Annotated in this window: 51 protein-coding genes, 1 tRNA gene and 2 pseudogenes (1 of these 54 only partly in view); 28 read left to right on the top strand and 26 right to left on the bottom strand. The window is 54.4% G+C overall.

What is annotated here, in order from left to right; all coding sequences use genetic code 11:
• The first annotated feature begins 138 nt into the window (after positions 1-138).
• A complete protein-coding gene (locus tag CIK92_RS06795; RefSeq protein WP_094388569.1) occupies positions 139-600 on the top strand; it encodes an HAD domain-containing protein in 462 nt (153 codons plus the stop codon).
• Between the two features lie 253 nt (positions 601-853).
• On the opposite strand, the gene CIK92_RS06790 is transcribed toward CIK92_RS06795, so the two are convergent.
• Together CIK92_RS06790 and CIK92_RS06785 are read right to left on the bottom strand one after the other, a co-directional pair.
• Entirely contained in the window at positions 854-1,528 is a 675-nt protein-coding gene (locus tag CIK92_RS06790) for a YggS family pyridoxal phosphate-dependent enzyme (protein WP_173823811.1), read from the bottom strand.
• Complete coding sequence (locus CIK92_RS06785) at positions 1,525-2,019, bottom strand: DUF4494 domain-containing protein (RefSeq protein WP_022310845.1); 495 nt, start codon at positions 2,017-2,019, stop codon at positions 1,525-1,527. The genes CIK92_RS06790 and CIK92_RS06785 overlap by 4 nt, the downstream gene beginning before the upstream one ends.
• A gap of 522 nt (positions 2,020-2,541) precedes the next feature.
• Between CIK92_RS06785 and CIK92_RS13395 the strand changes: the two are divergent.
• The 10 genes and pseudogenes from CIK92_RS13395 to rsgA form a co-directional block, all read left to right on the top strand.
• Positions 2,542-2,691 (top strand): annotated as a pseudogene (locus CIK92_RS13395) (pyridoxal phosphate-dependent aminotransferase); the annotation flags it as partial.
• 89 nt (positions 2,692-2,780) lie between these two features.
• Positions 2,781-3,026: a hypothetical protein gene (locus tag CIK92_RS06780; protein WP_094388567.1), complete on the top strand. Its 246-nt coding sequence runs from the start codon at positions 2,781-2,783 to the stop codon at positions 3,024-3,026.
• A gap of 22 nt (positions 3,027-3,048) precedes the next feature.
• A complete protein-coding gene (locus CIK92_RS06775; RefSeq protein ID WP_144289363.1) occupies positions 3,049-3,537 on the top strand; it encodes a hypothetical protein in 489 nt (162 codons plus the stop codon).
• Between the two features lie 236 nt (positions 3,538-3,773).
• Positions 3,774-4,391, top strand: coding sequence for a hypothetical protein (locus CIK92_RS06770; RefSeq protein WP_144289362.1), 618 nt, complete (start codon positions 3,774-3,776; stop codon positions 4,389-4,391).
• 111 nt (positions 4,392-4,502) lie between these two features.
• Positions 4,503-5,711 carry a pyridoxal phosphate-dependent aminotransferase gene (locus tag CIK92_RS06765; RefSeq protein WP_094388564.1) on the top strand — a complete coding sequence of 403 codons (1,209 nt, stop codon included), beginning with the start codon at positions 4,503-4,505 and terminating at the stop codon, positions 5,709-5,711.
• Between the two features lie 23 nt (positions 5,712-5,734).
• Complete coding sequence (locus tag CIK92_RS06760; RefSeq protein ID WP_022310840.1) at positions 5,735-6,982, top strand: ABC transporter permease; 1,248 nt, start codon at positions 5,735-5,737, stop codon at positions 6,980-6,982.
• A gap of 142 nt (positions 6,983-7,124) precedes the next feature.
• Positions 7,125-8,792: an AMP-binding protein gene (locus tag CIK92_RS06755; protein WP_094388563.1), complete on the top strand. Its 1,668-nt coding sequence runs from the start codon at positions 7,125-7,127 to the stop codon at positions 8,790-8,792.
• Between the two features lie 19 nt (positions 8,793-8,811).
• Complete coding sequence (locus CIK92_RS06750) at positions 8,812-10,476, top strand: AMP-binding protein (RefSeq protein ID WP_094385859.1); 1,665 nt, start codon at positions 8,812-8,814, stop codon at positions 10,474-10,476.
• 158 nt (positions 10,477-10,634) lie between these two features.
• Positions 10,635-11,195: a ribosome recycling factor gene (frr, locus tag CIK92_RS06745; protein ID WP_022310837.1), complete on the top strand. Its 561-nt coding sequence runs from the start codon at positions 10,635-10,637 to the stop codon at positions 11,193-11,195.
• The gene (gene rsgA, locus CIK92_RS06740; RefSeq protein WP_094388562.1) at positions 11,195-12,127 is read left to right on the top strand and encodes a ribosome small subunit-dependent GTPase A; all 933 of its coding nucleotides are present in this window, start codon (positions 11,195-11,197) and stop codon (positions 12,125-12,127) included. Before frr ends, rsgA begins: the two co-directional genes overlap by 1 nt.
• A gap of 340 nt (positions 12,128-12,467) precedes the next feature.
• Here rsgA and CIK92_RS06735 read toward each other — a convergent pair.
• Positions 12,468-12,950: pseudogene (locus tag CIK92_RS06735) on the bottom strand (3'-5' exonuclease); the annotation flags it as partial.
• A gap of 157 nt (positions 12,951-13,107) precedes the next feature.
• Between CIK92_RS06735 and CIK92_RS06730 the strand changes: the two are divergent.
• Positions 13,108-14,970, top strand: a complete 1,863-nt coding sequence (locus CIK92_RS06730) for a bifunctional serine/threonine-protein kinase/formylglycine-generating enzyme family protein (RefSeq protein WP_094385865.1) — start codon at positions 13,108-13,110, stop codon at positions 14,968-14,970.
• Between the two features lie 91 nt (positions 14,971-15,061).
• On the opposite strand, the gene CIK92_RS06725 is transcribed toward CIK92_RS06730, so the two are convergent.
• The 8 genes from CIK92_RS06725 to CIK92_RS06685 form a co-directional block, all read right to left on the bottom strand.
• A complete protein-coding gene (locus CIK92_RS06725) occupies positions 15,062-15,928 on the bottom strand; it encodes an aldose 1-epimerase family protein (RefSeq protein ID WP_094388561.1) in 867 nt (288 codons plus the stop codon).
• An 11-nt stretch (positions 15,929-15,939) separates the two neighbouring features.
• Entirely contained in the window at positions 15,940-16,488 is a 549-nt protein-coding gene (locus tag CIK92_RS06720; protein WP_094388560.1) for a hypothetical protein, read from the bottom strand.
• Entirely contained in the window at positions 16,466-16,687 is a 222-nt protein-coding gene (locus CIK92_RS06715) for a DNA-binding protein (RefSeq protein WP_094388559.1), read from the bottom strand. Before CIK92_RS06715 ends, CIK92_RS06720 begins: the two co-directional genes overlap by 23 nt.
• A 9-nt stretch (positions 16,688-16,696) precedes the next feature.
• The gene (locus tag CIK92_RS06710) at positions 16,697-17,638 is read right to left on the bottom strand and encodes an SPFH domain-containing protein (protein WP_094385872.1); all 942 of its coding nucleotides are present in this window, start codon (positions 17,636-17,638) and stop codon (positions 16,697-16,699) included.
• Between the two features lie 486 nt (positions 17,639-18,124).
• Positions 18,125-18,592 (bottom strand): hypothetical protein, encoded by a 468-nt coding sequence (locus CIK92_RS06700; RefSeq protein ID WP_254046017.1) that lies wholly within the window; start codon positions 18,590-18,592, stop codon positions 18,125-18,127.
• A 25-nt stretch (positions 18,593-18,617) separates the two neighbouring features.
• Entirely contained in the window at positions 18,618-18,950 is a 333-nt protein-coding gene (locus CIK92_RS06695) for a hypothetical protein (protein WP_094385878.1), read from the bottom strand.
• A gap of 4 nt (positions 18,951-18,954) precedes the next feature.
• Positions 18,955-19,494 (bottom strand): RNA polymerase sigma factor, encoded by a 540-nt coding sequence (locus CIK92_RS06690; RefSeq protein ID WP_094385880.1) that lies wholly within the window; start codon positions 19,492-19,494, stop codon positions 18,955-18,957.
• Between the two features lie 32 nt (positions 19,495-19,526).
• Positions 19,527-19,895: a hypothetical protein gene (locus tag CIK92_RS06685; RefSeq protein ID WP_144007758.1), complete on the bottom strand. Its 369-nt coding sequence runs from the start codon at positions 19,893-19,895 to the stop codon at positions 19,527-19,529.
• A 363-nt stretch (positions 19,896-20,258) separates the two neighbouring features.
• On the opposite strand from CIK92_RS06685, the gene lysS reads away from it, so the two are divergent.
• The 6 genes from lysS to CIK92_RS06655 all read left to right on the top strand — a co-directional run bounded on the left by lysS (position 20,259) and on the right by CIK92_RS06655 (position 26,598).
• On the top strand, positions 20,259-21,992 hold the full coding sequence (gene lysS / locus CIK92_RS06680; protein ID WP_022310827.1) for a lysine--tRNA ligase: 1,734 nt from the start codon (positions 20,259-20,261) through the stop codon (positions 21,990-21,992).
• 32 nt (positions 21,993-22,024) lie between these two features.
• Positions 22,025-23,020, top strand: coding sequence for an NAD(P)H-dependent glycerol-3-phosphate dehydrogenase (locus tag CIK92_RS06675; RefSeq protein ID WP_022310826.1), 996 nt, complete (start codon positions 22,025-22,027; stop codon positions 23,018-23,020).
• A gap of 6 nt (positions 23,021-23,026) precedes the next feature.
• Positions 23,027-24,385, top strand: a complete 1,359-nt coding sequence (locus CIK92_RS06670; protein ID WP_022310825.1) for a glucose-6-phosphate isomerase — start codon at positions 23,027-23,029, stop codon at positions 24,383-24,385.
• A 67-nt stretch (positions 24,386-24,452) separates the two neighbouring features.
• Entirely contained in the window at positions 24,453-25,220 is a 768-nt protein-coding gene (locus CIK92_RS06665) for an HAD family phosphatase (protein ID WP_094388557.1), read from the top strand.
• A gap of 138 nt (positions 25,221-25,358) precedes the next feature.
• Positions 25,359-25,940: a hypothetical protein gene (locus CIK92_RS06660; protein WP_144289361.1), complete on the top strand. Its 582-nt coding sequence runs from the start codon at positions 25,359-25,361 to the stop codon at positions 25,938-25,940.
• An 88-nt stretch (positions 25,941-26,028) separates the two neighbouring features.
• Positions 26,029-26,598 carry a hypothetical protein gene (locus CIK92_RS06655; protein ID WP_094385889.1) on the top strand — a complete coding sequence of 190 codons (570 nt, stop codon included), beginning with the start codon at positions 26,029-26,031 and terminating at the stop codon, positions 26,596-26,598.
• Here CIK92_RS06655 and mnmA read toward each other — a convergent pair.
• Entirely contained in the window at positions 26,588-27,673 is a 1,086-nt protein-coding gene (mnmA, locus tag CIK92_RS06650) for a tRNA 2-thiouridine(34) synthase MnmA (protein WP_371594089.1), read from the bottom strand. The genes CIK92_RS06655 and mnmA overlap by 11 nt on opposite strands.
• Before the next feature lie 104 nt (positions 27,674-27,777).
• On the opposite strand from mnmA, the gene CIK92_RS13755 reads away from it, so the two are divergent.
• Complete coding sequence (locus tag CIK92_RS13755) at positions 27,778-27,939, top strand: hypothetical protein (protein WP_158214750.1); 162 nt, start codon at positions 27,778-27,780, stop codon at positions 27,937-27,939.
• A gap of 83 nt (positions 27,940-28,022) precedes the next feature.
• Positions 28,023-28,934, top strand: a complete 912-nt coding sequence (locus tag CIK92_RS06640; RefSeq protein WP_094385894.1) for a nucleotidyltransferase — start codon at positions 28,023-28,025, stop codon at positions 28,932-28,934.
• 269 nt (positions 28,935-29,203) lie between these two features.
• Here CIK92_RS06640 and CIK92_RS06635 read toward each other — a convergent pair.
• The 4 genes from CIK92_RS06635 to CIK92_RS06620 form a co-directional block, all read right to left on the bottom strand.
• Positions 29,204-29,276 (bottom strand) — tRNA-Met (locus CIK92_RS06635).
• A 117-nt stretch (positions 29,277-29,393) separates the two neighbouring features.
• A complete protein-coding gene (locus tag CIK92_RS06630; RefSeq protein ID WP_022310818.1) occupies positions 29,394-30,272 on the bottom strand; it encodes an SGNH/GDSL hydrolase family protein in 879 nt (292 codons plus the stop codon).
• 17 nt (positions 30,273-30,289) lie between these two features.
• Positions 30,290-30,850 (bottom strand): DUF4738 domain-containing protein, encoded by a 561-nt coding sequence (locus CIK92_RS06625; protein WP_094388555.1) that lies wholly within the window; start codon positions 30,848-30,850, stop codon positions 30,290-30,292.
• 17 nt (positions 30,851-30,867) lie between these two features.
• Positions 30,868-31,908, bottom strand: a complete 1,041-nt coding sequence (locus CIK92_RS06620; RefSeq protein ID WP_094388554.1) for a bifunctional oligoribonuclease/PAP phosphatase NrnA — start codon at positions 31,906-31,908, stop codon at positions 30,868-30,870.
• Between the two features lie 183 nt (positions 31,909-32,091).
• Here CIK92_RS06620 and CIK92_RS06615 point away from each other — a divergent pair, with 183 nt between their 5' ends.
• From CIK92_RS06615 to CIK92_RS06590, 6 genes are all read left to right on the top strand, one after another.
• Positions 32,092-32,463: a hypothetical protein gene (locus CIK92_RS06615; protein ID WP_144289360.1), complete on the top strand. Its 372-nt coding sequence runs from the start codon at positions 32,092-32,094 to the stop codon at positions 32,461-32,463.
• A 68-nt stretch (positions 32,464-32,531) separates the two neighbouring features.
• Positions 32,532-32,846: a hypothetical protein gene (locus CIK92_RS06610; protein ID WP_094388552.1), complete on the top strand. Its 315-nt coding sequence runs from the start codon at positions 32,532-32,534 to the stop codon at positions 32,844-32,846.
• Between the two features lie 28 nt (positions 32,847-32,874).
• Positions 32,875-33,546, top strand: coding sequence for a NigD-like protein (locus CIK92_RS06605; RefSeq protein WP_094388551.1), 672 nt, complete (start codon positions 32,875-32,877; stop codon positions 33,544-33,546).
• 65 nt (positions 33,547-33,611) lie between these two features.
• Positions 33,612-34,169, top strand: a complete 558-nt coding sequence (locus CIK92_RS06600) for an RNA polymerase sigma factor (RefSeq protein WP_094385904.1) — start codon at positions 33,612-33,614, stop codon at positions 34,167-34,169.
• Positions 34,166-35,443, top strand: a complete 1,278-nt coding sequence (locus tag CIK92_RS06595; RefSeq protein WP_094388550.1) for a porin family protein — start codon at positions 34,166-34,168, stop codon at positions 35,441-35,443. Before CIK92_RS06600 ends, CIK92_RS06595 begins: the two co-directional genes overlap by 4 nt.
• Positions 35,444-35,557: 114 nt before the next feature.
• A complete protein-coding gene (locus CIK92_RS06590) occupies positions 35,558-38,398 on the top strand; it encodes a helix-turn-helix domain-containing protein (protein WP_094388549.1) in 2,841 nt (946 codons plus the stop codon).
• Between the two features lie 132 nt (positions 38,399-38,530).
• Here CIK92_RS06590 and CIK92_RS06585 read toward each other — a convergent pair whose 3' ends face one another.
• The 5 genes from CIK92_RS06585 to aroB form a co-directional block, all read right to left on the bottom strand.
• Positions 38,531-40,207, bottom strand: coding sequence for a SulP family inorganic anion transporter (locus CIK92_RS06585; protein WP_094388548.1), 1,677 nt, complete (start codon positions 40,205-40,207; stop codon positions 38,531-38,533).
• Positions 40,208-40,431: 224 nt separating this feature from the next.
• Complete coding sequence (locus tag CIK92_RS06580; protein WP_094385912.1) at positions 40,432-41,613, bottom strand: TolC family protein; 1,182 nt, start codon at positions 41,611-41,613, stop codon at positions 40,432-40,434.
• Positions 41,588-44,653, bottom strand: a complete 3,066-nt coding sequence (locus tag CIK92_RS06575; RefSeq protein ID WP_094388547.1) for an efflux RND transporter permease subunit — start codon at positions 44,651-44,653, stop codon at positions 41,588-41,590. The genes CIK92_RS06580 and CIK92_RS06575 overlap by 26 nt, the downstream gene beginning before the upstream one ends.
• Positions 44,654-44,676: 23 nt before the next feature.
• A complete protein-coding gene (locus CIK92_RS06570) occupies positions 44,677-45,822 on the bottom strand; it encodes an efflux RND transporter periplasmic adaptor subunit (protein ID WP_094388546.1) in 1,146 nt (381 codons plus the stop codon).
• A gap of 472 nt (positions 45,823-46,294) precedes the next feature.
• Positions 46,295-47,368, bottom strand: a complete 1,074-nt coding sequence (aroB, locus tag CIK92_RS06565; protein ID WP_094388545.1) for a 3-dehydroquinate synthase — start codon at positions 47,366-47,368, stop codon at positions 46,295-46,297.
• 216 nt (positions 47,369-47,584) lie between these two features.
• Between aroB and CIK92_RS06560 the strand changes: the two genes are divergently transcribed.
• Positions 47,585-50,566 (top strand): TonB-dependent receptor, encoded by a 2,982-nt coding sequence (locus CIK92_RS06560; RefSeq protein WP_094388544.1) that lies wholly within the window; start codon positions 47,585-47,587, stop codon positions 50,564-50,566.
• A gap of 85 nt (positions 50,567-50,651) precedes the next feature.
• Here CIK92_RS06560 and CIK92_RS06555 read toward each other — a convergent pair whose 3' ends face one another.
• Genes CIK92_RS06555 through CIK92_RS06535 form a run of 5 tightly spaced genes read right to left on the bottom strand, consistent with a single transcriptional unit; the run spans position 50,652 to position 53,433 of the window.
• A complete protein-coding gene (locus tag CIK92_RS06555; RefSeq protein WP_022310804.1) occupies positions 50,652-51,233 on the bottom strand; it encodes a manganese efflux pump MntP family protein in 582 nt (193 codons plus the stop codon).
• Positions 51,234-51,245: 12 nt separating this feature from the next.
• Positions 51,246-51,830, bottom strand: coding sequence for a phosphoribosylglycinamide formyltransferase (locus tag CIK92_RS06550; RefSeq protein WP_094388543.1), 585 nt, complete (start codon positions 51,828-51,830; stop codon positions 51,246-51,248).
• A complete protein-coding gene (locus CIK92_RS06545) occupies positions 51,820-52,257 on the bottom strand; it encodes an RNA-binding S4 domain-containing protein (RefSeq protein ID WP_094388542.1) in 438 nt (145 codons plus the stop codon). The genes CIK92_RS06550 and CIK92_RS06545 overlap by 11 nt, the downstream gene beginning before the upstream one ends.
• A complete protein-coding gene (gene pth, locus CIK92_RS06540; RefSeq protein WP_022310801.1) occupies positions 52,254-52,826 on the bottom strand; it encodes an aminoacyl-tRNA hydrolase in 573 nt (190 codons plus the stop codon). The genes CIK92_RS06545 and pth overlap by 4 nt, the downstream gene beginning before the upstream one ends.
• A gap of 10 nt (positions 52,827-52,836) precedes the next feature.
• Positions 52,837-53,433, bottom strand: a complete 597-nt coding sequence (locus tag CIK92_RS06535; RefSeq protein ID WP_094385926.1) for a 50S ribosomal protein L25/general stress protein Ctc — start codon at positions 53,431-53,433, stop codon at positions 52,837-52,839.
• Positions 53,434-53,628: 195 nt separating this feature from the next.
• Between CIK92_RS06535 and nusB the strand changes: the two genes are divergently transcribed.
• Positions 53,629-54,518 carry the 5' portion of a transcription antitermination factor NusB gene (gene nusB, locus CIK92_RS06530; RefSeq protein ID WP_094385929.1) on the top strand. The gene runs 64 nt beyond the window's last position, so the window shows 890 of its 954 coding nt (coding positions 1-890); its start codon is at positions 53,629-53,631; its stop codon lies off the right edge, out of view.

Genomic DNA, 54,518 nt, shown 5'->3' with positions numbered 1-54,518 from the left:
ATAATTCTAATCATTAGTGTCCCGATTTTATCGGGACACTAATGATATTATATGGTAAATATTATTATATTTATAGTAGGGTGGCTGGCAACTATTGGTATCAACGCTCTAATAATTTTGAAGTTATTGTTCTAACCTATGAAAGTTATTTTTCTCGACTTCGATGGTGTCATGGACACTGCGTACTATGATAATTACCTGAACTACATGGGGCTTCCTGAAAAGGATAAGTATGGAGTTGTCTTTGATCCTGACTGTATCGCAAATCTAAGAAGAATTATTGATGAAACTGGCGCTGACATTGTTGTAAGCTCGACATGGAAGGACTTCATGACTTATAAGGAGATACTTGAAATGTGGGAATACAGAAAACTCCCAGGATTTGTTACTGACACTACTCCTACCTGTAGTCGTAAACGCGGGGATGAAATTGATAGTTGGTTAGAAGAATGTAACACAGAATGCGAGTACGTTATAATTGACGATATGGACGAAACTCAGTTCAATGAGCACCAGTACGATAGATTATTCGTCGTAAACCCATACGATGGCTTAAATGAACAGACCGCAGAAAAGGTCATTCAATTATTTCGAGAATAATGAAATACTTTCGTTCTACCATATTCATTCTTATTTCTTTGTGTTTGGTGGTGTTCTGAGAATAGGTATACCCCGACCATTAGTCGGCCATCTCTATGGCGTACACATTTATGCTTGTGGAGTGAGTGCGTATATACAGAATAAATCATTACCAGAAACGTATTAACCGTTATCACCACGTATCTGCTTCGGGTAGTATCGTGGCGATAACGGTTAATGCGTATTATATATTATAATAAGGTGTATGGGGATGTCAATAGACCCGCTCGCCAAAGATGGCGGTACCTACGCGCACCATGTTGGAGCCGTGGTGGATGGCGATGGGGTAGTCGTCGCTCATGCCCCACGAGCGGTAGCGGAACGAGGGCTGGTCGGCAAAGTATTTGCCCCGGACCTCGTCGAAGAAGCTGTGGGCGGTGTCCATCTCGCGGGCTATCTGGTCGTGGTCATCGGTGTGGGATGCCATCATCATGAGTCCGCATATCTCCACATGCTCCATCTGCTGCCATTCGCCGTCGGCGAGCAGACTGCGGCAGTCGTCGGGGGTAAGTCCGTACTTGGTGGCTTCCTCTGCGATGTGCAGTTCCAGCAATACGCGGATGCGGCGACCGCATCGGGCTCCCTGTTTCTCTATCTCGCGGAGCAGCCTGATAGAATCTACCGACTCTATCATGCTGATATAGGGAGCTATATACTTCACCTTGTTGGTCTGTAGGTGTCCGATAAAGTGCCAATGGATGTCTTTGGGCAGCGAGGCGGCCTTACGGGCAAGTTCCTGCTCATGGCTTTCGCCAAATATGCGCTGCCCCACATTGTAGGCAGCGGTGATATACTCGTCGGGGTGGAACTTGCTGACAGCCGTCAGCTCCACTCCTTCGGGCAACTGGGCCTTGATGGCCAGCAGGTTTTTTGCCACGTCCACCATTATTTCTCCTCCTCGTATTCGGGCTTGTCGTCGCGTTCCTGTTTCTTGGGAGCGTTGTGTTCGTAGACATCCATGATGCGTGTCTCGCTGATGTTGGCGATAACATAGTCTATCATGGTTCCGCCCATCACTGTGTCGATGTTCTTGATGGCGCCGTTCATGTTGGCAGCCTGTACCAGATAGTTTACGTTGCTACGCTTCTCCTTGCCGCTCTTTTCGTCGAGGGTGATAAACTGCAGCTTGGCCTTGTACCAGCGGTCGTCATTGCCGTTCTCGCTGAAGAATATCTCGCCATAGGCAGCAGGGTTGATGTTCTTGATTTCGAGTTCGCCGCTTACGTATGCCGACATCTCGCTCGCGATGGACTTCTCGGCGTCGCCGAAGCTGACTGCGTCGACCACATAGAGTTCACTTATTTTTTTCTGCATTCCGTCCTCCATAGTCTTCTCATAGCGGACGGTGGTTTCATACCAGTTGGCTGTTCTACTTCTCATATTCTTTATTTCTGTTGTTGTCATGCAAAGGTAGTTACTTTTTTTCTATACGCAGCCAGTTGCGGGTAAAAAAATGTGAACTCCCCTCAGCCTGTCGACGCCTGTCTTCGGCCGAAAGGAATATGCGAAGCCAGCGGCGGTGCCCCGATTCGCCCCGCCTATAACCTATTATAATATAGCCGCCCTCGGTAGCGGAAGCCCAGTGCCGAGGGTCATGTTGCCGATAATGCCGATAAAGATGGTTTCAGGATCTGAATTGATGGATGCAGGGTCTGATATCCCGATTTCAGCCTTCTAATCGATTGTTTCGCGCTTCGGAATGATGTTGCCGACGCTTGCGGCGGTCGCCATCCTTACGGTTGCCTATGCCAGCTGCTGCTCGGCTGGAGCAGGGCTGTCCTCCCTGGTCCTGAGACTTGTCGCCAATCAGTTTTGTGGGCTTGGCGCACAAGTTTTTGCGGTAAGTGTAAGGTTATTAACAAAAAATGGTTACCTTATGCACCCATAAGAGCAATTTGTATTATGCCAGAAATTTCCATTTGTGGACTCGAAATGCCCGAATCTCCAATCCGTAAATTGGCACAGTTGGCTGCTGCAGCCAAGGCCCTTGGCACCAAAGTTTATCACCTCAATATCGGTCAGCCCGACCTGCCCACCCCTCAGTGTGGACTTAGATGTGCCATCGCAAAAAAAAATTGAAAAAATATTGCATTGGTAAAAAATATTTGTAACTTTATGGCCACCAAGCATAATACCACAGTATGAAGGCATTAATATCTCTGAAAAGCGTATTTGTGTTAGCCATCGTCCTGTTGGCTACCAGTTGCCATGAAAGTGAAGGGACGCGGAGGCATGCAGACTTGCAGACTATGCCCTCTGCCCAGATACTCGCTCGGGTGATGGCTTATGTGCAAGCCCACGAGCAGCAGATAGATTTTTTCACCGAGCGCAATTTTTCGGGCAAGGACATGAATGTTCGGCATACTATGTATCATATCAATATATAACTATAAAATATTGTCCATGATTATGAAAAGAATTATTCTGTTAACTGTTGTTTCCTTTGCCGCAATTATAGCGAGGGCGCAGAGTTTTCATTATTACCCCTTAAAGGAGGTGGGAGACACGATAGAGTATCTGAAACTCAATTTTGACAAGCAGGCAGATTATTTCGTGGGGCGCACCTTCGATGAGTTCTGGCAGATAATAAGGCGCGATATCACACCAAAACTTCTTAATATTAAAGATACATCTCCTTTCGTGGATCCCCATGGTGTGCGCTATGTGTGTGGTGCGTATGTGGCGTGTATGGATCTTAGTGGTGTGTCGCCCGATACGGTTAGGACACCAGCTGCTCATATCAGAATGTATTTTAAGCCGCCATTTAAGGTCAATGCAGATAGGCTGTTTTATAAACTCCCAGAAAATATGACTGTTGATGGTCGGGCCAAATATTTGGCTGATTTTGTTATAGACGATATATGGGTGTTTGTCGTTGATCGCAGGCGCAGTCGATAAGATAGTTGTCTGGTACAGGCTGTCTATGTGCTGGTAAAGTTTAAGCCTCCTTATATAGTCTGTCTATACAAACTTTTTCTCGCCGCTGCCATACGATGTCACCGTTGACACTTGCATAAAGTTGCTATGCAATTATGTAATAGAAGAAATTTGGGTATCTACAATAGACCGAAGGAGAGGATGGTAGTTATATACGCATCTTAGAGTCCAATAAACCATATATGATAAAAAACACTATGCGACGTATAATTCTTTGGATGTACCTGTTGCTTGCCACCACGTCTCTGCTGGTTAGCAGTTGCTATGAAAGTGAAGGGGCGATTGGACAATCGGACTTGCAGACTATGCCCTCAGCCCAGATACTTGCTCGGGTGATGGCTTATGTGCAAGCTCACGAGCAGCAGATGGATTTTCTCACCGAGCGCAATTTTTCGAGCAAGGATATGAAAGTTCGGCAGGCTATGTATCGGCAGACGAAAGACACGACATGGTTGCTTATACCCATCGTGCGCACTTTGCGCGACTCTATGGTCACAGCCGATAGCCTCTATTTCGCTCCCCGTCGGCTCTTTGCCCTCTCCTTGATAACCCGAGGCAGTGCTCGGCCACGGCTGTGGTTTGTGGAGCAAGAACCCACCAGAGAATTTCATAAAGCCAACCGCACCGCCTTCCTTTATCGCCACTTCACGGGGCGGCAGGACACTTACACCGAAGCAGGGCAACTGGTGCATGCCATCAAGATATACAACGGATGGTATGACACACAGTTAACCATAAAGCCCGCGGATAGCAACGATAGTACCTATGCTAAGAACTACGATGGGCAGGTGGCTGCCCCTTGGAGAAGAAGATGAGTGTGGCCGTTTGGTGGTGGATAATGGCTGCGTCTGTAAGTTTTTTGTGACAGGATGTAAGGCTATTACAAAAAAATAAGTAACTTTGCATCCGTATTAGCAATTAGAGTTATGCCAGAAATTTCTATTCGCGGACTTGAAATGCCCGAATCGCCAATCCGTAAGTTGGCACCGTTGGCAGCTGCAGCCAAGGCCCGTGGCACCAAAGTTTATCACCTCAATATCGGTCAGCCCGACCTGCCCACCCCTCAGTGTGGACTTGATGCCCTCAAGAATGTTCACTGTCAGGTGCTCGAGTATTCTCCTTCGCAGGGTTATCTCAGCTATCGACAGAAACTTACAGAGTATTATCACAAGTATGACATCGAGGTTACTGCCGACGATATCATCATTACCTCCGGTGGTTCTGAGGCCGTGCTCTTTGCCTTTATGAGTACCCTCAATCCCGGCGACGAGATTATCATCCCCGAGCCCGCCTATGCCAACTATATGGCCTTTGCCGTGTCGGCGGGTGCCACTATCCGCACCATCGCCACCACCATAGAGGAAGGATTTGCACTGCCCCGTGTCGAGCGGTTCGAGGAACTCATCAACGAGCGCACCCGCGCCATACTCATCTGCAATCCCAACAACCCTACAGGCTATCTCTATACCCGTAGAGAGATGCACCAGATACGCGACCTGGTCAAGAAGTATGACCTCTACCTCTTCTCCGACGAGGTCTATCGTGAGTACATCTACACCGGTTCGCCCTACATCAGCGCCATGCACCTCGAGGGTATCGAGCAGAACACTATCCTCATCGACTCGGTGTCCAAGCGCTACAGCGAATGCGGAATACGCATCGGAGCCCTGGTCACCAAGAACGCCGAGGTGCGTCGCGCGGTGATGAAGTTCTGTCAGGCCCGCCTCTCTCCACCCCTTATCGGACAGATTGTGGCCGAGGCGTCGCTCGATGCTCCCGAGGAGTATTACCGCGATGTCTACGACGAGTATGTGGAGCGCCGCAAGTGTCTCATCGACGGCCTCAACCGCATCCCCGGCGTCTATTCGCCCATCCCTATGGGTGCCTTCTACACTGTGGCCAAGCTCCCTGTCGACGACAGCGAGAAGTTCTGCCGCTGGTGCCTCGAAGAGTTCAGCTACGAGGGTGAGACCGTGATGATGGCTCCTGCCCAGGGCTTCTATACCACCCCCGGTGCCGGCCGCAACCAGGTGCGTATCGCCTACGTGCTGAAGAAGGACGACCTGGAGCGTGCCCTCGTGGTGCTGCGCAAGGCCCTTGAACTCTATCCCGGTCGCGACGACAGCGACGAATAACCCCACGCGCCACACTTACGCCCATGAATTTCCCACTCTACATAGCCCGCAAGATATACAGCTATACCGGCGACAGGCAGAAGGTCTCCAAGCCCGCCGTGCGTATAGCCATAGCCGGCGTGGCCATTGGTCTGGCGGTCATGATTATCTCCGTGAGTGTAGTCTTCGGCTTCAAGCATACCATCCAGGACAAGGTCATCGGCTTCGGCTCCCACATCCAAGTGGCCGACTTCATGACGCTGCAGAACCAGGAACAGTATCCCATCCAGATGAACGACTCCATGGTGCGCGTCATCCGCGACATCCCCGGAGTGGCCCACGTGCAGCGCTATGCCATGAAGCAGGGCATACTCAAGACCGACAAGGACTTCCTGGGCGTCATGTTCAAGGGCGTAGGTCCCGACTACGATACCACCTTCCTCCACAAGAACCTCGTGGAAGGCACCATCCCCCGCTTCTCCGACCAGAAGAGCAGCAACCATATCCTCGTCTCGCGCAAGATGGCCGATATGCTTCAGGTCAAGTGTGGCGACAAGATTTTTGCCTATTTCATCGACCAGCAAGGGGTGCGCGCCCGCCGGTTTACCATCCAGGGCATCTATCAGACCAATCTTACCCAATACGACCGCACCACCTGCTTCATAGACCTTTATACCGCCGTGAAGCTCAACGGCTGGGAGTCCGACCAGGCATCGGGTGCCGAGGTCACCGTCGCCGATTTCAGTCGCATCGATGATACCGAGTCGCTCTTCATCGACCGCATCAACCGCTCCATGGATAGCTATGGAGCTACCTATTCCTCCAAGACCATCCAGGAGATTAATCCGCAGATTTTCCAGTGGCTCAATCTGCTCGACCTCAATGTCTGGATTATCCTCGCGCTGATGCTGGCGGTGGCAGGAGTCACCATGGTGTCGGGCCTCCTTATTATAATATTGGAGCGCACCACCATGATAGGCGTGCTCAAAGCCCTCGGTGCGCGCAACAAGACCATCCGCCACATGTTCCTTTGGTTTGCCGTGTTCATCATCGGTCGCGGACTGCTGTTGGGCGACGCCATCGCCCTGGGGCTGCTTCTGCTGCAGCGCTATACCGGCGTGGTCAAGCTCGACCCCACGACCTATTATGTCGAGACGGCTCCCGTCGAAATCAATGTTCCCATCATCATCGCCCTCAATGTGGTAACCCTCGTGGTGAGCGTCTTCGTGCTCATCGCCCCCAGCTACTTTGTCTCCCACATCCATCCCGCCAAGAGCATGCGTTACGAGTAGCGTGCCCGAAATAGCCACCAATCCACCCGTAATAAGGTAGAGAAAAGTACAAATTATCGTGATTTGTGTAAAATACTGCACAATATGTTTTGCAGTGTGCAAATAAGATAGTATCTTTGCACATAAATTACTCTTATGTGCAATGGATTTGACACCGAGCTTTATTGAATATATTGAAAAGGCTGTCGTGGAGAACTGGGATAGAGACGCCCTCACAGACTATAAAGGAACCACTTTACAGTACCACGATGTAGCCCGCAAAATCGAAAAACTGCACATTCTCTTTGCCAATAGCGGTATAGAGAAGGGCGACAAAATAGCCCTGTGTGGTCGCAACAGTTCCAATTGGGCTGTGGCGTTTTTGGCTACACTTGCCTATGGCGCTGTAGCCGTTCCTATACAGAATGAATTTACTCCCGACCAGATTTACAACATCGTCAATCATAGCGAAGCCAGACTGCTCTTTGTGGGCGACGTGGTGGCTACGCAGATAGACGCTTCGCAGATGCCCGCATTGGAAGGCGTGTTCTATCTGCCCGACTTCTCGCTCACGCTCTCGCGTTCCGAGCAGCTCACCTATGCACGTGAGCATCTCAACGAGATGTTTGGCAGCAAGTTCCCCAAGTTCTTCCGTCGCGAGCATGTGGCCTATCACCACGGCGATGCCGAAGACGTGGCGCTCATCAACTATACCAGCGGTACCACCGGCTTCTCCAAGGGCGTGGTGCTGCCTTATCGTGCGCTGTGGAGCAACTTCGACTTTCTCAATGGTATGATGGGCAAGCATATCCCCCGTGGCAGCAACTGCGTGTGCATCCTGCCCATGGCCCATATGTATGGACTCATGGACGATGTGCTCTTCCAGTTCTGTTTGGGCAGCCATATCTTCTTCCTTACCCGCATGCCCACTCCCACGCTCGTGGCCGAGGCTTTGGCCGAGATACGTCCGCGCCTCATCTGCTCGGTTCCCCTTGTGGTCGAGAAGATTGTGCGCAAGAAGATCTTCCCCGAATTCCAGACCAGCATGGTGCGCCTGCTCATGAATATGCCCCTCCTGCGCGACAAGGTCAAGGAGCGTATCTGCGAGCGTGTGCGCGAGGTGTTCGGCGGCAACCTCTACCAGGTTATGGTTGGTGGCGCCAGTCTTAGCCGTGAGGTCGAAGAGTTTTTTGTCAGCATCGGGTTCCCCATCACTGTGGGCTATGGCACCACCGAGACCGCCCCGATGATTACCATGAGCAACTGGGACGACTTCGTGCCCGGCTCTTGCGGCACCCCTGCCACCCACATGGAGGTGCGCATCGCCAGCGAAGACCCCGAGCATGTGCCCGGAGAAATCATTACCCGCGGCTTGAACGTGATGCTCGGCTATTATAAGAACGAGGAAGCCACCCGCGCTGTCATCGACGCCGACGGATGGTTCCATACCGGCGACCTCGCCACCATGAGTGCCGACGGCCATGTCTTCATCCGCGGCCGCATCAAGAACATGCTGCTCGGAGCCAACGGCCAGAATGTCTATCCCGAAGAGATAGAAGACAAGCTCAACTCTATGGCCCTCGTCGGCGAGAGCCTTGTGGTGCAGCGTGGCGACCAGCTCGTGGCTTTGGTCCACCCCGATGTCGAGGAGGTCAAGAGCATGGGCTTCGACGATGCCGACCTGCGCGGCGTCATGGAGCAGAACCGCATCGAGCTCAACAGCAAGCTGCCCCATTTCTGCAAGATTGCTGCCATACAGCTCCATGCTACCGAGTTTGAGAAGACACCCAAGAAGAGTATCAAGAGATATAAATACCAACAATCTATATAACCAATTAATAAGAAGCATTATGATGGAAATTCCAAGCTTCAATGCTCTCATTGAGAAGAGCATCATCGACCATTGGGACAGTGATGCACTGACCGATTACAAGGGAATAACGCTGCAGTATCATGACGTGGCGCGCAAGATAGAGAAACTGCACATCCTATTTGAGAATAGCGGTGTGCAGAAGGGTGACAAGATAGCCCTCTGTGGCCGCAACAGTTCGGCCTGGGCCTGTGCCTTCCTGGCCACGCTCACCTATGGTGCTGTAGCCGTACCCATCCTGCACGAGTTTACCCCAGACCAGATATACAACATTGTCAATCACAGCGATGCCAAGCTGCTCTTCGTGGGCGATGTCGTCGCCACCCAGATAGATGGCACCAAGATGCCCGCTCTTGAGGGCATTGTCTATCTCCCCGACTATTCGCTGGTGCTCTCGCGTACCGACAAGTTGACCTATGCACGTGAGCATCTCAACGAGATGTTCGGTCACAAGTATCCCAAGTACTTCCGCAAGGAACATGTGTCTTATTACAAGGAGCAGAGTCCTGAAGAACTGGCGCTTATCAACTACACCAGTGGCACTACAGGCTTCTCCAAGGGAGTGATGCTGCCTTACCGTTCGCTTTGGAGCAATGCCGACTTTGCCCGTACGGTAATCGGCAAGCACATTGCAGTGGGCGACAAGGTGATAAGCATCCTGCCCATGGCCCATATGTATGGTATGGCCTTTGAGTTCCTCTTCGAGTTCCTCTCTGGCTGCCATGTCTATTATCTCACCCGTATTCCCAGCCCCGCCATCATCGCCCAGGCCTTTGCCGACGTGCGTCCACGCATCATTATTGCCGTGCCGCTCATCATCGAGAAGATTATCCGCAAGAAGGTGTTCCCCAAGCTGCAGACCAACAAGATGCGACTGCTGCTCAATATGCCCGTCATTAACAAGAAGGTCAACGAGAAGATTTGCGAGCAGGTTACCGCTGCCTTTGGAGGCAACTTCTATGAGATTATCATCGGCGGAGCCGCCTTCAACCAGGAGGTAGAGAACTTCCTCAACCGTATCGGCTTCCGCTACACGGTGGGCTATGGCGCTACCGAGTGCGGACCCATCATCTGCTACTCCGACTATGCGTCTTTCGCCAAGGGCAGTTGTGGTCGTGCAGCCCTCCACCAGGAGGTGCGCATTGTGAGCCCCGACCCTGAGAATGTGCCTGGCGAGATACTGACCAAGGGCCCTAATGTGCTTCTGGGCTACTACAAGAACGAGGATGCCACCCGCGCCGCTATCGACGAGGACGGCTGGTTCCACACCGGCGACCTCGGTACGATGGATGCCGAGGGCAACGTGTTCATCAAGGGTCGCTCCAAGAACATGCTGCTCGGTTCCAACGGACAGAACATCTATCCCGAGGAGCTCGAAGACAAGCTCTCTTCGATGCCACTTGTCGCCGAGAGCGTAGTCATCCAGAAGGGCGACAAGCTGATTGGCCTTCTCCATCCCGACTATGATGAGGCCAAGGTTATGGGTCTCAAGCCATCAGACATCGAGAGCATCATGGAGCAGAACCGCCAGGACTTCAATGCAGTGATGCCCGCCTACGCCCGTCTTTCGGCTGTCCGCATCCAGGAAGAGGAGTTTGAGAAGACTCCCAAGAAGAGTATCAAGCGCTATCTCTACACCGAGTAGCAATATATAGACAGAGACCGAAGGGCCACACCTCCCACTTGCAGACGAGTAGGGGTGTGGCCCTTTTTTGTTGCCTGTCAGCAAATTTGTTGGTAAAAATATTGCGTAATTAGGCGGAAATACCTAAATTTGTCGTAAAGAACAAAAACACTAAGATTATGATAGACGTAAAGCAGACTTTAAGCGACGCCGAAGAGCGTATGGAGATGGCAGCGATGTATCTCGAAGAGCAGTTGGTACGCATCCGTGCCGGCAGAGCCAATGTGGCTCTCCTCGATGGAGTGAGAGTTAACTCTTATGGCTCTATGGTTCCCCTCAACCAGGTAGCTACCGTCACCGTGCCCGACGCCCGTACCATAGCCATCCGTCCCTGGGACAAGAAGGCCATCAAGGATATCGAGAAGGGTATCATGGACAGCGATGTAGGCATCACTCCCGAGAACAATGGCGAGGTGGTTCGCCTCAATCTTCCACAGCCCACAGGCGAGCGCCGTCAAGAGTTGGTAAAGCAGTGCAACAAGATAGGTGAACGCGCCAAGGTAGAGGTGCGCAACGTGCGTGGAGAAATCAAGGACAAACTCAAGAAGGCCATCAAGGACGGTCTGTCTGAAGACCTTGAGAAGGACGCTGAGAACGATTTGCAGAAGGTTCACGACAAGTATATCAAGAAGATAGACGAACTGCTCGATGCCAAGCAGAAAGAGATAATGACCGTATAGTGAAGGGACTCGTCATCAAGAACACCGGCAGCTGGTACACCGTGCGCACCGACAATGGCGAGACGGTCGAAAGCAAGATTAAGGGCAATTTCCGTCTCAAGGGCATACGCAGCACCAATCCTGTGGCTGTGGGCGACAGGGTCGAGATAGCGCTCAATCAGGAGGGAACGGCATTCATCACCGCCATCGAAGACCGACGCAACTACATCGTGCGCAAGTCGCAGAACCTCTCCAAGCAGAGCCACATCATTGCCGCCAATGTCGACCAGGCGTTCCTTATCGTCACCGTGAGCCATCCGCAGACCTCCACCACCTTCATCGACCGCTTTCTTGCCTCAGCTGAGGCTTACAGTGTGCCGGTGGTACTGGTCTTCAACAAGACCGACCTGCTCTCTCCCGAAGAGTTGCACTATCAGGCGATGATGGTGAGCCTCTATGAGACGGTGGGATATGAGTGCCGCCAGATTTCGGCTGCCACAGGCGAAGGAGTGGCTCCGCTCGTCGACCTGCTTCAGGGCAAGGTGACCGTGCTCAGCGGCAACAGCGGTGTAGGCAAATCCACGCTTATCAATACTCTCGTGCCTGGCGCTCAGTTGCGTACCGCCGAGATTTCCGATGCCCACGACGCCGGCATGCACACCACCACCTTCAGCGAGATGTTGCAGCTGGCCGATGGCGGATATATCATCGACACGCCCGGCATACGCGGCTTTGGCACCTTCGATATGGAGCCCGAAGAAATATCCAGCTACTTCAAGGAAATCTTCCGCTTCTCCAAGGATTGCAGGTTCTCCAACTGCACCCACACCCACGAACCCGGTTGTGCTGTGCTTGATGCGGTAGAAAATCACTATATAGCCGCGTCGCGCTACCAGTCCTACCTCTCCATGCTTGAAGACAAGGACGATGGCAAGTATCGCTCGGGCTATTGAGTTCACATTTATCTGATAAGACCGCTGTCTGTCACGACAGCCATTCCATACTGTCCGCAGTGCCGATACCTTTGGCATTGCGGACAGTGTTTTTCTCCCCGTTCTGATGATGTGCGTCCTGCGCGTCCAGCACCCTTCATTCAGCCTGATAATATCCACGTTTGGGCGACGCCACTCTTCCCTCGGCCTTCAGCCGTCGCAGCGCGGCGTCTATCGTCTTGCGCTCTTCGCCCATGAGCTGGGCCAGGTCGGCAGCCTTGATGGGGCTGCCCAGTTGGCGCATACGGGCATAGACTATATCTGCCGCTTCCATATAGTAAGGGTCGTCGCCGTCGCCGAAGAGTTTGATGGCGATGGCAGCACAGGCTTCGGCGTCGGCCAGTGCGTGGTGATGGCGCGACAGGTTGTAGCCACACCTCTCGGCTATGACATCAAGATTGTGATGCCCTGTGGGCCATACGCGTCGCGACTTGACGAGCGTGCAGCAGAATGGGTAGTCGGGATAGTCCATCCCATAGCAGCGGAAGACCGCCTTCAGACAGTTCTCGTCAAACGCCTTGTTGTGCGCCACCAGCGTGAGCCCCTCCAAGCGTGGCGCTATCTCTGCCCAGACTTCAGGGAAAACGGGAGCCTTGCGCGTGTCGCTCTCCGTGAGCCCGTGCACCTGGCTGCACCAGAAGTCGTAGTACTCAGGCACAGGCTTGATGAGCGAGTAGAAGGTGTCTGCCACCACGCCGTCGCGCACGATGACCACACCCACCGAGCATACGCTTGTGGGCTCCGAGTTGGCTGTCTCAAAATCTATTGCTGCAAAGTCTTTCATTGCTTACATGGTTTTTGTCATGCAAATATAGCACATCATTCTATCATTTGCCTCCGTCGGGATTGTTTTTTTCGCGAAGAAGATAAAAAACAGGCAGATTGCAAGCCGTTTTCGTCATTTATTATTACATTTGCAAGGCAATAAACAGTTTACCTATATGGATATGACATTCACGCTGCACCCTGGCGACAATCTTCAGGGTGGCAAATACCGCATAGAGAAAGTGCTGGGTCAGGGTGGCTTCGGCATTACTTACCTCGCCATTCAGGGCGGGCTGGAACGTACGGTGGCTATCAAGGAGTTCTTCATGCGCGAAGCCTGTTGTCGCGCCAGTGACAGTCGTGGCGTGACCCTTGGCACCGAGGGCAACCGCGAGACGGTAGACCGCTATCGCCAGAAGTTTCTCAAGGAAGCCCGCAGCATAGCCCGGCTCAACCACCCACACATCGTGCGCATCATCGATGTGTTTGAGGAAAACGGCACAGCCTACTATGTGATGGAGTATGTCGCCGGTGGTTCGCTGTCCGATAGGGTTGGGCGCCAGGGAGCCCTCTCTGAGTCCGAGGCCACGCGCTATATCCGTCAGGTGGCCGACGCCCTGACCTATATTCATACCCAGCGCATGACCCATCTCGACGTCAAGCCAGCCAACATCATGCTCACCGATAAAGACGAGGTCGTGCTCATCGACTTCGGTCTCGCCAAGCAGTACGACTCTGCTACGGGCCACCAGACCAGCAGCACCCCAGTGGGTATCAGTGAGGGCTACGCTCCGCTGGAGCAGTATATGCAGGGCGGAGTGGGCGAGTTCTCGCCCGAGACCGATGTCTATGCCCTCGGAGCTACATACTATAAACTGCTCACCGGACAGACGCCGCCCAGTGCTTCGTCTGTCAATGAGGACGGTCTTCCCCTCGAGCCGCTGAAGTCTCGTGGAGTCACCCCTCAGGTCATCACCGCCATCACCCATGCCATGGAGGGTCGCCGGCGCGACCGCCCCAAGACCGTTGCCGAGTTCCTGGCCGAGTTTGATGGCGTGGCCGGGCAGGCAGCCAACCCCAAGCCCCGTACCGATACCTCGCATGAGGCGTCGGGTTCGGGCGACGGCGATACCACTCTCAAGAAGAAAATTCCCGCTCCCCAGCCCAAGTCTCCCGCACGCCCCGTGGTCAGCCGGAAGACGATGATGGTGGCAGCCGCTGTCTTGGCGGCAGTCCTCGTTGTGGGTGGCATCGTTGTAGCCATTTCCCAGGCATGGCCATCCGGAGAGACGGCGACCGAGACTCAGGACAAGCCTGCCTTTGTAGCCAAGAAGATTACCAAAGACTCGGAGATGTTCTTTGTCGGTGACGTGAATTTTACTATGCGCTATATAGAGGGAGGCTCTTTCGACATGGGCGCCACGGCAGAGATGGATACGGTCGGCTTTAGTCTGGCAGAAGAGAAGCCCGTGCATAAGGTATATGTTGAAAGTTTTGCCATAGGCGTCTTTGAAGTGACGCAGGAACTCTGGCAGGCAGTAATGGGCACCAATCCGTCTTCTACCAAGTCCGCGTATTGTCCTGTTGAGAGTGTCAGCTGGAATGATTGTCAGGAGTTCATCCAGAAGCTCAATGCGATTACCGGCAAGCAGTTCCGACTGCCCACCGAGGCCGAGTGGGAGTATGCCGCTCGTGGCGGCAAGTATGCCAAAGGTTACCGTTACAGCGGCAGCAACAATCTCGGCGAGGTGGGCAGTTTCTACCATGGCTCTTGGCCAGCCTGGGCAAGCCGAAAGCCCAACGAGTTGGGGCTGTATGACATGAGTGGCAGCGTCAATGAACTGTGCAGCGACTATATGGGCGACTACTCTGCCGAGGAGCAGGTGTGTCCTGTTGGACCGGCTGCAGGCAGCGAGCGTGTGATGCGTGGCGGCAGCTTTGGCGATGAGCCTATCAACTGTCGTATCTCAGCCCGCTTTGGTATAGCGCCCGACAAGAGGGCTTCCAACGTAGGCCTCCGTTTGGCCCTTTCGCTCTGACATTGCTTCTACCGGCAGACAATAGAAAGCCGCAATAGCTCCTGCTTGTGCAGGGATGGCTATTGCGGCTTTTGCTGTTTGTGTGGTTGTGTTATCCGATGCGGATGGTGTATTCGCTCATGAAGCTGGCACCGGGCTGCAGGCGGTTGATGAGGTATTTCTCGCTCAGGTCGCCCGTAAACTCAGCCCAGTCGTGTATGCCGTACCAGGGCTCTATGCACACGAAGGGCGCGTTCTTGGCGGTGGGGCTCCAGATGCCTACTGCCGGCGAGCGGAAGCCTACGGTCACCACCGGACGGCGCTCGCGGTCGAGCAGAGCCACCTCGTGCAACTGCGACTCGTCGAAGATGAGAGCGTCGTCGTCGAAGTCGGCGCAGGTGAAGTGCCACACGTTGCCATCCATCTCCAGCGGATGATGACCAGGCGTGATGCAGCCGTTGGTGTTGCCATAGAGACGCTCGGCATCGGGGTTGTCGAAGCGCAGATAGCCGTCCAGCGGGTCACCGTCTTTCATTCCGGGCACGTTGAATGCGGGATGGCCACCGATAGAGAACAGCAGTTCGCGGCGGTCGGTGTTCTCCACGTGCCAGATCACGTGGATGGTGTTGCCGTCGAGCCGGTAGGTCACGCTCAGATTGAAGTGGAAGGGATAGACCTTGAGTGTCTCTTCGCTCTCAGTGAGGGCAAAGGTGACGCGGTGGTCGGTTTTGGCGACGAGAGTGAAGTCGCTCTTGCTGGCAAATCCATGGCGCAGCATGTGATACTCCTTGCCGTCGAGATGATAGGTGTCGTTCCAGAGTCCACAGACGATGGGGAAGAGGGTGGGCGAGTGCTTGGCCCAGTATTTAGGGTCGGCCTGCCACAGATACTCGTGTCCCTGCGCGTCGCGTATGCTCTGCATCTCTGCACCACGCTCGGCGATGGTGACAGAGAGAATGTCGTTGCTTAGTGTCTGCATATATGTATGGTTTATATCTTGGGTCTGAAGTTGAGTATTCTCAGTCGGGTGGTCTTGCTGCGGTCGCGCCGTCTGTACACGCAGACTACGGCTGCTGCCGCATTGGTGGCCATGGCAGCCAGACAGATGATGATAGCCGTCTCGGCGGCTGGTCTGCAGGGGATGTAGAAGGCTGCCAGCACGCCGCTCACCATTGCTGCCGCCAGGCATACGCCCATCGCGCGGGTGTAGGTGACCATCACCCGCAGCTGCTCTGCCGCCGTGATGGTCATGGGCATCTCTATGCGTGAGAGCGGGTGATAGGCTGCCCACAGGGCATAAAGCGCCAGATAGGTGTCTATGCCGCCGAAGGTCACGGCGCCAGCCCTGTCGCGGAAGGTGAGGCTGGTGTCGAGCCATGCCTCGGGGCCGGTGCTGAGCGAAGCGGGGCAGACCAGTGCCGTCAGGATGAGGCCCCATGCCACAACCAGCATGACGATGGTGGCAGCCTCTGAGAGAGTGCCTGTCAGGGTGCGGTTGACCGTGAAGAACGGGCCGTCAGATGTTGTCGTTCTCTTCATCGTTGGTAGCATTCGATAGTTCACCGTTGCCCCCGTTCTTATGCTTGGGCAGCCTCCTGGCCTTGCGTAGCGCCTCGTTGACAATCCATTGCAGTTGTCCGTTGGTGCTGCGAAACTCGTCGGCAGCCCACTTCTCGACAGCCGCCATCGTGGCGCTGTCGAGTCGCAGTACAAAGGGTTTGGTTTTCTCTTTTGCCATGTCTGCCTATTACATGTTGAGCGTGCCTGTGTTGACTACTGGCTGCGCCGTATCGTCGCCGCAGAGCACTACCATCAGGTTGCTAATCATGGCAGCCTTCTTGTCGTCGTCGAGCTCTATCACGCCGCCTTCTGCCAGTTTGTCGAGCGCCATCTTGACCATGCTCACCGCACCTTCCACTATCTTCTCGCGGGCGGCGATGATGGCGTCGGCCTGCTGGCGGCGCAGCATCACGGCAGCGATTTCGGGTGCATAGGCCAGATAGTTGATGCGGGCCTCTACCACCTCGATGCCAGCCATGGTGAGCCGCTCTTCCAGCTCGCTCTTGAGCACCTCGTTGATTTCGTCGCCACCGCTGCGCAGTGTCAGTTCGTCCTTGTTGTCGGTATTGTCATAGGCATACTGTCCGGCCATCTGTCGGAGGGCGGCGTCGCCCTGTATCTTGACAAAATTCTCGAAGGCGCGCATCATGCTGTTTACGTTGACACCTACCGAGGCTGCGTTGCTCGCCATGGTCTGGGCGTCGATTTCAAACATGGCCTTGTAGGTGTCTTTGAGTTTCCACACCAGCACCATGCCAATCATCACGGGGTTGCCCTGCTTGTCATTGACCTTGATGGGTTCGGCGTCGATGTTGCGGGCGCGCAGCGACAGCTTCTTTACACTGTAGAAGGGGTTCACCCACGAGTATCCCACCTTCTTGAAGGTGCCGTGGTACTTGCCGAAGAACAGCATCACGCGGGCCTCGTTGGGCTCTATCATGATGAAGCCGCACATGGCGACGATGGCAGCCAGCAGCAGTACGCAGCCAGTGACAATCTTGAACGCATTCTCATACTCGATGCCGAAGCCGAGCAGCAGGCCGGAAATTACCAGTGCAGCCACAATGGCAAACAACATCACGAAACCATTCAGGGTAAATCCCTTGAAGTCAAACTCTTGATTCTTCATAATTATAGCTGTTTAGAAAGTGATATTAATTTGATATTGCAAAGATAGCGACTTGCGTGATAACTTCCAAGCATTTTTCCAACTTTTTTTCAATTATTTTTCCGACCGTGCCTACTGCCCTCCCGATGACGGTGGTCGTCACTGCTGCATCGCAAGGCCCAGAGGGAAGCGTGGGAGGGTGGCTTGGCGTCATTATGGTCGTCATCGCATCCGCCGTAACCTCATCTGGCGGCTCGTAACGTAAGGCACGAAGGCTCGTATCATTTGTTACGTGGGCTCGTGCCTTACGATACGTGTCCACGTAACATACGATACGAGCCGCCAAAGGTGGTTGGCACGGTTCTGAAAGCCATGACTGCCAGGAATATAAATAAAGAAACCGAGACCGCCCGTAAATTCGGGACAATCTCGGTCGATACACACGTATATAAATATAATCCTATGGGCAGACATCTGCGCCCGGCATGTCGGGCTGTGGTCTCGCGGTCATCGCATCTGTAATGCCTGTCTCTGCCCGGGCTTGCGCGCCGGGCGATGGTTGGCCAGACGCTTCATCATCCGTCGTTCGAGAACGTAGACACGCTTGATCTGGTTTTGGGTGAGAAACTTGCTGTATTCGGCATAATACTTCTGGCGAATCTGCAGCAGCTTTTCGCTACGCTCAAACTGCCGGGCGATGTCCTGTTTGGCCTCGGCTTCGGTCTGCTGCTGTGCGTTGGCCTGTTTGCGAGCGCCCTTCATGCGAGTGCCCAAAGCCCAGATTTCTTTCTGGCAGGCAGTATAGGTCTCGACAAACTGCTTGGTGGTGGCTTCGTCGAAAGCCATGGTCTGGGCGATGTGCCGTGCCTGCTTGTCGGCCAGTTCTTCGCGCGTCAGACGCTGGCGCTGGTTGTTCTGTGCGCTGATAGTGGTTGTGCCCATCAGCATCAAGGCTGCTACGAGCCATAACTTCATAATGGTCTTCATCTTGTTATGTTTTTTATTCGTTGATAAATATGTCTTCCTGATACACCGAGAGGATGTAGGTCTGGTCGTCGTTGCTCAGATTGTCGAACGCCTGCTCCACATGGGCATAGTCTGTCGTGGATAGGGTAGACCATCTGCCGCCTATCATCACTACTATGCCCGTCACGGCTGCAGCTGCCAGCAGACCGGCTATCGAGCGGCGCAGGGTCATTGAGCGGTGGCGCCTGGGGCGCGATTGTGATAGGTTGCGGGCAAGTATCTGGCGTTCCATGTCGTCGAAGAAACCTTCGGGCACGCTGTAAGGCATGCGTTTGCCAATGTTGTCGAAATCGAATTGATGTTCCATATCTTTAGTCATGATTGTTCATATATCTGATGATTTTCTCCTTGGCGATGTGATAGTTGGTCTTGGCCGAGGCGGGCGTGGAGTCTGTCACGTCGGCAATCTCGGCAAAACTCATGTTATCGTAGTAGCGCAGGTTGAAGGCCAGCTGCTGCTTGTCGGGCAACGCGAGGATGGCACGTTGCAGTCTGACGGCTTCGGCGTCGCTGTAGTCGATATAGCTGTCGGCTGCGCGCTCGTCGAGCAGCGCCATCCTGTCGTCGGCCGAAACCTCATCCTGCTTCCGTTGGCCGATGATGCGCAGCGCCTCGTGGGTGGCAATCTTGTATATCCACGCCGACAGCGAGCGGATTTCATCGTAGTTTCCCACTGAGCGGTAGATGCGTATGAAGGTCTCCTGCATGGCGTCCTGGGCATCGTCGTGGCTCACCACCATGCGGCGTATGTGCCAGTAGATAGGCTCGGTGTAGCGCTTTACCAGCAGGGCGAACCCCTTGGCAGTGTCTGCCTTCAGCTGCTTTACTATGTAAGTGTCGTCGATGGACATGGTCGTCTTCTCTCGTTGTGAGGTTTGGGTGATTATATCTTGCTATATACCTTTTTGCTACCTGCGGTCTGGCATTTCAGCATGCCGTTGGCTCTGGAGCAGAAGGAGTCGAGCTCGGCTTCGGCCATCTGCTTGCTGAGTCCCGTCATACGGGCGTAGTGCTTGATGGTGAGGTATCTGTTGTTCTGCAGATAGGCCAGGGCCATGTGCAGACGCTGGTTCTGGGTGAGGTGGTTGCTCACACGGGTGGCCGTTGTCGGCACCGTGCGTACTACGACCATGGGTCTCGGAGTCCACAGGCGATGATGGCAGCCTGGGCGGCGATGGCCCGAAGCCGGCAAGCATAGCAGCATGGCCATTAGTGCTGTCATCGATACGATGGTTGTTTTGTAATGTCTCATATTCGTTGTCGTTTGAGGTTGAAATTGGGTCCGTTGTATGAACGCCGTTCATATATATAACCCCGAGAAGTGGGAAATGTAAAATGGGTAACCGTCATTTTATTCATTTTTCTCTTTTTTACTGTTTTTTCCGTTTTCCATGTCCTGACTGCAGAGTACAACGATACGTACAGGCAATACGAATGCCTGCACATTATATAAATATATGCGCTCGCGATGTAATTAAAAAGGTAAAAACCAATGCAATTTCGTTTTTTTTGAGTACTTTTGCAGATGATAATGTGCGTATGTCCCGTTACTGCAGAGGCGGGCGGGGAAAAGGTGCATGCCAGTATGAATGGAAAGTAAATAAAAACAATATATATGAACGTATTAGAACTTAGCGAACAAGAGATTGTACGCCGCCAGTGTCTTGAAGAGTTGCGACAGATGGGTATCAATCCCTATCCCGCAGACGAATTTCCCGTAAATGCTTATTCGACCGATATCCGTGACAACTTCGTGGATGGCGAAGAGCGCGAGGTAGTTATCGCCGGCCGTCTGATGGGCCGCCGCGTGATGGGTAAGGCCAGCTTTGCCGAGCTGCAAGACTCCAAGGGTCGTATCCAGGTGTATATCACCCGTGATGACGTGTGTCCTGGCGATGACAAAGACTTGTACAACAAGGTGTTCAAGAAACTGATGGATATCGGTGACTTCATCGGTATCAAGGGTTTCGTCTTCCGTACTCAGACCGGTGAAATCAGCGTTCACGCCAAAGAACTGACGCTGCTGAGCAAGAGCCTCAAGCCTCTGCCTATCGTGAAGTATAAGGACGGTGTGGCCTACGACAAGTTTGAGGACCCCGAGCTGCGCTATCGCCAGCGCTATGTAGACCTCGTGGTCAACGACGGTGTGAAGGATACCTTCCTCAAACGTGCCACCGTGCTGCGCACCATGCGCCGCTTCTTCGACGAGGCTGGCTATACTGAGGTAGAGACCCCCACGCTGCAGAGCATTGCCGGCGGTGCCAGCGCCCGTCCGTTTATCACCCACTTCAATGCGCTCAATATAGATATGTACATGCGTATCGCCACCGAGCTCTATCTGAAGCGACTCATCGTGGGCGGATTTGAAGGCGTCTACGAGATAGGCAAGAACTTCCGCAACGAGGGTATGGATCGCTTCCACAACCCTGAGTTTACCTGCATGGAGCTCTATGTGCAGTACAAGGACTATAACTGGATGATGTCCTTCACCGAACAGCTGCTCGAGACCATCTGTGTGGCTGTCAACGGCAAGCCCGAAGTGCAGATGGGCGACAAGACTATCAGCTTCAAGGCTCCCTTCCGTCGTCTGCCCATCCTCGATGCCATCAAGGAGAAGACCGGATATGACCTCTACGGCAAGAGCGAGGACGAGATACGCCACATCGCTGTAGACGAACTCAAGATGGAAGGCATCGACGCGAGCTTCGGCAAGGGCAAGCTCATCGACGAAATCTTCGGCGAGTACTGCGAGGGTACCTACATCCAGCCTACCTTCATCATCGACTATCCTGTAGAGATGAGCCCGCTCACCAAGATGCACCGCAGCAAGCCCGGACTGACCGAGCGCTTCGAGCTGATGGTCAACGGTAAGGAGCTGGCCAATGCCTATTCTGAGCTCAACGACCCCATTGACCAGGAAGAGCGCTTCAAGGAGCAGATGAGACTGGCCGACAAGGGCGACGACGAGGCAATGGTCATCGACCAGGACTTCCTGCGTGCGCTGCAGTACGGCATGCCCCCCACGAGTGGTATCGGTATCGGCATCGACCGTCTGGTGATGCTCATGACCGGCAAGGAGTACATCCAGGAAGTTATGCTCTTCCCCCAGATGAAGCCCGAGGCCAAGATACCTCAGAGCAGCATCAAGGAGTGGGCTGCCATTGGTGTGCCTGAGGACGAGGTGTATGTGCTGCGCAAGGCAGGCTTCAACCTCATCAGCGACATCAAGGACCAGAAGGCTCAGGGACTGCAGCAGAAGTTGGGCGAGATACACAAGAAGTACAAGCTCGAGTTTGAAAAGCCCGGTGTCGATGCTATCCAGCAGTGGATAGACAGCGCACAGGCCTGAGAACAGCATAAAATAACCCCAAAACAAGATTTATGTTTAGCGTAGGAAAAACAGCCATCATCGGTGGAGGCTCGTGGGCTACAGCTATCGCCAAGATAGTGATAGACCACACCCACCACCTGGGGTGGTACATGCGCCGCGACGACCGCATCGAAGACTTCAGAAGACTGGGTCACAACCCCGCCTATCTCACAAGTGTGCACTTCGATGTGGACGAAATCTTCTTCTCTTCAGACATCAACAAGATAGTTGAGGCTTACGACACGCTCGTGTTTGTCACTCCCTCGCCCTATCTCAAGAGTCATCTGAAGAAACTCAAGACCCGTATCAAGGACAAGTTTATCATTACCGCCATCAAGGGTATCGTGCCCGATGAGAACCTGGTGTGCTCTGAATACTTCCATAGGGTCTACGACGTGCCTTACGACAATCTTGCCGTCATCGGCGGTCCGTCGCACGCCGAAGAAGTGGCGCTGCAACGCCTCTCTTATCTCACTGTGGGATGTGCCGACCAGGAAAAGGCCCAGGCCTTTACCGAGGTACTCTCGTCGGAGTTTATCAAGACCAAGGTGGCGTCGGATGTGCTTGGCATAGAGTATTCGTCGGTGCTGAAAAACGTCTATGCCATCGCCGCGGGCATCTGCTCGGGCCTGAAGTATGGCGACAACTTCCAGGCGGTACTCATATCCAACGCCGTGCAGGAGATGAACCGGTTCATGACCGCCGTCAATCCCATAGAGCGCAATGTCTATGACAGCGTCTACCTGGGTGACCTGCTGGTCACGGGCTACTCCAACTTCTCGCGCAACCGCACCTTCGGTTCGATGATTGGTAAGGGCTACAGCGTGAAGAGCGCACAGATAGAGATGGAGATGATAGCCGAGGGATACTTCGGTACGAAGTGCATGAAGGAAATCAACCGCCACATGCATGTCAATATGCCTATCCTCGACGCGGTGTACAACATTCTCTACGAACGCATCAATCCCCAGATTGAAATCAAATTATTAACAGACAGTTTTAGATAGACTAAAATGAAAAGTATTTCTTTAGACTTTACCAAAGCCGCTTCCTTCCTTGGTGAGGGTGCGGTAGAGGCGTATGAACCCAAAGCTAAAGCCGCTCTCGAGGCATTGGAGAACAATACTTGCCCCGGCAACGACTTCTTAGGATGGCTTCACTTGCCATCAAGTATTACTCCTGATTTCCTCGATGAAGTCCAGGCTGTTGCCAACACCCTCAGAGAGAAGTGTGAGGTAGTAGTGGTAGCCGGTATCGGCGGCAGCTACCTCGGCGCGCGCGCTGTCATCGAAGCCCTTAGCAACTCGTTTGCCTGGCTCATTCAGGACAAGAAGAACCCGCAGATTCTCTTTGCCGGCAACAACATCAGCGAGGACTATCTGGCTGAGCTCACCGACTATCTGAAGGGCAAGCGCTTTGGCGTCATCAATATCTCTAAGTCGGGTACCACCACCGAGACCGCCCTCACTTTCCGTCTGCTCAAGAAGCAGTGTGAGGCCCAGATGGGCAAGGACGTGGCTCGTGAGGTGATAGTGGCTGTTACCGATGCCAAGCGCGGTGCCGCACGCACCTGTGCCGACAAGGAAGGCTACAAGAGCTTCATCATTCCCGACAACGTGGGTGGCCGCTTCTCTGTGCTCACTCCCGTGGGTCTGCTGCCTATAGCCTGTGCCGGTTTCGACATCAAGGCTCTCGTGGCTGGTGCTACTGATATGGAGAAGGCTACCGGCGTGAATGTGCCTTTCGGCGAGAATATCGCTGCACAGTATGCTGCTGTGCGCAACGCTCTCTACAACGAGGGTGGCAAGAAGATTGAGATTATGGTCAACTACCAGCCCAAGCTCCACTTCATCGCCGAGTGGTGGAAGCAGCTCTACGGTGAGAGCGAAGGCAAGGATGGCAAGGGTATCTTCCCCGCATCTTGCGACTTCACCACCGACCTGCACTCTATGGGCCAGTGGATTCAGGATGGCGAGCGCTCTATCTACGAGACCGTCATCTCGGTAGAGACTCCCAACCGCGAACTCGACTTCCCTCATGACGATGAGAACCTCGACGGTCTCAACTTCCTCGCCGGAAAGCGTGTGGATGAGGTCAACAAGATGGCAGAACTCGGTACACGTCTCGCGCACGTGGATGGCGGCGTGCCCAATATCCGCATCAGCGTGCCCGTGCTCAACGAGTATTACATCGGTCAGCTTATCTACTTCTTTGAGATAGGTTGTGGTATCAGCGGCAACATCCTTGGTGTCAATCCGTTCAACCAGCCCGGTGTTGAGGCTTACAAGAAGAATATGTTTGCCCTGCTCAACAAGCCTGGCTATGAAGCTGAGAGCAAGGCTATCCAGGAGCGTCTGCAGAACGAGAAGTAATTGCAACGCCTCTGGGCTTGATACAATAACAAGGGGGGAGTAACTTCCTCCCTTTATTATTATAATAATGTACGAGAGAGAGATTAACAGATACCTGGACCGTATGGTCGATGGCCATCAGCTCGCCAGCAAGGACGAGTGGAAGGGATTTCGCTGCGTGCTCTTCGATATGGATGGCGTGCTCTACAACTCCATGCCCAATCATGCTGTGGCATGGCAGCAGGCTATGAGCGCCAATGGGCTCCACTTCACCGCCGAAGACTCCTATGCCACCGAGGGCATGAAGGGTGTCGACACCATACGCATCTATGCCGAGCGCCAGACGGGAAAGAAACTCACCGAGGCAGAGGCCCAAGCCATCTACGACGAAAAGGCGCGACTGTTTCACCAGATGCCCGAAGCCGGGATATTCGATGGCGTCGTAGACCTGATGAAGCAGATACGTGAGGCTGGACTGACCATCTGTGTGGTTACCGGGAGCGGACAGAAACCCCTCATCCAGCGCCTTGTCAACGACTTCGGAGACTTTGTCGACGAACAGCACATCGTGTCGGCATACAATGTGAGCCACGGAAAGCCCGCCCCCGACCCCTATCTGAAAGGTCTGGAACTGGCAGGCAACATGAAACCCTGGGAGGGTATAGTGGTAGAGAATGCGCCGATGGGCGTAAGAGCAGGCGTGGCAGCCCAGATATTCACCATCGGCGTCAATAGCGGTCCGCTGCCCGATGAGGTGCTGGCCGGCGAGGGTGCCAATGTCATTCTGCCCAGCATCCGCAGGCTGGCCGATGACTGGCAGCAGCTGATGGCGTATGGCTCGGCCAAAAGGGGATAAACTGCTGCGCCTTGCCAAATTAATTATAAATTGGTAGGGTAGTGGGTTAAATCATCTTAATAACCCATTGGGCTAAAGCTGCAATATACTATCTTTGCAGACAAGAGACTCAGGTCTATAAACAATAAAGATAAGAATATGAAGAAATTGTTTTTCTTTGCCGGCATCCTCGCCATGACCGCCTTGGCAAGTTGCGGCAACAAGCAGAAAGCCCCTGCCGAAGGCGAAACCATAGAGGTGGCTGCCCCTGTAGACGATGATGTAGTAAGTATGCTCGATGCCCAGCTCAAGAGCAAGGACCCCAATGCGCTGATGAAGACCCTCGCTGCCATCAAGGAGAAATATGCCCAGCTGGTCAAGGCGGGCAAGCTCGAAGAAGCCAAGGCATATATGGCCAAGGCCCAGACATATCTGAAGGAGCATGCGGCACAGATTACTGCCATCGTTGGCGAAGACAGTGAGGTGAGCAATCTGGTAAACAGCGTAACCAGTATGCCCGAAGCCGCGCAGAATGCTGCCGAAGAGGCTGCCAAGAAGGTAGATGCCAAAGCCAAAGAGGCTGTCGAGACTGCCAAGTCTGACGCCAAAGCCAAGGTCAATGAGGCAGCTGCCAAAGCCAACGCCAAAATCAATGAGAAAGCCAATGAGGCTGGACAGAAGGCCCACGAGGCTGTAGGCAAAGCAGCGGCAAAGGCGATGAAGGAAATGGGACTCGAATAGAGCCTGATACATACCTAAAAGGCGGCAGTGCGAGTTCCGCATGGGCCGCCTTTTGCAGAATTACAAACTCAATAGTAAGATACTTGTCATGAACTATCGTGTACTCTTTTCGCTGCTATGCCTGTTCTCCGTGTCGGCCTACGCCCAGAAGAAAGTGGTGATTTATGACCTGGAGACCCGGGTGCCCATCCGTCAGGTGAGGGTAAGGGTCGACAAGTCCAGAACCTACACCACGCCCTATACGGGCCAACTCGTTCTGCCCGAGAAGTTTGATACCATCACGGTGAGTCATCCCAAGTATCTCACCCACTCGATGGGCTTCAAGGAAGTGGGCGACTCTATCGGTCTGATTCCCCGCACCCGCACCCTGGGCGAAGTCGAGGTGGTGGGCGAGGACTTGTCCAAGCGTCTGCGTGAGAATGTGGAGCAGTGGGGTGTCACCGACCCAAAGGAACGCCAGCTGCTCAATCCCAAGACGAGTGTGGTCGATTTTGATCTCGTGAAAATCTTTGACTTCAAAGGCCGGTCCCGTCGCCGACGTACGCGCAAAGTCAAGCAGGCTCTGCAGAAGATGGACGAGAAGGACCCCGTGAAGCGCGCCTATGAAGCCACGGTGAAAGACAAGGGTGAAAAAAAAGAAGAGACTACTACAAAGTAATCTCTCCTGAACCATAACAGCGGTGGTGCTCGTGGTCGTAGACGACGCAGAACTGACCCGGCGCCACGCCATGTATCTTCTCAGCCGAATAGACCATATAACAGCCATCCCCACATTGTCGGATGGTGGCGTGATGGTAGTCGGGAGTATGGCGTATCTTGAACGTCACGTCGGTTTCATCTTTGTCGAAACCGGCTGTGAGGAAATGAAAATCATGTATCTTGAATTCTTGCTTGTACGCAGTCTCCGGGTCGTAACCGTGACTGACGTACAGGATATTCTTTTCCACATCCTTCTTGATGACAAACCAGGGACCGCCGCCCAGCCCGAGGCCCTTGCGCTGGCCGATGGTGTGGAACCAGAGTCCACGATGGCCGCCAATGCGCTTGCCGGTTTCCCATTCTATCACATCTCCTGGGTTCTCACCCAGGTATCGGCGTATATATTCGTTGTAGTCTATCTGCCCCAGGAAGCAGATGCCCTGGCTGTCGCGGCGTCGGGCGTTGACCAGATGCTCGCGCTCGGCTATCTGGCGCACCTCGTCTTTCTCATAGTGACCTATGGGGAAGAGCGCCTTGCGCAGCTGCCAGTCGTAGATTTGGGCAAGAAAGTCGGTCTGGTCTTTGACCGGGTCGGGGCTGGTGCAGAGCCATTTGCGTCCGTCTATGATTTCCGTCTGGGCGTAGTGGCCGGTGGCAATCAGGTCGTAGTTGTGCCCCATCTTCTCGTCGAAGGCGCCAAACTTGATGAGCCTGTTGCACATCACGTCGGGGTTGGGCGTATAGCCCGCCTTGACTTTCTCCATGGTGTATCGCGTCACCTGGTCCCAGTATTCGCGGTGGCAGTCTATCACCTGCAGGCGGCATCCGAACCTTCCGGCCACAGCCGTGGCCATCTCCAGGTCTTCCTCAGAGGTGCAGTCCCATTCCTCCTGTTCCTCTGGCCCTATCTTGATGTAGAAGCAGTCGGGCTTGAGCCCCATGCGGGTCAGCTCGTATACCACCACCGAACTGTCGACGCCGCCCGAGAGCAGCACGGCTATCCGCTTGTCCTTTATCTCGTTTATGTCAATCATATTGCAAAGGTAGTGCAAGCCGAAGACAATACAAAGGAAAAACGAATGTTTTTTCAATTTGTATTGTTGAGGCGCCGCCTACCTTCATGGTGAGCCATAGAGTAGTGCAAGCCGAAGACAATACAGCGAATGTTTTTTCAATTTGCATGGTTGAGGCGCCGCCTGTCTTTGTCGTAATCGCCGTGATGACCGAAATCGATGCAAGCCGCAGCGTGGTGGTTGGCAAGATTTCGGACATTACAGACAAAAATAGGACGATGGCATAAATTATCAGTAAAGGTGCTGTGTATTCCGATTTTTTTTGATTACTTTTGCATGGTGACTATAACTTAACACATTATTATATAATATGAAACCTACATTGTTACTTCTTGCGGCTGGTATGGGAAGCCGCTACGGTGGGCTCAAGCAGCTCGACGGTCTGGGTCCCAATGGTGAGACCATTATGGACTACTCTATCTACGACGCCATCCAGGCTGGTTTTGGCAAAATCGTCTTCGTAATCCGTAAGGACTTTGAGCAGGATTTCCGCGATAAGGTTCTTTCCAAATATGAGGGACATATCCCCGCCGAGATATGCTTCCAGTCTATCGACGCGCTGCCCGAGGGCTTCAGCGTGCCCGAAGGCCGTCAGAAGCCTTGGGGTACCAACCACGCCGTGCTCATGGCCAAGGATATCATCAAGGAGCCTTTCTGCGTCATCAACTGCGACGACTTCTACAACCGTGATGCCTTCATGGTGATTGGCAAGTTCCTGTCAGAGCTGCCCGAGGGCGCCAAGAACGATTATGCTATGGTGGGCTTCCGTGTAGGCAATACGCTGAGCGAGAACGGTACCGTGGCTCGCGGTATCTGCTCTAAGGACGAGGCTGGCCACCTTACCACCGTGGTTGAGCGCACTGAGATTATGCGCGTCAATGGCCCCGTATGCTACAAGGACGAGCAGGGCCAGTGGGTAGCTGTCGAGGACAACACGCCCGTAAGTATGAATATGTGGGGCTTCACTCCCGATTACTTCGACTATAGCGAGGCTTACTTCAAGGAGTTCCTCAGCGACAAGAAGAATATGGAAAACCTGAAGGCAGAGTTCTTCATCCCATTGATGGTCAACAAGCTCATCAACGAGAAGACCGCTACCGTCAAGGTGCTCGATACCACCAGCAAGTGGTTTGGTGTGACCTATGCTGCCGACCGCGACAGTGTGGTAGCCCGCATCCAGAGCCTCATTGACGAGGGCGTTTATCCCTCACACCTGTTCTAAAGAACCCATCATCGGCTTGCCTGCCACCGCAGTCATCAAGCCGTCAACATCTGCGCTATCCGTATGGCCCACAGCGCTCTCCACAGCGCGACAGAGGCAGTACGGATAGCGCCTTTTTGTTTCGGGATGTTTCGGGATGACCGATAATAGAACTGTTGCCTTATTATGGCTCACCCGATATATCTGGGCCTTACTGTCCGACCCCTGTACGGGTGTATATACGAAAAACGTCCGAAAAGCCTTGGTTATTTGCTTTTCGGACGTTGTAGTTGCGGAGGCAGGACTCGAACATGCGACCTCCAGGTTATGAGCCTGGCGAGCTACCAACTGCTCCACTCCGCGATATTTCTCATTTGCGAGTGCAAAGGTAGTGCTTTTTTCTGAGTCTTGCAAATTTTTGGGCATGTTTTTTATCCCCATGGGTCATTTATGGGTATCTTTGGCATGCCCGGGATGATGCTATTTCTTCTTTTTCAACTCATTATCAGGCGTATAGTGGAGTTTGGTACCAATGAAGGCCACTTCCTTGAATTCTTTATAGTTGTTGCGGATAATCCAGTCTATGTAGGTCATGAATACACGTGCCGTGTACTCGTAGCCCATCGCATTGAGGTGGCCTCCTACGTAATAACGGTCCTGGAAATCGGCGTCATAGAGTGGGGCGTGCTTGAAGAGGTCGATGACATATACGTTGCTGAACATACGTGCCAGCCCGCGCACCACCTCGTTGAACTCGTCATAGGCGTTGTTGCCCTTGTCGGTCTGCGGGCGTGTCACCACAAATATCTTTGCCTTGGGCTGTATGCTTTGCAGTCGCTGTATGATGCCAGCCATATAGCCGGCATAGGTCGGGGCATTGTTGTTGTAGTCCTTGAGGTCTACGTCGGTATCCAGACTGCCACACTTCAGGTTGTTGCGCTTGCGGCGTGTATAGTCGTTTACACCCATAGCCACGATGTAAGCCTGCTTGGGGTTCATCTTGCAGTATGCCCATCCGCGCTTGGTGTCGTCGGCTATCCATCCCTTGGCGGTCTGACCTCCGCGGCTGAAGTTCTCGCCCTCGGCGCCACAGGCACGGCACAGGAACTGGCCCCACGAGTATTCGTACATGTCGTGATGACCCAGCTTGCCATTCTCGTCGCGACTCTCCATCTCGCCGCTACACAGGCTGTCGCCTATGAAGCCCCATGTGCGGAAGATGGCGCAGAGGCCGGGCGTGTTGTTGATGGTCTGCAGCGGATTTTCTTCCGCCGAAACGTTGGGCATAGGATTGCCCATGGTCTGTGCCGATGCTCCTATCGAGATGCAGAGCAGGAGTGCTGTGATTACATTCTTCATGATTATGTTTTTTAGGGTTAGAATACTTCATCTGCCGCTTCGTCAGCCGAGCTGGTGTCCAGGCGTGTGTCTTTGCTCACAGAGACACTGCCCGTGCGTCCTATCTTGATGAGCAGGGGCACGTAGTCGTCGCTCGACTTGTCGGGCGAGCCCACGCTGACAGCAAAGGTGAGGTTGTCGCCATCGATTTTGTCGTACACGATACCCACCAGCGCACTGTTGTCCAGGTAGCCGGCATCGACATGGGCGGAAAAATCGTTTTTGGTAAACTCGCGGTGCAGAAACTGTGTGCCGTCTTCGCGGTTGATGGTGAGCGCGATGCGGTTGTCGTAGTATTTGCGTGTGCCGTCGCTCACCTTGTCCAGCGTCGAGTCAGCCTTTGCCGCTACCGTTATCGTATAGTCCTTGCCCAGCCACTCTACGTGATACTTCTGCACATAGTCGCCTATGGCCAGAGTCTTGGCAGGCTTGGGTGCCTGCTCTTTCTTTACGATGATGTTGTAGGGCTGCTTCTTCTCCTGACAGGCAGTCAGCATCAGTCCCATGGCGGCTATCATGAGCCATTTTCTTGTTTTCATTTTATCTCGAATTAAGTTTATTTCAGCTTGTCGGAGAAGTCTATGATGGCTTCTCTCACAGCCTTCTCTGCCTCGTCCATCGTGCAGCAGAGCTTGCCGCCGCTGGCATTGAGGTGTCCGCCGCCGTTGAAGTGTCTGGCAGCCATCTCGTTGCAGGGGAAGTCATCGACCGAGCGCAGACTCACCCATATCAGATTGTCGTGGTGGTCGTCTTCGCGCAGCGAGATAGAGAGCTTCATGCCCTTGATGCGCAGCGGCTCGTTGACCAGCCCTTCGGCGTCGCCCTTGATGAAGTGAAAGCGCGCCATATCGCTGCGGGTGATGGTGAAGTAAGAGGCATGATAGTCTTCAAAGTAATTGAGCTTCTGCGAGATGATATATCCCCTCAGCCTCATGGCCCAGCAACTGTAGTTGTTGTACACATTGCGGTAGATGCGGTCTTTGTCGATGCCCTTGGTGAGCAGCTGACCTATTATATAATATATCTCCGGACGGGTGGAGTTGTAGGTAAACCCTCCCGTGTCGGTCATCATGCCGCAGTATATCTGTGTGGCGCAGCGGCGGGTCATCATGTCAAAACCACCCAACTGCCATACCACGCGGAACACCACCTCAGAGGCGCTGCTCAACTCGGGATGCGACACCATCAGCTCCATGCCCTCCTTTTCGGGGTTCAGGTGATGGTCCATCATCACCTTGTGGCCTGTGGCTTCGGTGAGCACCGTTGTCATTTCGTCTACGCGCGACATAGCATTGAAGTCGATGCAGAATATCAGGTCGGCGTGAGTCATGATTTCAGCCACCTGGTCCTTATGCTTGTCATAGCGCACCACGCGTTCGGTTCCCGGCAGCCAATGCAGAAAGTCGGGATAGGCGTCGGGCACTACCATTGTCACTTTTTTATCACGCTGGGCAGAGAGATAGTCTGTCCACGCCAGGCTTGCACCCATAGCGTCGCCGTCGGGCGACTTGTGGCAAGTCACTACTATCTGTTGGGCGTTGTCAATAAGCTCGTTCAGCTTTTCGGCTTCCGCCGTAGTAAGAAGATTTATTTCCATATAGATGCAAAGGTAGTGCAAGTCGAAGACAATGCAAAGAAAAAACGGAGTTTTTTTCATTTGGCATTGTTGAGATGCAGCCTACCTTATCCAAAGGTAGTGCAAACCGAAGAGAATACAAAATAAACTCGTTTATTTTTATTCTTGAGGTGCCACCTACCTTCACGGCGCAGCCGTAAAGTAGTGCAAGTCGAAGACAATGCAAAGAAAAAACCAATGTTTTTTCATTTTGCATTGTTGAGACGCAGCCAACGTCATTCCAGGTTGGTGCAAACCGAAGCAAATACATCCCCACCTTATTTATATATATCCCCCAAACTTCCGCCAACCTCCTTAAACCTGATTTTGGGGTTTGAAATGATGGTTTCGAGACGCGAAACGCTGATTGCAGGGTTTGCAATGACGGTTTCAAACCCCGAAATTAACTTCTATGCCATCACTGTCGAAAATGCGCGCCGCCCTTGCCCGATGCGCCCGATGGCCGTCGGACTGTCCCTTCGCTCTGATGCCGCCGATGGCTGTGGACGCGCGAAAACAATAGTTGCTGGCAAGTAAACGATGACAACTGATTAAGAAAACAATAGCTGCTGGCAAACAAACGATGACAACTGATTAAGAAAACAATGGCAGCCGACAAGAAAACGATGGCAGCCGACAAGAAAACGATGGCAGCCGACAAGAAAACAATGGTTGCCGACACGAAAACGATGGCAGCCGACACGAAAACGATGGCAACCGACAAGAAAACGGCGAATTTATTTCTTTCTCCGCGTGGTTTGTATTATTTTTGTGGCAGTTATCGCGATGCATCCCGTCTGCTCCCGCTTCAGCGCGCGCGTTTCCGCTCTCCTTGGCGTGATGACCGTGGTGGCGGGAAGCCATTCCTAATGGTTAAAAAAGGTAAATACGTGCAAGGAAATGGCTGCGGCTGCATTTAATAGACGAAACAAAAAGCAAAAGACAGATATGAACAAATTGAAATTCCTTACCCTCTGCCTCGTGTTGGCAGTCTCTTCTTTCACCCTGCAGTCCTGCAACGATGACGATGATAACGGAATCACCTACTTCCCCAATGCGTTGGTCACACTGAAGACCAATGCCGAGACAGGTGCCTTCTATATGCAGCTCGACGATGCCACCACGCTCGTACCTACCAATATCAAGACAGCCCCTTATGGCGGCAAGGAGGTGAGAGCCCTCGTCAACTTCAAGGAAGACCAAAAATCCACCGGACACAATTCACGCTCGGTCTATGTCAACTGGATTGACACCATACGCACCAAACCTATGGTGCTCCATAGTGCCGACGACGACCAGACTTACGGCAAAGACCCGATAGAGGTGGTCAACAGCTGGGCTACGGTGGTCGAAGACGGATATTTCACCCTGCGCTTCCGCACCCTCTTTGGCAGCAACAAGCCCCACGAGCTCAACCTCGTGAAGTGTAACGAACCCTACACGGTGGAAATTCGTCACAATGCCCACGGCGATGTCTCTGGCTATCCTGCCGACGGACTGATAGCTTTCCGTCTCAACCAGCTGCCCGACACCGAAGGCAAGACCGTGCTGCTCACCGTCAAGTGGCAGTCGTTCACTGGCGAAAAGAAGGCGCAGTTCAAGTATTGTACCCGCAAATAACAGTGTTTTGAGTCCCGAGGCCATGCCCCGTAGCGGGTGTGGCCCCACAGGCGACGTGCTATCCTATGCGATTGTATCAAGCAGATATCGAACAACAGATAATACAACTGTTTGGCCGGGGCGATGCCTCGGCCATGCGTCGTCTGTACGACTCCTATGCAGGCGTGCTTGCCGGTATCTGCGCCCGATACATCACCGACGCCGACGACCAGAAAGATGTGCTGCAGGAGTCGCTCATCCAGATTTATACCCATATCTCTTCCTTCACCTATCAGGGCCGGGGCTCGCTCCAGGCATGGATGGCGCGCATCACCATCAACCAGGCGCTGATGTTTCTGCGTGCCCAAGCGTCGACAACCATGATGGGAGAGGTCGAGAACATAGCCGATGACACCACCGACGAACCCGATGTCGCCGGACTCAGCGAGGGCGAAATCCTGGACATGATAAGACGGCTGCCCGTAGGCTATCGCACCGTCTTCAACCTCTATGCCATCGAGGGCAAGAGCCACAAGGAGATAGCCGCAGCGCTCGGCATCAAGCCCGACACCTCGGCGTCGCAGTACAAGCGGGCACGCACAATGCTCGCACAAATGATAAAAGACTATAAAAGACAGATATGACTACCAACGACAAATGGATTAATCGCATACAGCAGAAGATGGAGCATTATGAGGCTGATGTTCCTGAGGGACTGTATGATGATATCGTGGCCGAGATGCAGCGCCGCGGGCTGAAGCCCCTGGCAGCCACCTCGCGCAAAGCCCCTGTAGTGCCTTTGTGGACCCAGCGCATAGCAGCTCTGGCAGCGGTGGCAGCAGCCGTTGTCGTAGCCGTATTTGTGTTTACCCCCTCGGCTCCCGAGATGGCGCCGACAGCCTCATTGCCCACCAGCCATGCGGTGCAGCCCTCTGCCGTAGCCGCTGCCACCGACGCCCAGACTGCTGGCGATCCCAGTTCACTGGTCGCTGCCGTGCGCCGATGGAAGGCAACCTTCAGCCCCACCGCCGTCAAGGAGGTGATGCTCGCCGACAATACCACGCCCGCCGCCATTACACCTATATATAATATAGAGCCCGAGCCCGAATGTGAGGTGATGGAGCAGCGCCCGACCGATGCCGACAGCCAGACTGCCACCAAGCCTGCTGCCACCTCGAAGCCTGTCTCCCCGTCGGGCTCTACCGTCAGAAAGACCGAGCGCAAAGTGGTACATTATCCATCTACCCGCCGCTCCCATCCCATGTCGATTGGCGCCTACGTGCGCGGCGCCCAGTCAGGCAACTCTGTCATCCCTTCCGAACTGCCTGCCGGCAGTGGCTTTTTAGCGGACAATGACGTCTATGGCAGCAGCGATATGATCCACCCCAGCCGTGTGCCCATGCTTCCTATGGGCAGGAGCGGTGGCCGCACCCATCACAAGCTGCCCGTCAAGGGAGGCCTCTCTCTGCGCTACTCGCTCGACGACCGTTGGAGCGTGCAGACCGGCGTCAACTACAGCTATCACTCGTCAGAGATAGAGATGGGCGGCGAGGACATCGACCAGCAGCTCCACTTCATCGGCGTGCCTGTGGCTGTGGGCTACAATGTATGGGGCAACCGCCATGTCAATGTCTATCTCACCGCTGGCGGCGAGGTAGAGAAACTGGTCAAGGGCCGTCGCACGGTGAGCTATACCGGTCAGCAGCGCAACGAAGATGTCAAGATGAGCCGTCCCCAGCTGTCGGTACAGCTGTCTGCCGGCGCCGAGTATCGTGCCACCCGCGCCGTGAGCCTCTATATCGAGCCCGGCGTGTCCTACCACTTCGACAATGGCAGCGGCGTCAGCACCATCTACAACGACAAGCCCTTCGAGTTTGGTCTCAGCATGGGCGTCAGAGTCGATATAAACCGCCGATAAAGCCCCCAATAGACGGCCAAAACCTAAAATAATATTTCTTTTGCTTTGCCTTGTTCTTGGTTTTCATTAATTTTGTGGTATCTTAGCATTAATGAGAACAGAACACGGCAAAGTATGAGACCCATCAAGCATCCATATCTTCCCATCTATTACCTCTCGGTGGTTCTGGGACTGCTGCTTCTTGCTGGCTGTAGCGACAAGAAGACGGTACCTATATACAATACCCCTGAGTACAAACAGATAGAACGCAAGTTGAACGCGGTGGCCGACACCACCGACCTGAAGCATTGGCTCCAAGTCTACCGCCAGTCGGGCAACCGTATGGGCGAGTCTATCGTGCTGCGGCGGTTGGGTAGGGCATATCGTGTAGACAACCAGTTCGGTCGCGCCATCCTTGCCCACAAGCAGGGCCTGGCTGTAGCCGATAGTATCTGCGACACGATGGAAATCGTCAATACCCTCAACGAACTGGGTACCAACTACCGCCGTCTGGGTGCCATGTACCTTGCCACCAGCAGCATGACTCTTGGTCTGGGCTACTGCCAGCAGTGGAGCGACACCACTGCCGCGGCCTTCAAGAGTCAGCTGAAGATACTCAACGGTCTGGGAAAAATCTATTATACCATCCGCAACTACAAGGCAGCCCTCGACTACTTCAGGCGCTCGCTTGCCGGCGAAATCAAGTTGGGCAGCGCTTTTGGTATGGCGCTCAACTATTCTGATATCGGCAGAGTGTTCAGAGCCCAGAACAACCTCGACTCTGCCCAGTTCTATTTCCAGAAATCCATGGAGCAGAAACAGCTCATTAACGACGAGGTGGGTATGGCGCTCATTCGTATCGAGTATGGCGGCCTCTACGAGGATAGGGGCGACTATGCCAAGGCCACTGCCGAGTACGACAAGGCTTATATTACCCTGATGGCCCACTCCGACCGCTATCTCCGCCTGCGGTCCTGCATAAGCCTTGCGCGTGTCTACATCAAGCGACAGATGACCGCCACCGCCATCGAGTATCTGCAGGAGGCCAAGATGACCGCCGACGAAATCAACTCGCCTGGCGACCGCTCGCAGATAGCCCTGCTCTATTATCAGATTTATCGCAAGTCGGGCAATACAGCCAAAGCCCTCGCTGCCTATGTCGACTACAAGAACTGGAACGACACGGTGATGAACCTGGAGAAACTGGGTGATATCCAGAATGTGCAGATAGACGAGCTCATGGCCGACAATACGCGCAAGCTCAACTATGTGCGCAAGGATATGGACCGTATGCGCAAGCAGCAGGAGAGTGGATGGCTCGTGTTTACGCTCATCATGGTAGGTATGATAGTCCTCTTGGCGTTCTCCTATTACCTCCTGCGCATCCGCACCCGCACGCTTGCCGCCTACAGGGAGTTCCGCGACGCCCGTGTGCGCTTCTTCGCCAATATCTCGCACGAACTGCGCACACCGGTGACCATCATCCAGTCGGCGGGCAACTCCATAGAGTCGCAGACCGACAACCAGCAGATACGCGACGAGGTGTCGCAGCTTCAGGCAGCCTCTCGTCGTCTGCTCCATCTGGTAGACAGTGTGGTGGATATCACCAATATCAGCATCAGACCCGTCGACGAGGCACAGTGGTGTCACGACGACATCGTGGGATATGTACGCATGCTGGTCGAAGCCTATCGCCATGAGGCCGCGAAGCGCCAGATACGTCTTGTGGTGACCTCCAAGCGCAACAAGATAGAGGCCGACTTCGTGCCCGATTATGTCGACAAGATTCTTGGCAATCTGCTGACCGATATGTTGCACCATGCCTACAACCAGTCCGACCTCTATATCAGCATGTCTATCGAGAGGCGCATGCTCAGGCTCGAACTCAAGGACCGCGGCCAGGGTATGCCGCCCGAGGTGGTCAAAGACCTGCTCAAGCCCTATGACAGCAAGAATACCTCTGAAATCTATATGTATGTGGGGCTGAATATCCAGGCGGTGCAGGCAGCCATACGAGCTATGGGTGGCGATATCAAGTTGAAGAGCAAGCTGGGCGAGTATGCCCAGTTCATCATCACCCTCCCCCTGCGTCATGGCGACCACGATTATCCTCGCCTCACCGAGCAGAAGACCCTCCACACTCCTGCCGCTCTATCTCCTGCCGATGCCGACATGGCCCCTGTCGTCGAAGCCGATGCCGACAACAAGCCACGCATACTCATCGTCGAAGAGTCGGCACAGGTGGCCCGCTACGTTGCCGACCAGCTGAAGAATCATTACAAGGTGTTCTTTGCCTCCAATGGTGAAGACGGTCTGCATAAAATCAGTATTGCCGCGCCCGACCTGATTATCACCGACGGCGTGTTGCCCGTCGTTGATGGCTATCAGCTCTGCGAGGGTGTGCGTGCGCAGGCTGCCACCTGTCATATCCCCATCGTCATGGTGTCGTCAGACTCTTCGGTGCGTGGTCGCATGAAGGGTTTTCAGGCTGGTGCCGACGCCTATCTGCTCAAGCCGTTCCGTGCCGACGAACTCCTGATGCGCGTAAGTCTACTGCTCCAGCAGCGGCGTATGCTGCGCGACAAGTATGCTGGCTCCGTGCCGGTTGTCGACGATGCCGACGGGCAGGTAGAGACCACCGACCGCACTCCCGACTTCATCGACGAGGTGCAGCAGTATGTAGACAGCCGTATCGGCGAAGGCGACATAGACCTCGCCGACCTGGCGGCTCGCTTCGGGGTCACCCGTGCCACCTTCACGCGTAAGGTCAAGCAGCATACGGGCCTCACCTCGGCGGCATATATCACCTCGCGCCGCATCCGAAAGGCTTGCGAACTCCTGCAGACCGCCGACATGACGGTGGCTCAGGTGGCAGAGGCGTGCGGATACAGCGACACCGCCTACTTCATCATGGTATTCAGAAAGAGCATGAACAAGACGCCCAAGCAGTACAAGGACGAGTGGCTGAAGCCTTAGTCTGTTATCCTGCGGCAGCCTTCTGATGTCTATATATATAATAAGGTAAGGACTTGGAGCAGTCACACTCCAAGTCCTTACCTTATTATATATACGCGCGTGGGTCGCCCGCCAGCAGGGGGCGATGGCGGTTTATCTTATGATTTCCTTGGCACGCTCCAGAGCCAGGTTGATGTGGCTGCAGATGTTCTCTTTGCCCACAATCTGGTAGAAGCCTGCGTGCTCGAGCACCTGTTCTACCTTGGGAGTCACTCCCGACAGCACAATCTGTATGCCCTCCTTGCGGCTCATCATACACAGATTGGTGAGGTTGTGTATGCCGGTAGAGTCGACAAACGGCACCTTACGCATACGGATGATGCGCACCTTGGGGCGGTCGCCGAAGTTGGCCATGATTTCCTCAAACTTGTTGCCGGCACCGAAGAAGTAGGGGCCGTTGATTTCGTACACCTCCACGCCGGTGGGGATGGTGAGGTGCTCGTTGTTCTCCAGTCTCACGTCGGTCTCGTCGGTCAGGTCTATCTCGTCCATGATTACCTTGACATCGCTGGTCTCAGCCATACGCTTCATGAAGAGCAGACAGGCGATGATGAGGCCCACCTCGATGGCTATGGTCAGGTCGAAGAGTATGGTCAGGATAAAGGTGATAAGCAGCACGCTGACATCGCTCTTGGGGTTCTTCATCAGCATGGCAAACGAGCGCCAGCCGCTCATGCCGTACGACACCACCACCAGCACGCCTGCCAGACACGCCATGGGGATATACTGCGCCAGCGGCATGAGGAAGAGGAAGATGAGCAGCAACACCACCGCATGGATGATGCCGGCTACAGGGGTGCGGCCGCCGTTGTTGATATTGGTCATGGTGCGGGCTATGGCTCCGGTGGCAGGGATGCCGCCGAAGAGGGGCGAGGCGAGGTTGGCCAGACCCTGTCCGATGAGCTCGGTATTGGAGTCATGGTGATGGCCTATCACACCGTCGGCCACCGTGGCAGAGAGCAGACTCTCTATGGCGCCGAGGATGGCAATGGTAAGCGCCGGCGACACCAGGCTCTTGATGATATCCCACGACAGGGCGGGCACGGTGGCGCTGGGCAGTTCGCTGTTGATAGAGAAGCGGTCGCCTATGGTCTCTATGCTTGTCACGCCATAAAACTGCTTGAGTATCAGAGTCGCCAGGGTCATCACGATGATAGCCACCAGCGAGCCGGGAATCTTCTTGCTGAATCGGGGCGTGAGCGTGATAATCACGATGCTCACTATGCCCACCATCGCCGTCCACCAGTCTATCGTGCTGATGTCGTGGAAGTAGGCTATCCACTTCTCGGTGAAGTCAGAAGGTACCGTCGCCATAGTCAGACCCAACAAGTCCTTGATTTGGGTGGTAAAGATGGTTACGGCGATACCGCTCGTAAATCCCACCACGATAGGATAGGGTATATACTTGATGATGGTACCCAAGCGGAGTACGCCGAAGAGTATCAGGAACACGCCTGCCATAAGTGTAGCGATGGTGAGTCCCTGTATGCCGTATTGCTGTATGATGCCGTAGATAATGATAATGAATGCACCTGTAGGTCCGCCTATCTGCACGCGGCTTCCGCCGAATACCGACACCATGAAGCCTGCCACGATGGCGGTGATGATGCCCTTCTCGGGCGTTACGCCCGAAGCGATGCCAAAGGCGATGGCCAACGGCAGGGCTACGATGCCCACGATGATGCCGGCCATGAGGTCTTGCATAAATTTACTACGGTTATAGTGTTTCAGGGTAGAAACCAGTTTGGGTTTGTACGTAAATACTTGCATAAGTGTTGTTGCTAAAACGGTAATAATGTAAGTGTCCTTAAAAACGACTGCAAAGGTATCATCTTTTGTCCACACATCGGTGCTGGCGCGGTGTCTTTCTTCGTTTTCATGGTGTCTTATTGACCTGTATCATTGGCCCCTGCACCCCAGTAAACCAAACAGCGGCTGCCGTCTCTACTCTACAGATGACGGCAGCCGCTGTGGCGATAGTGGTGTCTGGCGTGTTACAACTCGTTCTTGTGCAGTTCGGCCAGGAGTTTGGTGCTCTGGCAGTGCAGGTCGATGTGGCGCTGCAGTTTCTGATAGATATTGTTGATTTCCTCGTAGTAGACCAGCGCGGTGATTTCTCCCTGCTTCAGCGCTTTGGCAAAGAGGGCGATACTCTCGTTCATCATCTTGACGTCGCTGTGGTCGAGCACCTGCTGCAGCCCCTTGAGCTGCTGGTAGCGCGACCTGATAGAGGCCTCGGCTTCCTGGCGCGACTGCATCACCTGTATCTCGGCACTCTGCTTGCGCTCACGGGCAGCCTTGATTTTCTTGCTGTTGCTGTAGAGCGGGAAGCTCATGCCCACCATCATTCCGTTGACAGGCTCTCCCTCCTCGGTGTTCCTGCGGTAGCCCACCGTGAGGTTGGGCAGCCACTCGCTCTTCTGTATCTTCATGTCCATCTCGGCAGTCTTGAGTGAGGCTTCGGCTGTCTTGATGTCGGCGTCGTTGGCCAGCGCCAGCGCTTCAAACGACTTGTAGTCTGTGATGGCTGCAAACTCAGGCATGGTGGTCATGTTGACCTCTATGGCCTGTCCGCCGTTGAGCTGCTGGAGCTGTTGGAGCAGCAGTATGCGCTCGTTGCGCGCTTCGGTCACCAGGGCTTTCACCTCCATGACATCGAGTTTCACCTTGTTGAGTTCCAGGATGTTGGCGTCGCCCACCTCCATACGCTGCTCGTACATACTGCGCAGTTGCTCACTGCCCGTGAGACGCTGGTTGAGCATACTGAGCGTCTGGTTGAGGCGTATGATGTCCAGGCAAATCAGCTCGGCCTCGAGCAGCATGTCCCTTCTCTGCTTGAGCAGCTGCTGCTGGCCGGCGTTCCTCTGCATGCCTGCGAGCCGGCTGCAATCCTTGTACTTGGTAGGAAACTTGATTTCCTGGCTGACCACGAGCTCGCTCTCGACCACGCCCGAATATCCCTTCTTGAAGAAAGGACTGTATTCGACCGATGGGCCGCCCAGCGCGTTGTCGGCCTTGATGTCCAGCACGTCGGCCTCGCTTTTGTGTGCCTGTGCCTTGAGCGTCAGGTTGTTGGCGGCTATCTGCCTGAGTATGTCGCCGATGCTGTCTGTGCCGGTGGCTGCTGCCGTCAGCGTAGCGAGCATGGCGCTAATTGCGATGAGATATCTTTTCATAAATGATAGGTATGATAAATGCGTTGAGTAATGTCGAACTGATGAGTCCGCCCAGTATCACCTTGGCCATGGGCGACTGTATCTCGTTGCCGGGCAGGTCGCCGCCGAGTGCCAGCGGCACCAGAGCCAGCGCCGAGGTGAGGGCTGTCATGAGTATGGGGTTGAGTCGTGAGAGTGAGCCTTCGATGATGGCTTCCTTCACGGTCTTGCCCTCTTCGGTGCGCAGCCGCTTGTACTCGGTGATGAGCAGCATGCCGTTGCGCGTGGCGATGCCGAAGAGCGAGATGAAGCCGATGATGGCGGGAATGCTCACCTCGCCGGTGGTGAAGACGATGGCAAAGATGCCGCCGATGAGCGCCAGTGGCAGATTGAGCAGTATCACACCGGCCTCCATCGTGCTGCGGAACTGCATGAACAGCAGCAGGAAGATGATGGCGATGGCTATCGTGCAGGTGAGATAGAGCACCCGTGAAGCATGCTCCTGGCTCTCAAACTGTCCACCATACTCTATATGATAGCCCTCGGGCAACTGGATATTGTTGTCTACCGCAGTCTTGATGTCGGCCACCACGTCGCTCAGTGCCCTGCCGGTGGTGTTGGCAGAGATGACTATCTTGCGCTGGGTGTTCTCGCGGTTGATGGTGTTGGGGCCGGCGCTCGATATGATGTCGGCCACATCGGACAGAGGCACCTTGCGTCCGTCCTGCGTGTCGATGATCAGGTCGCTTATCTCGTTGTAGTTGGCGGCCTTGACCACCAGGTTGAACGCTCTGCCCGCCTCGTACACCTGCGATACGGTCTCGCCCGCCAGATTGACAGCCAGAAACTCGTTGAACTCGGGCAGCGTGATGCCGTTGCGTGCCAGCAGTTCGCGCCGTGGCACTATCTTGAGTTCCGGACGCTCTATCTGCTGTTCCACGTTGAGGTCGGTGATGCCGTCGATGTCCTTGCAGGCCTTCTTGATCTGGTTGCCTATGGTGTACATCTTGTTCAGGTCGCTGCCAAAGAGCTTGATGGCTATGCTCGCCTGCGTGCCCGACAGCATGGCATCGATGCGGTGGGATATGGGCTGACCTATCTCGATGTTGGCGCCCGCCAGCACCGACAGGCGCTGCCTCACGTCGTTCTGCACCTCTTCGTGCCCGCGGTCTTTGAGCTTGAACGGAGCTTCTATCTCGCTCACGTTGACGCCCAGCGCATGCTCGTCGAGCTCGGCGCGGCCTGTCTTGCGTGCCACGGTGGTTATCTCGGGCACCTGCAGCAGGAGCCTCTCCGCCCGTGCGCCTATGGAGTCGCTCTCTTCGAGCGAGATGCCCGGGAGCGAAGATATGTTGATGGTAAACGAGCCCTCATTGAACTTGGGCAGGAAGCTGCTGCCTAAAGAGAAGAATGTGGCAAGAGCCGCCACCAGCAGCACGGCGGTAGAGCCTATCACCCATCGCGTATGGCCCAACACCCATGTCAGCGCCTGCTGGTAATACCCCTTGAGCCATACTGCCACAAAGGCCTCCTTGCCCATCTCGCCATTGCTCTTGCCGAGCAGATAGCTGCAGAGCACGGGCGTAAGCGTGATCGCCACCAGCGTCGACGCCATGAGCGCCGTCACAAAGGCGATGCCCAGTGGGATGAGCATGCGGCCCTCCATGCCACTGAGGAAGAACAGCGGCGCAAAGCTCACGATGATGATAAGGGTAGAGTTGAGGATGGGCATACGCACCTCGCGCGAGGCCTCATAGACCAGCCGGATGATGGGCACGCGCTCGGCCTCGGGCAACTGCCGGTTCAGCCTGATGTGCTTGTAGACATTCTCCACATCGACTATGGCGTCGTCAACCAGCGACCCGATGGCTATCGCCAGACCGCCCAGGGTCATGGTGTTGATGCTTATGCCGAGGGCGTTGAGCACTATCATCGCCACGAGAAACGACAGGGGGATGGTGACCAGCGAGATGATGGTGGTGCGCACATTGGCAAGGAATATCATCAGGATGATGACCACAAAGATGGCTCCCTCGATGAGTGACTTCTTCACATTGTCGATGCTGCTGCTGATGAAGTCGGCCTGGCGGAAGATGTTGGTAGAGATATGCACGTCGGCGGGCAGATTGCCTTTGAGCTCGTCGAGCGCATGGTCCAGATGGGCTGTCAGGTCGAGCGTACTGGTGTTGGGCTGCTTGGTCACGGTAAGCAGCACGGCGGGGTGAGCCCGTTCGCTGGCCACGCCCAGCTTGGGCGACTGGCTGCCTACGCGTATGTCGGCCACATCGGCAAGGGTGATGACGCTCTCACCGCTCTTCTTCACCGCACTGGCCTCGAGCTTGTCGATATCGTTGGTCGAGGTGATGCCGCGTATGATGTACTCGTTGCCGTACTTGTAGCACACGCCGCCGTTGGTATTGGTGTTCATGCCGCGGGTGCAGGCCATCACGTCGGCGAGGCTTACGCCGAAGTGCTTCATCTTGCCGGGGTTGATGAGTATCTGGTACTCCTTGATGTCGCCACCGTGGACGCTCACCTGGGCCACGCCACCGGTAGAGAGCAGCCGTGGGCGGATAACCCAGTCGGCGTAGGTGCGCAGGTCTTGCATGGAGGTCTTGTCGCTGGTAAGGCTCACGATGAGCACTTCGCCCAGGATAGACGACTGAGGGCCCAGCACGGGAGCACTCACACCGGCAGGCATCTGCTCGCCAATGGCAGAGAGCTTCTCGCTCACGATCTGGCGCGCCAGGTAGATGTCGGTGCCCCAGTCAAACTCTACCCAGACGACAGAGAAGCCGTGGGTAGACTGCGAGCGCACGCGGCGCACGCCGGTGCTGCCGTTGACCGCCGACTCGATAGGGAAGGTCACCAGCTGTTCGACTTCCTCGCTGGCCATGCCGCCAGCTTCGGTCATGATGACCACTGTGGGAGCGTTGAGGTCGGGGAAGACGTCGACCTCGGTCTTGGCGGTAGAGTAGAGGCCGGCGATGACCAGCAGTACAGCCAAGACCAGTATGAGTATTCTGTTCTCGAGCGAGAACTTGATGATCCTGTTCAGCATGATATTACAGTATAGAGGTGGGCTTAATGGTTATGGTTGTGGGCGGGGATAGCGTTGGAAGCCGAGGCCAGCTTGACCTGTATGGCGCCACGCGTCACCACGCGGTCGCCGGCCTTCACACCGCTTTTGATTTCGATGCGCTCGCCGTCGCTTTCACCGAGAGTCACCTCCTGCTTCTGATAGCCCTCGGCGTCTTTCTGTATATAGATATAGTGTAAGCCCTGTTCCTCGGTGATGGCTGTCAGGGGCAGCGTGATGACCTGTTGGCGCTCATGGGTGATGAGGTAGATGTCGGCATAGGAGCCCTGGACCACGTCGCCGGTATTGTTGAACTCGAAGATTACGGGTATGTAAGAGTTGTTGACCTCGGCAGAGCGTCCATACGACTGGATGTGTCCGCCCATCTGGCTGATGTCGTAGAGGCGGTTGCTGTAGCTGGTGCTGAACTTGGCGCTTCGGATGTTGTTGAGCTCGTTGAAGCGGCGCTCGGGCACCTCGGCACGCAGATACAGATGCTTGTTCTGGGTGATGATGGCCAGAGGCTGGCCCGCTTCGACGTAGTCGCCGCCGTTGACCAGACACTGCTTGATATATCCGCCGCGCGGAGCTGCGACCACTACGCCGCCGGCACTGCGGGTCTTCTGCATGCTGGTATAAGTAAGTTTGGCGGCTTCGTATTCGGCTTTGGCCACAGCGAAGTCTTTCACGCTGATAATCTTGTCCTTAATCAGCGCCTGGGCACGGGTGTAGTCGCGCTCGGCACGCTCAAAGTCTATCTTGGCACGCTGCACAGGGTCGCCGTCGGCCACCTGCATGCCTGCCGAGGTGATGGAGAAGAGGGTAGTGCCGCCTGTCACTTTCAGGCCTTCGCTCACATGACCCATGTGGGCCACGCGGCCACTGATGGTGGCCACCACGGTGGTCTCGTCGCACGAGGCAGCCATGACCTTGCCGCTGGTGTGGATGACGCCATGAAAGTTGGCCGGCTTGACGGTCTCGACCTTTACGCCGGCAGCGCGTGCCTTCTCGGGTTCGAGTATTATCTCGTCGCCGTGGTCCTGGTCTGCATGGCCGTGACCCTCATGGCCAGCCTCTTCGGTCTCGTGGTCGTGACTTCCTTCTCCGTCGGCATGGGCGTGATGGCCGCAGGCCGCTATACATGCTGCCATAGACAGCAGCGATAAGTAATATAAACCTGTTTTCAACATATATGTAATGATTATAGTGCAAAGATACGCACATTTTCTTGCAACCGGGTTGCATATTTGGCCCCCCTCCCTCTCTCGTGACGGCAGAGAGCGAGGCGGGAGAGGGCAGATGGAGGTCTGCAAGGTGCGTGGGCTGGCTCGTATCATAAGTCACGTGGTCTCGTAACGTATGACGCGCGGTCACGTGACGTATGATACGGACTCACGTATCAAATGATACGAGCCGTCAGTGACCATCAGTAACGGCGTGGAGCACGTGAGGGATGTGCGGAAATATGCAGGCTGCCATGCAGTATGGGCTGTGACGGCCGGCAACGTAACTGCCGGAAAAACAACAGCCGCACCTGTGGGTGCGGCTGCAGTGTCGTTTCATCCTGGGATGAAAGTATAAGGTATGAGGACTTGTCATGGAGATGCCGGCGGCAATGACGGCTCAGCCCTCTCTCAGAAAGTCGAGCGCCTCGCTTATCTCCTCTTCGCCGACTATCTGGTTGATGTGTATCTCGCCCACATCGCTGAGCAGGGTGACATTGATGTCGGTGCCCGTGTTCTTCTTGTCGTGGTGCATCAGGGCGAGCAGCTGCGGATAGTCGTCGCAGGTGATGGCAGGGGTACCATAATACTGGCAGATGTAATGGAGCGTCTGGCGCAACTTGTCGGCGGGGAAGCCCAGCCTGGTGGCGCTGAGATAGAGTTCGGCCACGATGCCGTAGGCCACGGCATAGCCATGCAGGATGGGGGTGCGCTGTAGCAGCAGGCTCTCTATGGCGTGGCCCACGGTATGGCCCAGGTTGAGCGCCTTGCGCAGCCCCTGCTCCAGTGGGTCTTGGGCCACGATGTCTTCCTTGACCTTGACCGAGTCGGCAACGAGCCTGCCCAGAAGGCTATAGTCGGGCGCGGCGAGGTCGAACTGCAGCAGACTGGCCCACTGGGCGGTGGTAGAGATGAGGCCGTGCTTGAGCATCTCGGCATAGCCCGAGCGCAGGTTCTCGCCGTCGAGCGTGGCAAGGAAGTCGGCGCACAGCAGCACGAAGCGTGCCTCGGCAAAGACGCCAATCTCGTTTTTCAGTCCGCCGAAGTTGACGCCGGTCTTTCCGCCCACCGAGGCGTCGACCATGCCCAGCAGCGAGGTGGGGATATTGATGAAGTTGATACCCCGCTTGAAGGTGGCTGCCGCCATGCCGCCGAGGTCGGTCACCACGCCTCCGCCCAGGCAGATGACCAGCGAGTGGCGCGTGGCACCATGCTCCTGAAGCTGTTGCCATACGGCGGTGAGGGTAGTGAGGTCCTTGTGGGCGTCGCTGGGCTCGATGGTGATGGTGATGACATCGCGCAGACAGCGGAAGGTGCTGAGCCTGCCCATGCAGTGGGCATGGGTGTTGCGGTCGGCGATGACAAAGATGCGGTCGTGCTCACACTCGGCTATCGCCATGGTGAGGTCGCGCTCGAGGTCGGTGGTAAGGATTACCTGCTGATGTTTATTGGATAGTGTTTCGGTTGGTTTCATAACATAATGCTCTTTTTGTATAGCAAGGACAAAAGTAGGCAAAACTAAGGAGAAAGTATCTAACACAGTGATAACAATTAAGAGTTTTTAAGATAAAAGTGTCGCCGTTTGCGCACATCCCGCTGACAGTGTGCATAAAAATGATGAGGCTCACGATTAAACCTTTGGCCCGTGGAGGCGTCAAAAAACTAACAAAGCAACACATACGAAACAACAATGAAGAACAAGACACTGCTACTACTGCTGCTACTGCTGCTATCGTCTGCGATGACGATGGCCCAAGAGCGGCTCGTCACGGGCCAACTCTTTGACCCCGAGAGCAAGGAGCCCATCGAGCAAGCCTCGGTGCAGCTGCTCAATGCCGACAGCACCTATGCCGGAGGTACGCTGAGCAACGAACAGGGCGTATTCAAACTGCGCATCAAGAAAGACGGCAAATACCGTCTGCGTATATCAAGTATAGGCTATCAGACCATCGTGAAGCGCATCGTGATAAGCGACGGCAAGAACCTGGCCCTCGGCAAGATGGAGATGAAGACCGACGCCGTGGTGCTCAAGGAGACCCAGGTGGTAGGGCAGGCACTCAAGGTGACGGTCAAGGAAGACACCTTTATATATAATAGCGCCGCCTATCGCACACCCGAAGGCTCGACCATCGAGGAACTGGTGAAGCAGCTGCCGGGCGTGGAGGTCGACGAAAACGGCAAGATAACCCACAACGGCAAGGAGGTGAAGAAGATACTGGTAGACGGCAAGGAGTTTATGACTGGCGACACCAAGATAGCCATGAAGAATCTGCCCACCTCTATCGTGGAGAAAATCAAGGCCTATGACGAAAAGAGCGACCTGGCGCGCATCACCGGCGTCGACGACGGCGAAGAGACCACCGTGCTCGACTTCGGACTGAAGAAGGGCATGAACCGCGGCACCTTTGCCAATGTAGACCTGGGTTTGGGCAACCACAGCCGCTATGCCGAGAGAGGCATGGGCGCATACTTTGACGACAAAAACAGGTTCATGATGTTTGGCAGTGCCAACAACGTGAACGATATGGGTTTCCCCGGTGGTGGCAGAGGCCGCTTCGGGGCCGGCCGTCAGGGTCTGAACGCCGCCAAGATGCTGGGGTTCAACTATAACTACGAGAAAGTCAAGAAGATAAAGATAGACCTGAGTGCATTCTGGCGCCACAATGACGGCGATGCCTTCACACGCAGTTCGGCAGAGAACTTCGTCAATACCACTGGTGCCTTCTCCAACAGTATACGGCAGAACTACTCGCGCAGCGATAGCTGGAATGTACAGGGAAGACTGGAGTGGCAGCCCGACACGATGACCAACATCATGTTCAGGCCCACATTGTCGTGGTCGAAGAGCGACGGACTGACCACCTCGACCTCGGCATCGTTTAATGCCGACCCCTATCTCTACTCAGAGAGTCCGCTCGACGACAGCGAACTGGAAGAGATAAGCCGTGAGGGCATCGTGGTCAACTCGCAGAAGAGCAACTCGATAAACTACAGCAACAGCAAGAACCTGAGCGGTATGCTGCAGGTGAACCGCAAGCTCAACACGCGTGGACGCAGCATCACATTCGGTGCGGGCGGAGGCTACGGCGAAAGCGACAGCGAGAGCATGTCACTCAATGCCACCCGACTGTGGCTCAAGCAGACCGCAGAGGGTCTGGACTCGACCTATCAGACCCACCGCTACAATCTGATGCCCACCGACAACTACAACTACCGGCTGTCGGCGACCTTCACCGAACCCCTCTTCAAGGGCGCCTTCCTGCAGCTGCGCTACAACTTCAGATACAACCACAGCAAGAGCGACCGCTCTACCTACGACTTCAGCAGACTGAGCAGCAGCGTCTTTGACGGCGTCAACCCCGAGTACCGCGGTTGGGGCGACTATCTCAACCTGCTGCCCGGCACGCTGCCCGACTATCTCGACCAGACGCTGAGCCGCTACTCGGAATACAACAACTATATCCACGAGATGAACCTGACCTTCAGGCTCATCAAGAGCAAGTATCAGCTCAACGCCGGATTTATGGTGCAGCCCCAGCGTTCGAAGTATATCCAGGACTATCAGGGAGTGCATGTCGACACGGTGCGCACGGTAACCAATCTGTCGCCTACATTTGATTTGCGCTACCGCTTCAACCGCCAGCACCAGTTGCGCATACGCTATCGCGGCACCACGAGCCAGCCCAGCATGAGCCAGCTGCTCGACATCACCGACGACAGCAACCCGCTCGACATCTCGAAGGGTAACCCCGGACTGAAGCCCTCGTTTACCAATGACTTCAATCTCTTCTACAACAACTTCATCACCAAGCGTTCGCAGTTTGTCAATGCCAATCTGTCGTTTCAGACTACGCGCAACTCAATAAGCAATATGGTGACCTATGACGAGGTGACTGGCGGGCGCACCAGCCGTCCGGAGAACATCAACGGCAACTGGAGCATCGGCGGAGGACTGCTCTACAACACCTCTATCGACTCGACCGGTACGTGGTATACCAATACCAACACCGATGCCAGATTTGCCAACAACGTGAGCTACCTCACCCTGGACCGTACAAGCGGTGTGCAGAAAAACCGCACCCGCACGCTCAATCTGCGCGAACAGCTCAATGTGGGTTATCGTAAGGGATGGGCTTCGATAGAACTCAACGGGTCGGTCAACTATATGCACGGCCGCAACCAGTTGCAGAGCCAGAGCAACCTCGATACATGGCAGTTCAGCTATGGAGCCACGTTCAGCCTCAATACCCCCTGGGGTACGGCACTCTCTACCAATATCTCCGAAAGCAGCCGCCGTGGATATAACGACAACTCGATGAACACCAACGAGCTGATATGGAACGCTCAGGTATCGCAGGGCTTCCTCAAGGGCAAGCCCCTCACCGTGCTGCTCCAGTTCTACGACCTGCTGCACCAGCAGAGCAACTTCAGCCGTACCATCGACGCCTTCCAGCGTAGCGATACATGGTATAACAGCATCAACAGCTATGCCATGCTCCATGTGGTCTATCGCTTCAATATGTTTGGCGGCAAGAACGCCCGTCAGGGTATGCGCAGACGAGGCGACATGGCTCCCGGCGATATGCCCCAGGGTCGTCCGCAGGGTGGTCGCGGATATGGAGGTCCGCCTCCCGGCGGTATGCCTCCCCGCGGGCCAGGTATGGGCATCTGACTTGATGGCCGACAACCAAAATGGGCTGCAACTCACGTCTTGTAGAGTTGCAGCCCATTTGGGTTGGTGGATGAGGGATGACCGCCTACAGCCCGTAGAGATGGCTGATGAGCACCTTGACGCCTATGGCTATCAGGATGAGGCCGCCCAAGAGCTCGGGCTTGATGCGCCGCGTGACGGTCGAACCGAAACGGATGCCGAGCAGATAGCCGATGACCGAGAAAAGCGCGGAGACGAGTCCGATGATGGTCAGAGGTTCTGCCAGATCGACCGACGAGCGATAGCCGGTACAGGCAAACGAGATGCCTATGGCAAGGGCGTCGATGCTGGTGGCTACCGCCAGTACCAGCTGGGTGCGCAGCGATGTGGGGCAGAAGCTCTGGCGCTCTTCGGGCAGAAAGGACTCGTGTATCATCTTGCCGCCGAGAAACAGCAACAGTGAGAAGGCTATCCAGTGGTCGTAAGCCTCTAACTGGCGGGCAAAGAGCGAGGTGCCGAGCCATCCGATGTAAGGCATAAACGCCTGGAAAGCGCCGAAGAAGAAAGCGGTAAGGAGTATGGTGCGCCACTGGCGGCGGCGCAGGATGACGCCACACACGGTGGAGACCGTGAAGCAGTCCATGGCGAGGGCTACGGCGAGTAGCAGCAGTTCGAGAGTGTCGGCCATCACCTATATATATTATAATAAGGTGTCGAGGGTGCCCAGGATGCGCTCTATCTCGGCTGGGAAGTGCTGCATCTCGAGCTCGTGTTCCTTGCGGGCGATGTCGTCGACGGTGTCGGTGGGCAGGAGCGGGGTGGAAAACTGGCTGATGATGGCTCCGCCGTCTATCTCGTCACTCACCCAGTGGATGGTCATGCCGGTCTCGGTGTCTCCGGCAGCCTTGACAGCCTCGTGGACATGGCGTCCATACATGCCTTTGCCACCATAACGGGGCAGAAGGGCAGGATGGATGTTAATCATGCGGTGGGCGTAAGCGGTAGTGAGCGTCTCGGGAATGAGCGAGAGAAATCCGGCGAGGACAATGAAGGTGACGTGATAGTCGGTCCGCAACATACGGACAAACTGCGGACTTGCCAGTTCTTCTCTGTTGACCACGAGGGTAGGGATGCCATAAGGCTCTACACGCGCCAAAGCTCCGGCCTTGGCACTGCTGCTCACCACCAGCGCCACGTTGACCTCGGGATGGTGGGCGAAATGTCGGATGATGTTCTCGCAGTTGGTACCACTGCCAGATACAAAGATGGCAAGATTATGCTTCATCGTCGTTGCCCCAATCAAAGTCGTCATCAATATCGTCGAAGTCCAACAATGCCGGGTCGACAAAGGCGTCCATGGCACGTCGGTCTTTCTTGGTGGGGCGTCCGGTTCCGCGCGCTCTGTCGACAAATCCGCTGATGCGGCTCATCTCCAGCAGTTCGTACTGCTTGGGGTCGGTGACATTCTCGTAAATCTCGGGAATGAGCTTGGCTCCCACGCGCTGCTCGATGGGCTGGAGTATCTTGAACGAATAGGTGATGGGCGGTTTGCGCACCGACACCACATCGCCAGCCTTGACCATGCGTGCCGGCTTGACATTGATGCCATCGATGGTGACGCGTCCGTTCTTGATAGCGTCGACGGCTATGCTGCGTGTCTTGTATATGCGCGCAGCCCACAGCCACTTGTCTATACGTGCCTCGGTTTTCATTTCTTTCCCAGTTTGTTGTATTGGTTCATGGTGATGTCGATACCAGCCAGCACAAAGCTCTTGATGATGTCGACGGCAATGTCAATGCTGGGCTTGAGCTTGAGCAGGTCGTCATCGGAGAATCGGCCCAGTACCCAATCGACCTGGGCGCCACGGGGGTAGTCTCCGCCGATGCCCATGCGCAAGCGGGGATAGTCCTGGCCAATGAGCTGCTGGATATGCCCCAGTCCGTTGTGGCCGCCGTTGCTGCCGTTGGCCTTCAGACGGAAGGCGCCTACGGGCAGGGCGACGTCGTCGGAGATGACGAGCAACCGCTTCTGGTCAATGTTCTCCTTGTTCAGCCAGTAGCGCACTGCGTTGCCGCTGAGGTTCATGAAGGTGGTGGGCTTGAGCAGAAAAACCTTGCGTCCCTTAATCGATGTCTCTGCCACGAAACCATAACGCTTATCCTCAAAAACAATATTGGACGCCTTAGCAAAAGCGTCCAATACCATAAAACCTGTATTGTGTCGGGTATCCTGATACTCAGCACCGGGGTTACCCAGACCACAAATCAAAAATTTGTCCATTCGCTATCAATTAAGCCTGAGCGGCGGCAGCAGCAGCGGCAGCAGCCTGACGGGTCATCTTAATAGAGCAAACGATAACTTCCTTAGCATTGGCAATCTCAAGGCCCTCGAAACTCAGCTCACCAACCTTGATGCTCTTACCAATCTTGAGAGCGGTAACGTCAACGTCGAGGTGCTCGGGAATCTGCTGATAAGGAGCGGTAACGTTGAGCTTGCGCATAGAGAGGTTCATACGACCACCATCGCGAACACCCTGAGCCAGACCTACGAGGCGAACAGGAATACCGATAGTGATAGGCTTCTGGTCGTTAACCTCCAGGAAGTCGATGTGCATAACGGCGTCTGTCACGGGGTCAAACTGAAGTTCCTTCAGGATTGCGGTGTGAGACTCGCCGTCGATGATGAGGTTGATAACATAAACATGGGGAGTGTAAACAATCTTGCGGAGGTCGCTCATAGCTACAGCAAATGCTAAAGCTACAGGCTTGTTGTCCTCTTTTGCCTCACCATAAAGATTACAAGGAACCATGCCCTGCTTACGAAGATGTTTAGAAGCTTTTTTACCAAGGTCTGTACGCTTCTGACCTGTTACATTAATCTCTTTCATAATGTGTTACTCTAAATTATTAATTAATTCGCCATCACACTGAGATGCGAAAAGCGCTGCAAAGGTAGCCTTTTTCCTCGGATTATGCAAAGAATTTCTAAAAAAACATTTATTTTCAGCGTTTTTATTGCATAGAATTTGTTTTTTGACTATTTTTGTAGCGAAAATAAAAGAAACACCAATTATTATTAGAGAATGATAAACAGAGAATTGATTAGAACTAAGGTAGTTCAGTTAACCTACGCCTACTACCAAAACGGCAACAAGAACATGGAGAATGCTGAAAAGGAGTTGTTGTTTAGCCTCTCCAAGGCTTATGACCTTTACAACTATCTGTTGCTGTTAATCGTCGAGATTTCAAGAGAGGAAAGACGTCGATTTGATATTCTCACAGCTCGTGCGGAGCGTGAAGGCACAGACAAACCATCCAACAAATTTGCTTTTAACAAGTTCGCCATCCAGCTCGAGGAGAACAAGATGCTCAACGCTTTCCTGGAAGACAAGAAGCTCACCTGGGAAAACGACAAGGAGTTTATCCGCGGCAAGTGCAATCAGATAGAGCAGAGTGAAGTATATAAGGAATATATGGACAGCGATGACGATTCTTATGAGGCTGACCGTGAAGTGTGGCGCAAGCTCTATAAGATGCTCATTCAGGACAATGCCGAGCTCGATGCCATTCTGGAAGAGAAGAGTCTCTATTGGAATGACGACAAAGAGATAGTAGATACCTTCGTACTGAAGACCATCAAGCGCTTCGACCCTGCCAACAAGGGCAACCAGGAACTCCTGCCCGAATACAAGGACGAGGAAGACCGCGAGTTTGCACGCAAGCTGTTCCGCGCTACCATCCTCAATGCCGATACTTATCAGCGCTATATGAGCGAGGCCAGTCACAACTGGGATTTCTCGCGTCTGGCGTACATGGATGTGGTCATCATGCAGATAGCCATAGCCGAGATGATGACTTTCCCCAACATCCCCATCAGCGTTACCATCAACGAATTTGTGGATTTGGCAAAGCTCTACAGTACACCCAAGAGCGGCAGCTACATCAACGGTATGCTCGACGGCATAGCCCGCCA

It is taken from the genome of Prevotella sp. P4-67 (genome assembly GCF_002251325.1).
Lineage (GTDB): Bacteria > Bacteroidota > Bacteroidia > Bacteroidales > Bacteroidaceae > Prevotella.
The sequence above is the reverse complement of the archived record's forward strand: the minus strand, read 5'-3'. Positions and strand labels throughout refer to the sequence as shown.

Excerpts from the sequence above, each read along its gene's own strand:
- CIK92_RS06580 (WP_094385912.1), bottom strand. The coding sequence starts at position 41,613 with ATGAAAAGATATCTCATCGCAATTAGCGCCATGCTCGCTACGCTGACG.
- CIK92_RS06550 (WP_094388543.1), bottom strand. The coding sequence starts at position 51,830 with ATGAAGCATAATCTTGCCATCTTTGTATCTGGCAGTGGTACCAACTGC.
- CIK92_RS06700 (WP_254046017.1), bottom strand. The coding sequence starts at position 18,592 with ATGAAGTTATGGCTCGTAGCAGCCTTGATGCTGATGGGCACAACCACT.
- lysS (WP_022310827.1), top strand. The coding sequence starts at position 20,259 with ATGAACGTATTAGAACTTAGCGAACAAGAGATTGTACGCCGCCAGTGT.
- CIK92_RS06780 (WP_094388567.1), top strand. The coding sequence starts at position 2,781 with ATGAAGGCATTAATATCTCTGAAAAGCGTATTTGTGTTAGCCATCGTC.
- CIK92_RS06595 (WP_094388550.1), top strand. The coding sequence starts at position 34,166 with ATGACTACCAACGACAAATGGATTAATCGCATACAGCAGAAGATGGAG.
- CIK92_RS06555 (WP_022310804.1), bottom strand. The coding sequence starts at position 51,233 with ATGGCCGACACTCTCGAACTGCTGCTACTCGCCGTAGCCCTCGCCATG.
- CIK92_RS06675 (WP_022310826.1), top strand. The coding sequence starts at position 22,025 with ATGTTTAGCGTAGGAAAAACAGCCATCATCGGTGGAGGCTCGTGGGCT.
- CIK92_RS06795 (WP_094388569.1), top strand. The coding sequence starts at position 139 with ATGAAAGTTATTTTTCTCGACTTCGATGGTGTCATGGACACTGCGTAC.
- CIK92_RS06730 (WP_094385865.1), top strand. The coding sequence starts at position 13,108 with ATGGATATGACATTCACGCTGCACCCTGGCGACAATCTTCAGGGTGGC.
- CIK92_RS06670 (WP_022310825.1), top strand. The coding sequence starts at position 23,027 with ATGAAAAGTATTTCTTTAGACTTTACCAAAGCCGCTTCCTTCCTTGGT.
- CIK92_RS06760 (WP_022310840.1), top strand. The coding sequence starts at position 5,735 with ATGAATTTCCCACTCTACATAGCCCGCAAGATATACAGCTATACCGGC.
- CIK92_RS06725 (WP_094388561.1), bottom strand. The coding sequence starts at position 15,928 with ATGCAGACACTAAGCAACGACATTCTCTCTGTCACCATCGCCGAGCGT.
- CIK92_RS06720 (WP_094388560.1), bottom strand. The coding sequence starts at position 16,488 with ATGAAGAGAACGACAACATCTGACGGCCCGTTCTTCACGGTCAACCGC.
- CIK92_RS06600 (WP_094385904.1), top strand. The coding sequence starts at position 33,612 with ATGCGATTGTATCAAGCAGATATCGAACAACAGATAATACAACTGTTT.
- CIK92_RS06570 (WP_094388546.1), bottom strand. The coding sequence starts at position 45,822 with ATGGCAGCATGTATAGCGGCCTGCGGCCATCACGCCCATGCCGACGGA.
- CIK92_RS06765 (WP_094388564.1), top strand. The coding sequence starts at position 4,503 with ATGCCAGAAATTTCTATTCGCGGACTTGAAATGCCCGAATCGCCAATC.
- frr (WP_022310837.1), top strand. The coding sequence starts at position 10,635 with ATGATAGACGTAAAGCAGACTTTAAGCGACGCCGAAGAGCGTATGGAG.
- CIK92_RS06640 (WP_094385894.1), top strand. The coding sequence starts at position 28,023 with ATGAAACCTACATTGTTACTTCTTGCGGCTGGTATGGGAAGCCGCTAC.
- CIK92_RS06775 (WP_144289363.1), top strand. The coding sequence starts at position 3,049 with ATGAAAAGAATTATTCTGTTAACTGTTGTTTCCTTTGCCGCAATTATA.
- aroB (WP_094388545.1), bottom strand. The coding sequence starts at position 47,368 with ATGAAACCAACCGAAACACTATCCAATAAACATCAGCAGGTAATCCTT.
- CIK92_RS06575 (WP_094388547.1), bottom strand. The coding sequence starts at position 44,653 with ATGCTGAACAGGATCATCAAGTTCTCGCTCGAGAACAGAATACTCATA.
- pth (WP_022310801.1), bottom strand. The coding sequence starts at position 52,826 with ATGGACAAATTTTTGATTTGTGGTCTGGGTAACCCCGGTGCTGAGTAT.
- CIK92_RS06695 (WP_094385878.1), bottom strand. The coding sequence starts at position 18,950 with ATGGAACATCAATTCGATTTCGACAACATTGGCAAACGCATGCCTTAC.
- CIK92_RS06610 (WP_094388552.1), top strand. The coding sequence starts at position 32,532 with ATGGCAGCCGACAAGAAAACGATGGCAGCCGACAAGAAAACGATGGCA.
- CIK92_RS06750 (WP_094385859.1), top strand. The coding sequence starts at position 8,812 with ATGATGGAAATTCCAAGCTTCAATGCTCTCATTGAGAAGAGCATCATC.
- CIK92_RS06665 (WP_094388557.1), top strand. The coding sequence starts at position 24,453 with ATGTACGAGAGAGAGATTAACAGATACCTGGACCGTATGGTCGATGGC.
- CIK92_RS06560 (WP_094388544.1), top strand. The coding sequence starts at position 47,585 with ATGAAGAACAAGACACTGCTACTACTGCTGCTACTGCTGCTATCGTCT.
- CIK92_RS06685 (WP_144007758.1), bottom strand. The coding sequence starts at position 19,895 with ATGAGACATTACAAAACAACCATCGTATCGATGACAGCACTAATGGCC.
- CIK92_RS06625 (WP_094388555.1), bottom strand. The coding sequence starts at position 30,850 with ATGAAAACAAGAAAATGGCTCATGATAGCCGCCATGGGACTGATGCTG.
- CIK92_RS06535 (WP_094385926.1), bottom strand. The coding sequence starts at position 53,433 with ATGAAAGAGATTAATGTAACAGGTCAGAAGCGTACAGACCTTGGTAAA.
- CIK92_RS06590 (WP_094388549.1), top strand. The coding sequence starts at position 35,558 with ATGAGACCCATCAAGCATCCATATCTTCCCATCTATTACCTCTCGGTG.
- mnmA (WP_371594089.1), bottom strand. The coding sequence starts at position 27,673 with ATGATTGACATAAACGAGATAAAGGACAAGCGGATAGCCGTGCTGCTC.
- CIK92_RS06715 (WP_094388559.1), bottom strand. The coding sequence starts at position 16,687 with ATGGCAAAAGAGAAAACCAAACCCTTTGTACTGCGACTCGACAGCGCC.
- CIK92_RS06660 (WP_144289361.1), top strand. The coding sequence starts at position 25,359 with ATGAAGAAATTGTTTTTCTTTGCCGGCATCCTCGCCATGACCGCCTTG.
- CIK92_RS06785 (WP_022310845.1), bottom strand. The coding sequence starts at position 2,019 with ATGAGAAGTAGAACAGCCAACTGGTATGAAACCACCGTCCGCTATGAG.
- CIK92_RS06690 (WP_094385880.1), bottom strand. The coding sequence starts at position 19,494 with ATGTCCATCGACGACACTTACATAGTAAAGCAGCTGAAGGCAGACACT.
- CIK92_RS06710 (WP_094385872.1), bottom strand. The coding sequence starts at position 17,638 with ATGAAGAATCAAGAGTTTGACTTCAAGGGATTTACCCTGAATGGTTTC.
- CIK92_RS06605 (WP_094388551.1), top strand. The coding sequence starts at position 32,875 with ATGAACAAATTGAAATTCCTTACCCTCTGCCTCGTGTTGGCAGTCTCT.
- CIK92_RS06630 (WP_022310818.1), bottom strand. The coding sequence starts at position 30,272 with ATGAAGAATGTAATCACAGCACTCCTGCTCTGCATCTCGATAGGAGCA.
- CIK92_RS06770 (WP_144289362.1), top strand. The coding sequence starts at position 3,774 with ATGCGACGTATAATTCTTTGGATGTACCTGTTGCTTGCCACCACGTCT.
- CIK92_RS06545 (WP_094388542.1), bottom strand. The coding sequence starts at position 52,257 with ATGAAAACCGAGGCACGTATAGACAAGTGGCTGTGGGCTGCGCGCATA.
- CIK92_RS06655 (WP_094385889.1), top strand. The coding sequence starts at position 26,029 with ATGAACTATCGTGTACTCTTTTCGCTGCTATGCCTGTTCTCCGTGTCG.
- CIK92_RS06755 (WP_094388563.1), top strand. The coding sequence starts at position 7,125 with ATGGATTTGACACCGAGCTTTATTGAATATATTGAAAAGGCTGTCGTG.
- CIK92_RS06585 (WP_094388548.1), bottom strand. The coding sequence starts at position 40,207 with ATGCAAGTATTTACGTACAAACCCAAACTGGTTTCTACCCTGAAACAC.
- CIK92_RS06620 (WP_094388554.1), bottom strand. The coding sequence starts at position 31,908 with ATGGAAATAAATCTTCTTACTACGGCGGAAGCCGAAAAGCTGAACGAG.